Genomic DNA, 53566 nt, shown 5'->3' on the forward strand with positions numbered 1-53566 from the left:
CCCCATTTTGCCTTTTGTTTCCCGCCGCCGGGGCCCCAACCGCGCCCCCAACCGCCTCAGCCCACCTCACTGGCCTGTATGGCTGTCAACGCGATGGTATGCACAATATCGTCAACCTGCGCGCCACGCGGCAGGTCATTCACCGGCTTGCGCAAACCCTGCAACATTGGCCCCAGGCTCACACCGTCGGTGCTGCGTTGCACAGCCTTGTGGGTGGTGTTGCCGGTGTTCAGATCTGGGAATACGAACACCGTCGCCCGCCCAGCTACCTGGCTGCCCGGTGCCAGGTCGCGGGCAATCGCCGGGTTGACCGCAGCGTCGTATTGCAACGGCCCATCAATCAACAGTTCTCTGGCCGCGTCCTGGGCAATGCGTGTGGCTTCACGCACCTTGTCCACTTCTTCATCACTGGCCGAGTCGCTTGAATAGCTGATCATCGCCACCCGTGGCGCAATGCCAAACGACTGGGCCGATGCTGCACTCTGCCGGGCGATCTCTGCCAGCTCCGCAGCGCTGGGGTGTGGGTTCATCACGCAATCGCCGTACACCAGCACCTGCTCGGGGAACAGCATGAAGAACACCGAGGAGACCAGGCTGGCACCCGGGGCCGTCTTGATCAGTTGCAGGGCCGGGCGAATGGTGTTGGCGGTGGAGTGCACCAGGCCAGAAACCAGGCCATCCACTTCGCCAAGGGCCAGCATCATGGTGCCGATGACCACCGGGTCTTCAAGCTGCTGTTCCGCCATCGGCGCGTTGAGGTTCTTGCTGTTGCGCAGCGCCACCATGGGTTCCACGTAGCGGCCACGGATCAGCTCCGGGTCCAGCACTTCCAGGCCATCGGGCAAGGTGATGCCCTGGGCGCGTGCCACGGCGTCCACCTCGTCGGGCTTGGCCAGCAGCACGCAGCGGGCGATACCACGGGCCTGGCAGATAGCCGCCGCCTGTACCAGCAACGGCTCGGCGCCCTCGGGCAGCACGATCCGCTTGTTGGCCTGTTGCGCCCGTTGGATCAACTGGTAGCGGAACACCGCCGGCGACAGACGCAGCTCCCGAGGGGTGCCGCAACGCTGATGCAGCCAGGCTGCGTCGAGGTGGCTGGCCACGAAGTCGGTGATGAATTCGGCCCGTTCGCGGTCGTCCACCGGGATTTCCCGGTTCAGCGAATTGAGGCGGTTGGCGGTGTCGTAGGAGCCGGTGCTCACCGACAGGATCGGCAGCCCGGCCTGCAGCGCGCCCCGGCACAGGCCAAGGATGCGAGCGTCGGGCTTGCTGTCGCTGGTCAGCAGCAACCCGGCCAGAGGCACGCCGTTGATGGCGGCCAGGCTGACGGCCAGGATGATGTCGTCGCGGTCGCCGGGTGTGACCACCAGCGTACCCGGCGTGAGCAGCGGCACGGTGTTGGCCACGGTACGCGCGCAGATGATGATCTTGCTCATGCGCCGTTGCTCGTAGTCGCCGGTGTTGAGAACCTGGGCACCCAGCAGGTCAGCCACGTCGCGGGTACGCGGGGCGTTCAGTTCGGGCTGGTAAGGGATGCACCCCAGCAGGCGGAAGTCGTCGCCACGCAACAGTGGCGAGTGCTCGCGAAGGCGGGTGGAGAACGCCGCCATGCTTTCATCGGTGCGTACCTTGTTGAGGATGACGCCGAGCACTTTCGGGTCCCTTGGGCCCCCGAACAGCTGAGCCTGCAGCTCGACCCGGCCAGACAGCTCGCTGAGCACTTCATGCTCGGCGGCCGACACCAGAATCACCTCGGCGTCCAGGCTTTTGGCCAGGTGCAGGTTCACCCGCGCGGCGTAGCTGGCGTGACGGGTAGGCACCATGCCTTCGACCACCACCACGTCGTTACCGACGCAGGCTTGCCGATACAGGGTAATGATGCCTTCAAGCAGTTCGTCCAGCTGGCCATCGCCCAGCATCCGCTCCACCTGCCCCAGGCTCATGGGCGTGGGGGGCTTGATGCCATGGGTGCGGGCAACCAGCTCGGTGGACCTTTCCGGGCCCGTGTCGCCTGGGTGCGGCTGGGCGATCGGTTTGAAGAACCCGACCTTCAACCCGGCGCGTTCCAGGGTGCGGATAAGGCCCAGGCTGATGGAGGTAAGGCCGACGCCGAAGTCGGTTGGCGCTATGAAAAAAGTCTGCATGCGTGCTTCTCAAGATAAGCGGTGCAATGAATCAACGGTCAAGGGTAGCGCTATCGGTTGCCGGTGCGCACCCGTTGCACATCAATGCCGGGTGCTGATGCAGCGCAATGATCCGACTGGTGGACCGTTGCTCGTCAGCAGGGCGTTCGCATTCGGGCGATGGCTTGGTTACACTTGCCCGTTCTACATTCTTTTGCAAAAGGTCTTGCCCCATGCTGATCGCCGCCAACAAGGCAGTCTCCATCGACTATACCCTGACCAACGACGCCGGGGAGACCATCGACAGCTCCGCCGGTGGCGCGCCGCTGGTTTACCTGCACGGTGCCGGCAACATCATCCCAGGCCTGGAAAAGGCCCTGGAAGGCAAGCAGGCCGGTGACGAGCTGAACGTCGCCATCGAGCCGGAAGACGCCTACGGCGAGTACCTCGCCGAGCTGGTAAGCACCCTGAACCGCAGCATGTTCGAAGGCGTTGACCAACTGGAAGTGGGCATGCAGTTCCACGCTTCTGCGCCCGATGGCCAGATGCAGATCGTCACCATCCGCGACATCGACGGCGATGACGTCACCGTTGATGGCAACCACCCACTGGCTGGCCAGCGCCTGAACTTCCAGGTCAAGGTCGTCGAAGTGCGTGACGCCACCGAGGAAGAAGTTGCCCACCGTCACATCCACGGTGAAGGTGGCCATCACCACTGATTTTCTGCGCTAAGCTCAGAGAGTCGCCAGGCGCTCGGGCAAACCGTTCGGCCTTCCCCAGGGAAGCGGGCGGTTTGGACGAGCGCCTTTTTAGTGGGCGCAATTTGCCTGCGGGGTTGTCGGCATCCTGAGAGGGGGTTTCATCATGAGTGCATTTCACGACCTGAAGTTGAACGCGCTGAACGGCGGTGAGCTGCCCCTGGCGCCTTTCAAAGGCCAAGTGGTGCTGGTGGTCAACGTCGCCTCCAAATGTGGCCTGACGCCTCAGTACAAAGCGTTGGAGAATCTCTACCAGGATTACCGTGACCGCGGTTTCAACGTACTTGGCCTGCCGTGCAACCAGTTTGCCGGGCAGGAGCCGGGCACTGACAAGGACATTCAGGACTTCTGCAGCCTTAACTACGGGGTGAACTTCCCGCTGGGTGCCAAACTGGAAGTCAACGGGCCGCAGCGCCATGCGCTGTATCGGCTGTTGGCGGGCGAGGGGGCCGAGTTCCCGGGTGACATCACCTGGAATTTCGAGAAGTTTCTGGTGGGCAAGGATGGGCGGGTACTGGCGCGCTTTTCGCCGCGCACGGCACCGGATGACCCGGCAGTGGTGCAGGCGATCGAGAAAGCGTTGGGCTGATTGCCGGGTGGTTGTGGGCGGTTTGAGGGGCGCCGTTTGCACGGCGTATCGCCAGCAAGCTGCCGCCAACCGGGTGGGCGCATGCGGGTAGGCTGCCTTGTTGCTGGCAAGCGCTGTGCAGGTAGCTTTCGAACTGCTCGACGATGGCCGGCCAGCCCTGGTGGCTGGCATGCTGGCGGGCATTCAGGCGCACGCGGCGCAGGGTTTCTTCTTCTTCCAGTAACCAGCAGGCAGCATCCATGAAGGCTGCCTGGTCACCTGGCATGGCCAGCGCCCCGCTGTGACCGTGGCGGATATGCTGGGCGGCGGCGGCCTCGTCGTAAGCGACCACAGCCAGGCCTGAGGCCATGGCTTCGAGTACCACATTGCCAAAGGTTTCGGTCAGGCTGGGGAACAGGAACAGGTCGCCACTGGCGTAATGCTCGGCCAGCGCTTCGCCGCGCTGGGCACCGCAGAATATGGCATCAGGCATTTGCTGCTGCAGCGCAGCGCGCTGCGGCCCATCCCCCACCACGATCAGGCGTAGACGGCATTGGGGGTGCGCCTGCTGCAAGGCGTGCATGCTTGGCGCCAGCAGGCCCAGGTTCTTTTCCACTGCCAGCCGGCCCACATGCAGCACGGCGATGTCTTGCGGGCCCAACCCCCAGCCGGCGCGCAGGGCTTGGTTGCGCCGGGCGGGGTGGAACAGGCAGGCATCCACCCCGCGCGCCAGCAATGCCAGGCGCTCGAACCCGCGGCGCTCCAGCTCCAGGCGCTGGCTGAGGCTAGGGACCAGGGTAACCGCGGTGCGCCGGTGGAACCAGCGCAGGTAATGGGTGAGCAGGCGTGCCAGCAGCCCCAGGCCATACTGGCCCGAGTACTGCGGGAAGTTGGTATGAAACCCGCTGACAACCGCGACCCCCAGGCGCCTGGCGGCGCGCAGGGCACTGAGCCCCAGCGGCCCCTCGGTGGCGATGTACAGCACATCCGGGCGTTCTCGGCGCCAGCGGCGCAACAGCCTGTGCATCGACACCTCGCCCCATTGCAGCCCAGGGTAGCCAGGTAGCGCCCAGCCCCTGCACAGCACGACTGCGGTGTTGCTCTCTGCCGCCCCGTCACCGGCCTGCCGGGGGCGCACCACCGTCACCTTGTGGCCCCGCTGGCACAGCCCTTCGCTAAGGCGGCCAAGGGTGTTGGCCACGCCGTTGATCTCGGGTGGGAAGGTTTCGCTGACCAGGACGATATGCAGGGCGGGTGTGTTCATAAAGAAAGTTTCCGCCGGCAGGGTTGCGCCAATGTGACGTGAACATGACGTAAAGATGACGCCTGATTTGTGCCACTTCATTTTTATGAAATTTTGCTGGCCGAACGCTCAAGACCCTGCCGCGCCCGCCGATTAAAGGGGTATTCGCCCTTACGCTCCAGGAGAGCGGTGATGTTCAATAACAAGCTCAAGCAAGAAATTCGTCAACTGCGTGAAGACCTGATGACCGTCGAACAGGTCAAGAGCAGCCTCGATAGCGAGATGCTGGTCCTGCAGCTCGATCCTAACGGGCGAATTGAAATGGTCAACGGCAACTTCGAGAGCGAAATGCTCTACCGTGCCGACCAATTGCTGGGGCGCAACATCGAAGACATCGTGCCCACCCACGTCAAGTCGCTGGATTTCTACAAGCGGCTGAAGACCGCCATCAGCCGGGGCGAGCACCTGCACGGTGCGGTACGCCTGCTGCGTGGCGATGGCCAGGAAGCCTGGCTGCGATCGATCCTGCAACCTGTGAAGGGCATCGATGGGCGCATCAAGTATTTCTCGCTGCACTCAAGCGACCTTACCCGCACCATCGTCACCTCCCGCGAGCATGAGAGCCTGATCAAGGCACTGATGCGTTCTACGGCGGTGATCGAGTTCGACCTCGACGGCAACATCCTCACGGCCAACGACCGCTTTCTGTCTGCGGTGGGGTACCGCCTGGACCAAATTCGCGGCAAGCATCACCGCATCTTCTGCGAACCTGAAGAAGCCAACTCCACGGCCTACCAGGCGTTCTGGGACAAGCTGCGCCGTGGCGAGTACATTGCCGAGCGCTTCAAGCGCATCGATGCCCACGGGCGGGTGATTTGGCTGGAGGCGTCCTACAACCCCATCTTCAATGCCCACGATGAGCTGTACAAGGTGGTGAAGTTCGCCACTGTGATCACCGAACAGGTCAACCAGGAGCAGGCGGTGGCCAGTGCTGCTGATGTGGCCTACAACACCTCGCGCGACACCGACGACAGCGCGCGCAGGGCCACCGACGTGGTCACCCAGTCCGTCAGTGTGATGCGTGGGCTTGAGGCATCCATGCAACAGGCCGCCGAAGGTATCCAGGCGCTGGACACGCAGTCGCGGGTGATCGGCTCGATCATCAAGACCATCAGCGATATCGCTGGGCAGACCAACCTGCTGGCGCTCAACGCTGCCATCGAAGCAGCCCGTGCAGGCGAGCAGGGCCGTGGTTTTGCCGTGGTGGCCGATGAGGTGCGCCAGCTGGCGTCACGCACCAGCACGGCTACCGAGGAAATAGCCCGGGTGGTCCAGCAGAACGAGCAACTGGCTCAGGCCGCAGTGGCAATCATCGACACCAGCAAGCGGCAGGCCGAGGAAGGTATGGCCTTGGCAGACCAGACAGGTAACGTGATCATCGAGATCCAGGATGGGGCCAAGCGGGTTGTGGACATTGTGGGCCAGTTTTCTAGCAGGCTTGGGCAGTAGTACGCGGTTAAGCGCCTCTCCGATGTGTAGGTAAGGGGGGGCGCTGGGCGCCCCATCGCGACCTGCGGTCGCTCCTACGGGCGGTCGTTGGTCAGTTTCGCTCTCGCACCCAGAACAAGGTGGCGCCGGCCACCGCCGCCGGCATCATCAGCACGTTCACCCCGGGGATCAGCAGCGCCAGGTAAGTTACCCCGCCAAACCCCAGGCTCTGCCAGCGCTTCTGGCGCAGCCAGGCGAGCATGTCCTGCCAGCTCATCTTGTTGTTGTCGGCCGGGTAGTCGATGTACTGGATGGCCATCATCCAGACGCCGAAAACCAACCACAATGGCGCAGCCACCACGTTCACCACCGGTACCAGCGAGAGGATGAACAGCCCAATGGCCCGCGGCAAAAAATACCCCAGCTTGCGCATTTCGCGGCTGAGGGTGCGGGGTACCATGGCTGCCAGCTCGCCCCAGCTGAACGCCGGGAAGTTATCCTGGCCGCGTACCACCACTTCGACCTTTTCGGCCAGAAACCCGTTGAAGGGCGCGGCTATTACGTTGGCCACCAGGGTAAAGGTGAAGAACACCATCAGGATGATCAGCGCCACGAACAAAGGCCACAGGATGTACGTGAGAAAGCTCAGCCAGCTGGGTAGGGTAGGCATGAGGGTGTCCACCCACAGGCTGAACTGATGGCCGGCAAAGTAGATCAGGCCACCGAACAGCAACAGGTTCACGGCCAGTGGCAGCAGCACGAACAGCCGCAGGTTGGGGCTCAGCACCAGTTTCAGGCCTTCACGCAGATACTGGGGGCCAGAGAGGACGGGGGCTTGCATCGGGGTACTCCGCAGAGGGTTGAAAACGCGCTGACCTTACCCGAGTTTGCCGCCTGCACCAAAGGCAACCCGCTGGCGGGAAACTGCTGGTAACAAACCCGTAGACCACGGAAAGCTGGCAAATTCACCGTATAGACAATGGCTATGAGGTGGATTGTCGAAGGATATTTCCTTAATCTTTGCCACCTCGCTACAGTGCGCTCAACTTTCAGCTTTACGGGCCTGCGCGTCGTAGCCTTCCCCAAAGTGCTGCGCGGGCCCCTTTTATTTCCACAGCTGGCCGGGCCGGTCCATCATGGCCGGCCTCGCAGCCCGCTCGACAGGAGTTCGACATGTCCGAAGTACGTCATTCGCGCGTCATCATTCTGGGTTCCGGCCCTGCCGGTTACAGCGCAGCAGTGTATGCCGCCCGTGCCAACCTCAAGCCGCTGCTGATCACCGGCATGCAGGCCGGTGGCCAGCTGACCACCACGACTGAAGTCGACAACTGGCCGGGTGACCCCCACGGCTTGACTGGCCCGGCGCTGATGCAGCGCATGCAGGAGCACGCCGAGCGCTTCGAGACCGAAATCGTGTTTGACCACATCAACGCTGTCGATCTGGCCAACAAGCCGTTCACCCTCAAAGGTGACAGCGGCACCTACACCTGTGACGCCTTGATCGTTGCCACCGGTGCCAGTGCTCGCTACCTGGGCCTGCCTTCCGAAGAAGCGTTCATGGGCAAGGGCGTCTCGGCCTGCGCCACGTGCGACGGGTTCTTCTACCGCAACAAGCCGGTAGCCGTGGTAGGTGGTGGCAACACTGCCGTGGAAGAGGCGCTGTACCTGGCCAATATCGCCAGCAAGGTGACCCTGGTTCACCGCCGTGACACCTTCCGTGCCGAGAAGATTCTGGTCGACAAGCTGCACGCTCGCGTTGCCGAAGGCAAGATCGAGCTCAAGCTCAACGCCACGCTGGACGAAGTGCTGGGCGACAACATGGGTGTGACCGGTGCCCGCCTGAAGAACAACGACGGCAGCAGCGACGAGCTGAAGGTCGACGGTGTGTTCATCGCCATTGGCCACACCCCGAACACCTCGCTGTTCGAGGGCCAGTTGACCCTGAAGGACGGCTACCTGGTGGTCAGCGGTAGCCGCGAAGGCAATGCTACCGCCACCAACGTGGAAGGTGTGTTTGCCGCTGGCGACGTAGCCGACCACGTCTACCGTCAGGCGATCACGTCGGCAGGTGCAGGCTGCATGGCCGCACTGGACGTCGAGCGTTACCTCGACGGCCTGGCCAACGCCGCCTTCTGACCTGGCAAGCCGGGGCCGCTTGGCGGCCCCGTGTTACAGGCTAAGGCGCATCGACAGGTCGACCGCCTTTACGTCCTTGGTCATTGCACCGATCGAAATATAGTCCACGCCCGTTTCGGCAATTTCCCGCAAAGTTGCCTCGCTGACCCCACCGCTGGCTTCCAGCTTCGCTTTGCCCGCAGTGATCCCCACCGCCTCGCGCATCTCGTCCAGGCTCAGCTCATCAAGCATGATGATGTCGGCGCCCGCCGCCAGCGCCTGGCGCAGCTCGTCCAGGGTTTCTACTTCAATCTCCACCGGCTTGCCTGGGGCGATGCGGTGCGCGGCGGTTACCGCTTCGGCCACGCCACCACTGGCGGCAATGTGGTTCTCCTTGATCAGGAACGCGTCGTACAAGCCAATGCGATGGTTGTGGCAACCGCCGCAGGTGACTGCGTACTTCTGCGCCAGGCGCAGCCCCGGCAGCGTCTTGCGGGTGTCGAGCAGGCGCACCTGGGTGCCCTGCACCAGGTCGGCCAGCAGCCGGGCGCGGGTAGCCACGCCGGACAGCATCTGCAGGAAGTTCAGGGCACTGCGTTCACCGCTGAGCAGCGACCGCGCCGGCCCCTCCAGGTGAAACAGCGGCTGGTTGGCCTGGGCACGGTCACCGTCGGCTACTTGCCAGTGCACCGCAACGCGCGGGTCCAGTTGCCGGAATACCGCATCCACCCACGCAGTGCCAGCGATCACGCACGCCTCACGGGTGATGATGGTCGCTTTGGCCAGGCGCTCGGCTGGGATCAACTGCGCGGTGATGTCGCCACTGCCGATGTCCTCCAGCAACGCGCGGCGCACATTGGCTTCGATTTCAGCGGTCAGGTCGGCAAGGCGTAGGTTCGGCATGTTCGGCTCCACAAGCTAGATGCCGGCGATTATAGGGCAGGGCGCAGGTGTGTACAGCCGCATGGGCGACAACCTCTGGTCACGTGCAGGGAGTCATTTCTGATAAATGCAGGTCACTGTCCCTAGGAAAACGGTGCTGGCAGCAGTGGAATTTTTTGCTGATAATGGCGTCCGTTATTTGGCGTCATAGCTTTGACGATCAAGGGCCATGAACGGCCAGACCCTGCAAGGAGTACAGGATGCGCAAAGAGGGCAAGGTTGTGCCTCTGGCGGCAGCCAGCGACCAAGGACGACGCCCGCCGCTGGCTGGCCTTCCCGTGCTGTTGCTGCAGGTGCGTGACAAGGCCGCCTTGCAACTGCGCCAGGGCCTGCACGACCTGTTCGACAATGCCGACGACACGCTGTTCGAGATGGCGGACAAGGCGGCCGATCGCGGCGGCCAGCACCTGTACTTCGAAGCCATGCGCGACCTGCGCCTCAAGCGCAAGAGCATTGAACGCGGGGTCATAGACACCTTCCATGACCGCTTCGCCTGCCTAGGCGACAACGACCTGGTGGGTGGCTTGATGGTGCCTGCGCCCGTACGCCGTGCGGTTCATCCTCAACTCACCGCCACCATCGACGCCATGGTTGCCAGGGTCAATGCTCGCGACGCCACCGCGCTGCAGCACATGGGGCTACGCTTTCAGGCCCTGCTGGAGTGGCCCCTGCCTGAACAGCTCAACCCGCTGGCGCCTGCGGCCCTGTGTGGCTATTTCACCGATGCGGTCCGTAGCCTAGGCGTGGCGGCACGGGTGAAGGATGTGTTGCTCAAGCTGTTCGAGCGCTACGTGCTGCGTGATGCGGACGTCATCTATGACGAAGCCAACCGGTTGATGGCCGCCGCCGGGGTATTGAGCCATTTGCCGTCCAGCCCGCGCCGTCGTGCCGAGGACCGCCAGTTGTCAGTGCGTCAGCCGCTGGACGAAGGTGAAGGCGTGATAGCCGCCGATGCCTCCAGCCATTTGCTGTTCGACACCTTGCAGCCATTGCTGGCGCGATCGCGCGGGCTGTTTGCCCCGCGGTTGCAGGCCAACGGCAACGCGCAGCCCGTCGACACCGCCGACGTGCTGCGACTGCTGTCGCACTTGCAGCATTACGTGCCAGGCCCAGAGGCCATCGACGAGTTCGAACTGGGGCAGCAGCTTGAACAACTGCTGCTGAGGGTTAGCGTGCGCAGTGGTACGCGCCGGCGAATTCACCCGGCCGACGAAGACATGATCAACCTCATGGGCCGCGTGTTCACCTTTATCGGCTGTGATGAAAACCTCCCGCCTGTTCTTCGTTCGCTGCTCAAGCGCCTGCAAATTCCACTGCTGAAAGTCGCGTTGCTGGACAAGAGCGTGCTAAGCCGGCCTGGCCACCCGGCCCGGCGCTTGCTCAACGAAATCGCCGCGGCCAGCCTGGGTTGTAACCACGATAAGAACGGCCTGGGTGGCACCCTGCAATTGCGGGTGGAGCGGATCGTACAGCGTGTTCTCAACGACTTCGCTGAAGACCCCCGCCTGTTCGCCGAGCTGCTCGAAGAGTTCCTCGGCCAGAACCAGCACGAGCGGCGCCGTAACGAGCTGTTCGAGCAGCGCACGCGTGATGCCGAAGAGGGGCGGGTCCAGGCCCTCCAGGCTAGGCGGCAGGTTCAAGCGGTGCTGAACCAGCGCTTGCGCGGGCGTGTGCTGCCGCAGGGCGTGGTGCACATGCTGGTGCAGCACTGGAGCCAGGTGTTGATGCTGGCGTGGTTGAAACAGGGTGGGGCGTCGTGGGCCTGGCGCACGGCAGTGCACACCATGGACACACTGCTTGCCAGCGTAACCCCGCCTTATGAACCCGAAGCGCTGGTGCAGCAGGTGCCCGCGCTTCTGAAAGCACTGCGTGAGGGCCTTGCCAGCGTGGCGACCGACTCGGCCACAACCCGCGACTTCTTCTTGCAGTTGGAACAGCTGCACCTGCGTGCTTGCACCGGCGAGCAACTGCCCACGGAGGATGATGTTCTGGTTGCCCAAGACATCATCCTCGATGCTGCGCAAGAGGAAGGCGCCGTGATGCCTCGCTTGGCAGATGGCCCGCTGAGCCAGGTGAATGGTTTGCGTATCGGTACCTGGATTGAGGTGTTGGACGAACAGGAAGCCCAGCGCTGCAAGCTGGTAGCCCGCATCGATGGCCGCGACAGGCTGGTGTTCGCCAACCACGCCGGCATGAAAGTGCGCGAGTGGGACGTCGCCGGCCTTGGCCTGGCCTTGCAACAGGGCACCGTACGGGTGCTGGACGACGGACCCTTGTTCGATCGGGCGCTCGATGCGGTGATCAAAAGCCTGCATGACCTGAACTAGGCCGCATTACAATCATTCACATGCCAAGGGCGATGGCCGCAGGGCATACTGTGCCCCTGTCTGGCGCTTTTCAGGATCTGCCCCATGCAATTGGACCGTGCCAGTGGTTGGTTCCACGGAGACGGAATCACGCACTGCCCCTCGCCAAATTTCAATGCGCGCCCGCAGGGCGAGCCTATCTCCCTGCTGGTTATCCACAACATCAGCCTGCCACCTGCGTGCTTTGGAAGTGGCAAGGTGCAGCAGTTTTTCCAGAACCGGTTGGACCCGGATGAGCACCCGTACTTTGCAGGCATCTGCCACCTGACGGTATCGGCGCACCTGTTCATCGAACGTGACGGCGCCGTGACGCAGTTCGTGTCATTGTGCGACCGCGCCTGGCACGCCGGTGTGTCCAGCTTCGACGGGCGCGAAGGCTGCAACGACTTTTCCATCGGCATCGAGCTTGAAGGCACCGACGAGCTGCCCTACACCGATGCCCAGTACCGGGTACTGGAACAGGTGACCCGGCTTATCCGCAGCGCCTGGCCTGCCATTGGGGTGGATCGCATTACCGGCCACAGCGACATTGCCCCGCAGCGCAAGACCGACCCAGGCCCTGCATTCGACTGGTCGCGCTACCGCGAGGCGCTGCACAACGGCGAGGGCAAGGCATGAGTTTTCTGGTGTTGTTGATGGCGCTGTGGTTCGAGAAGTTTTCGGCCATGCGCCACGGGGTGCAGCGCGACGGCTTCTTCCTGGGCGAACTGGCGCGGCTTGAGCGCAGCGGCCAGCGGCAGCCAGGGTGGGTGTTGGCTACCGTGGTGCTGGCACCGGTCGCCTTGCTGGTGCTGCTACTGCACGTGCTAGAGCCAGTCGCCTATGGCCTGTTGGCCCTGCCTGTGCACCTGCTGGTACTCATCTACAGCCTGGGCCGTGGCGACGTCAAAGCGCCGCTGGGGCCGTTGCGTGATGCCTGGCGCCGGGGCGATGACCAGGCGGCGCTGCATGTGGCAGAGCGCGACCTTGGCCTGGTGGCCGACGGGCCGCGCAGCTTGATGGAGCGGGTGCAGAGCCAGTTGCTATGGCAGGTGTACCAAGGCTTTTTCGCCGTCATTTTCTGGTACTTCGTACTGGGCCCCGCCGCCGCGCTGGCCTATCGGCTGCTGGCGCTGTGCACCGAGCACAGCAGGCAACCTGCACTGCAAACCCGTGCAGAACAGCTGCGCCATATCATGGACTGGCTACCCGTGCGTGTGGTGGCGTTGAGCTTTGCCCTGGTGGGCAATTTTGTCGCGGTCACCCGGGTGATGCTCCATGAAGTACTGAACTGGCACATCAGCGCTGCGCACCTAGTTGCCCGCGTTGGGCGCATTGCTGACGATATCCCCGATGAAGAAGACACCGAACGTGGGCTCGGCCGGCTGGATAGCCTGTGGGAGCTGGTGCTGCGTTGTGGGGTGCTGTGGTATGCGGTGTTCGCGCTGTTGACCGTGCTGCTCTGAATTGCAGGTAGCGCTATACCCGGCGTTACTGCAACGCCTGCCAGCCGAATAGCTGGCAGGCATTGCGGGTGCTGGCATCGGCCAGCGCTTGCACCTCCACCCCCATCACCTCGGCCAACGCCTGGGCAATGTCTGGCAGGTGCTCCGGGCTGTTGCGCACGCCCGGGTGCATAACAGGGGCCATGTCGGGCGCGTCGGTTTCAAGTACCACGGCGTCCAACGGCAGCCTGGCCAGGGTCTTGCGCAGGCGCAGCGCCTGCGGCCAGGTGCCGGCACCGCCGAGCCCAAGGCGGAACCCCAGCTTGAGGTATTCGCGCGCTTCTTCGTAGCTGCCGGCAAACGCATGAATGATACCGGCCCGTGCCGGCCGGTAGCGCTTGAGGGTGGCGATCACCTGGGCATGGCTGCGGCGCACGTGCAGCAGGGCGGGGAGCTGGAAGTCGCAAGCCATTTGCAGCTGCGATTCGAACAGGTGTTGCTGCTGCGCCTTGTCCAGGTGCGGCAGGTAGTAGTCCAGGCCGAACTCACCTACCGCACACAGCCGAGGGTCGCCCTGCAGGCGCTCGAGCCACCCTCGCAGGTGCTCGAGGTCGGCTGGCCGATGCTGCTCAAGGTATACCGGGTGCAGCCCCAGCGCTGCGGGCAGGCGCGGGTCGGCGCAGGCCAGGTCCCACACCCGCTGGAAATTGGCCTGATACACCCCCAGTACCACCATCCTCGTTACGCCACGCGCCGTCGCGCGGGCCAGCAGGCCTGCGCGATCGGCATCGAAGTCGGGGAAGTCCAGGTGGGTGTGGGTATCGATCAGGCGCATGGTCAGCCCTGGGTGATGCGCTGCTTGAAGGTACGGCCAACCGCGTGTACCCCGGGCTGGTAGCGTTGTTCTTCGATAGCGGCCAATGCCAGCTCCAGCGCCGTCGCCGCAATCTGGCCGTGCTGCTGGGCCATGGCGTTGACCGGAAGCGGCAGGAAGTCCAGCAGTTGGTTGTCGCCAAAGGTACCCAGTTGCAGCTGACGGGCACCGGGCGGGCACGCCTGCAGGGTATCGAACACCCCCTGCAGCAGCACGTAGGACGTGGTGATCAAGGCGTCCGGCAGGCTACCCAGGTCATCGATGAGTTGCTGCATCAGTTGCTGGCCGCAGGCACGGCTGAACGCATCGCCCTGATAACGGCGCACTTCGCCGGTGTAACCCTGCAAGGCTTCATCAAAACCGCCGGCGCGGGCCTGGCTGACGGACAGTTCCGGGCGCGCGCCAATCAGCGCGATGCTGTTGGGTGATGCGCTCAGCAGGCTGGCTGCCAGCCGGCGGCTGGCATCGCGGTCATCACTGATCACCGAGCAGAAGTGTGCCGGGTCTAGGCTACGGTCGATGGCAATCACCGGCAGGCCTTTGTCCTGCAGTTCGCGGTAGCTCTGGTCTTCGGGCGGCAGGCAACTGGCGACGAACAGGGCATCGCAACGCCGCGCCCGGAACAGCTGCTGCAATTGCCGTTCGCTGTCAGGCTGGTCGTCGCTGCTGGCAATCAGCAGTTGGTAGCCGCGGGCCCGGGCGCCTTGTTCCAGCTGCTTGGCGATCCGGGCGTAGCTGGGGTTTTCGAGGTCCGGCAGGATGAAGCCCAGGGTACGGGTATGCCGGCTGCGCAGCCCGGCCGCCTGGGGGTTGGGGGTAAAGCCATGGGCCTCCACCACCGCGCGAACCCGTTCCACAGTCGTATTGCTGATGCGCTGCTGTTCGGCCTTGCCATTGATGACGTAACTGGCGGTGGTCACGGACACACCGGCCAGACGGGCGATATCGCTGAGTTTCACCGAATTTTCCTTGTTATTACCGGGGCTGGCTGTAAGCGTTGGCCGGGCATTCTGCCTGGCGGGTCGCTTGCGGCGCAGACGACTATTGTCGCAATTGTCCGACAGGATGGGGCTTTTTCCTCGGAAGATTATCGAGTAACGTGGCCGCCTGGTCAGATTAAACGTTTCAGCCTCCGAATTTTCTGCCTCGGCTGCCCTCTGTGCAAGGCTGTTGAGCTGGCCATTTCCGTGAATTTCACAACAATACTCCAGTACCCACCTCGGGAACTGCAAAAGGAGAAGGTCATGCTCGAGCTCGCCAGAGAGCAAATAGCCATGGGCCAGACGGCCCCAGACAAGGCGCACGCATTGCGCCTGCTGGCGGACCGGCTGGTTGCTGACGGGCTGGTTGCCGACGGTTACCTGCAAGGTTTGCAGGACCGCGAGGCGCAAGGCTCCACCTTCCTCGGCCAGGGGATCGCCATCCCCCATGGCACCCCGCAAACCCGCGACCTGGTGTTCGCCACCGGTGTGCGCCTGTTGCAGTTCCCCGAAGGTGTGGACTGGGGTGATGGCCAGAGGGTCTACCTGGCCATTGGCATCGCTGCCCGTTCCGACGAGCACCTGCGGCTGCTGCAACTGTTGACCCGCGCCCTGGGCGAAACCGACCTGGCCGAGGCGTTGCGCCGGGCCAGCACGGCCGACGCGCTGCTCAAGCTGCTGCAGGGCGCCCCTCAGGAACTGGCGCTGGACGCCCAGTTGGTGGGCCTGAACCTGGCCGCCGAAGATTTCGACGAACTGGCCTGGCGCGGCGCTCGCTTGCTACAGCGTGCCGAGTGCGTGGACAGCGGTTTTGCCGCCGTGCTGCAGCAGGCCGAGCCTCTGCCCCTGGGCGAAGGCCTGTGGTGGTTGCACAGCGAGCGCCAGGTCCGCCAGCCAGGCCTGGCCTTCGTGACCCCGCAGCAGCCGCTGCGTTACCGCGACCAGCCGCTCAACGGCCTGTTCTGCCTGGCCAGCCTGGGCGCAGCGCACCAGGCCCTGCTGGAACGCCTGTGCGAAGTGCTGATCGAAGGCCGTGGCCAGACGCTGTACCAGGCGACCAGCAGCCGGGCCGTGCTCCAGGTGTTGGGTGGCGAGGCGCCAGCAGACTGGCCCAGCGCGCGCATCGTGCTGGCCAACCCCCATGGCCTGCATGCCCGTCCGGCCAAGGTGCTGGCGCAGCTGGCCAAGGGCTTTGAAGGCGAGATCCGCGTACGCCTGGTCGACAGTGCCCAGCCCGCCGTGTCGGTGAAGAGCCTGAGCAAGCTGCTGAGCCTGGGCGCCCGCCGTGGTCAGGAACTGGAACTGGTGGCCGAGCCTGACATTGCCGCCGACGCCTTGCCGGTGCTGCTTGCCGCCATCGAACAGGGCCTGGGTGAAGACGTCGAGCCGCTGCCAACCAGCCCGGCCCCCGTCAGCGCCCCGGCCCCGGAGGTGCTGCAGGCGCCCGCGCCGGGCAGCCGTGTGCAGGGCGTGGGCGCTGCGCCAGGCATCGCTTGCGGGCCAGCCCATGTGGTCACCGAACGCGCTTTCGACTACCCGCTGCGTGGCGAGTCGTGCAGCGCCGAGCGCCAGAAGCTGCGCGATGCCATTGCCAGTGTGAACACCGACTTGCAGGCGCTGGTGCACCGCAGCGAGGCGAGCATCGGCGAGATTTTTGTCACCCACCAGGAAATGCTCGCCGACCCGGCCCTGACCGATGACGTCGAGCAGCGCCTGGCGCAGGGCGAGAGCGCCGCCGCTGCCTGGATGGCCGTGATCGAAGCCGCCGCCAGCCAGCAGGAAGCCCTGCATGATGCCTTGCTGGCCGAGCGCGCGGCCGACCTGCGTGACGTGGGCCGGCGGGTACTTGCCCAGCTGTGTGGCATACAGGCACAGGCCGAACCTGACCAGCCCTACGTGCTGGTGATGACCGAGGTCGGCCCGTCCGACGTCGCCCGCCTGGACCCGGCACGGGTCGCCGGTATCGTCACCGCCCAAGGGGGCGCCACCGCACACAGTGCCATCGTGGCCCGGGCCTTGGGCATTCCGGCAGTGGTGGGTGCAGGTGCCGCGATGCTGCTGCTGGAAAACGGCACGCCGCTGTTGCTGGATGGCCAGCGCGGCGTGGTCAATGTCGCCCCGCCGGCAGAAGACCTGCAGCGGGCATTGGCCGAGCGCGACCTGCGCGAGCAACGCCTGCAGGCGGCGTGGGAGAAACGCCTGGAACCTGCGGTCACCCGTGATGGCCACGCCATCGAAGTGTTCGCCAACATCGGCGAGAGCAGCGGCATCGCCAAGGTGGTCGACCAAGGCGCCGAAGGCGTGGGCTTGTTGCGTACCGAGCTGATTTTCATGGCCCACCCCCAGGCACCTGACGTCGCCACCCAGGAGGCTGAGTACCGCCGGGTGCTGGACGGCCTGGGCGGCCGCCCGCTGGTGGTGCGTACCCTGGACGTGGGCGGCGACAAGCCCTTGCCCTACTGGCCGATCGCTGCCGAAGAAAACCCCTTCCTGGGTGTGCGCGGGGTGCGCCTGACCCTGCAGCGCCCACAGGTGATGGAAGACCAGCTGCGCGCCCTGCTGCGTGCCGCCGACAACCGCCCGCTGCGCATCATGTTCCCCATGGTCGGCCAGGTGCATGAGTGGCGCGAGGCACGGGCCATGGTCGAGCGCCTGCGGGCGGAAATACCGGTGGCAGACCTGCAGCTGGGGATCATGGTCGAGGTGCCGTCGGCAGCGCTGCTGGCGCCGCAACTGGCCCGCGAAGTGGATTTCTTCAGCATCGGCACCAACGACCTGACCCAATACACCCTGGCCATCGACCGCGGCCACCCCAGCCTGTCGGCCCAGGCCGACGGCCTGCACCCGGCAGTGCTCAGCCTGATCGACATGACCGTACGCGCCGCCCATGCCCATGGCAAATGGGTAGGGGTATGCGGCGAACTGGCCGCCGACCCGCAAGCGGTTGCCGTGCTGCTGGGGCTGCAGGTGGACGAACTGAGCGTCGCGTCGCGCAGCATCGCCGAGGTCAAGGCACTGGTGCGCCAGGCCGATTATTCGACGGCCCGCGCCCTGGCGCAGGAGGCCTTGCAACAAGACAGCGCCGCAGCGGTGCGTGCGCTGGTGGAGCGTTACTGAATGGCCAAGATACTGACCCTTACCCTGAACCCGGCACTGGATATCACCATTGGCCTGGACACCCTGCGCCCCGGGCACGTCAACCGCAGCCTGGCCCAGCAAAGCCACGCCGCCGGCAAGGGCCTGAATGTGGCGCAGGTGCTGGCCGACCTGGGGCACAGCGTAACCGTTGCCGGCTTCCTCGGGCAGGACAACCTGCAGGCGTTTGAAGCCCTGATCGACTGGCGCGGCTTTGCCGACTGCTTCGTGCGCGTGCCCGGTGAAACCCGCAGCAATCTCAAGTTGGTCGAAGCCGATGGCCGGGTCACCGACATCAACGGCCAAGGCCCTGAAATCGACGACGCCGCCCGCAGCGCCCTGTTGCGTCTGCTGCTGCAAGTCGCCCCCGGCCATGATGCGGTGGTGGTCGCCGGCAGCCTGCCCCGTGGCATAGACCCGCACTGGTTCCGGCAACTGCTGGACATGCTCAAGGCCCAGGGCCTGAAAGTAGCCCTGGACAGCAGCGGCGAGGCCCTGCGTGCAGGCCTGCAGAGCGCGCCATGGCTGGTTAAACCCAATACCGAAGAACTGGGCGAAGTGGTTGGCCTGGCCGTGGATGAGCCCGCGCAGCAGGGCGAAGCTGCCCAGCGCTTGCTGGCAACCGGTATCGAGCACGTGGTGGTGTCTGCCGGCGAGCAGGGCGTGCGCTGGTTCCGCCAAGGGACAACCCTGGCCGCTGTACCGCCCAAGGTGACGGTGGCAAGTACTGTCGGTGCCGGCGATTCACTGGTGGCCGGCATGGTGCACGGCCTGCTGCAGCATGAGGCCCCTGCCCGAACCTTGGCCCGGGCCACCGCCATCGCGGCCCAGGCCGTCACCCAGGTGGGTTTCGGCATCCGCGACCAGGCGCAACTGGCGCACCTGGAAGCCGGGGTGCAACTGACAGAACAACAAGAGGGTTGCCGATGAACATTGCCATTGTCACCGCCTGCCCCAACGGGCAGGTGTCGAGCGTGCTGAGTGCGCGGCTGTTGTCCGCCGCTGCCCAGCGCCGCGGCTGGAGCACCAGCGTCGAGGTGCAGGACACCGAGCACCCGGAGCGCCAGCTCAGCGCTGCACAGATCGCCGAGGCCGATTGGGTGCTGGTGGTCAGCACCGGTGCAGTGGACCTGAGCCGCTTTGTGGGCAAGCGTGTTTACCAGAGTACGCCGTCCCAGGCCTTGGCCGACCGCGAAGGTTTTCTGGATGAAGCCGCCGCCCATGCCAGCCTGTTGGCTGCCGCTGCGCCCGACACCGCGGTCGCTACCCACACCGCGGTACGCATCGTGGCCGTCACCGCCTGCCCGACCGGCGTTGCGCATACCTTCATGGCAGCCGAGGCTTTGCAGCAGGCGGCGCAGCAGCTGGGTTACCAGCTTACGGTCGAGACCCAAGGCTCGGTGGGCGCGCGCAACCCGTTGTCTGCCGATGCCATCGCGGCGGCCGATGTGGTGCTGCTGGCCGCCGACATCGAAGTGCCCACGGCGCGGTTCGCCGGCAAGCGCATCTACCGCTGCGGTACCGGCATCGCCTTGAAGCAGGCGCGAGCCACCCTGGACAAGGCCTTGGCCGAGGCGAAGGTGGAAGGGGCTGCCGATGCGGCAGCTGCTGCCCCGGCCAAGGGCGAGAAAACCGGGGTGTACAAGCACCTGCTGACCGGTGTGTCCTTCATGTTGCCCATGGTGGTGGCGGGCGGCCTGCTGATTGCACTGTCGTTTGTGTTCGGCATCGAGGCCTACAAGGAACCCGGTACCCTGCCTGCAGCTTTGATGCAGATCGGTGGCGAAGCCGCCTTCAAGTTGATGGTGCCGCTGTTGGCCGGTTACATCGCCTGGTCCATCGCCGACCGCCCCGGGCTGGCCCCCGGCATGATAGGCGGCCTGCTGGCCAGTACCCTGGGCGCAGGCTTCATTGGCGGCATCGTGGCGGGTTTCCTGGCCGGTTACAGCGCAAAAGCCATTGCCCGCTGGGCGCGGCTACCTACCAGCCTGGAAGCGCTCAAGCCAATCCTGATCATCCCGTTGCTGGCCAGCCTGTTCACCGGCCTGGTGATGATCTATGTGGTCGGCCAGCCGGTGGCCGCCATGCTCGAGGGCCTTACCCATTTCCTCGATAGCATGGGCACCACCAATGCCATCCTGCTGGGCCTGTTGCTGGGCGGCATGATGTGCGTGGACCTGGGCGGGCCGATCAATAAGGCGGCCTACGCGTTTTCGGTCGGGCTGCTGGCTTCGTCCAGCTACGCACCCATGGCGGCCACCATGGCGGCGGGCATGGTGCCGCCGATTGGCCTGGGTATCGCCACCTTCCTGGCGCGTCGCAAGTTTGCGCAAAGCGAGCGGGAGGCGGGCAAGGCTGCACTGGCGCTGGGGTTGTGCTTTATTTCTGAAGGTGCAATTCCGTTCGCCGCCAAGGACCCGCTGCGGGTGATCCCGGCAAGCATCGCGGGCGGCGCGCTCACCGGGGCGTTGTCGATGTACTTCGGCTGCAAGCTGATGGCGCCCCATGGCGGCCTGTTCGTGTTGCTGATACCCAATGCCATCAACCATGCCTTGCTTTACCTGCTGGCAATCGTCGCGGGTAGCCTGGTGACGGCAGTGATTTACGCGGTGATCAAGAAGAGCGAGCAGGTAGAACTGGCCGTGGCGCCCGCCAAAGGCTGACCCGTTCACCTTTCACCCATGCCCTGGGGCCACTCAGCCGCCCCAGGGCATGGGAGTGTCAGCGTGATCGATGCTTGTGCCGCAATGGCACCAGCAGGTCACCCAGGCCGTTATGGTCGATTTCGTGCATCAATGCCAGTAACCCACCCAGTTCCCCCTGCGGAAAACCCTTCCGGGCAAACCAGGCCAGGTAGTCCCCCGGCAGGTCAGCGATGGCGCGACCCTGGTATTTGCCGAACGGCATGGTGCGGGTAACGAGTAATTCCAGGGTTTCTGGGTTCATGTCTGTTCACGGGGTCCGATTGATGCGGTGACGATACTGCAATCTGCACGAGCGCCAAAGTCGCAATCATGCAGAACGCCGCTGCCGGTGGTTTTCGCTAATTATTCAAACCACTGATATATATAGAGTTTTATTTATTGGTCAGGTTGGCATGATCGCTGCTCTTACCTAGAGGACTACCACCTGCCAAGGAGTTTTGCCATGAGCAACCCGAACAAAGACGTTGTGGATGTACTGAACGACCTGATCCAGTACAGCAAAGACGGCGAAAAAGGTTTCCGTGAATCGGCCGACGATGTTAAGAACCCTGAGCTCAAGGCATTCTTCGCCCAGCGAGCCAGCGAGTGCGCAAACGCAGCAGGAGATCTGCAAAGCGAAGTGCGTCGCCTGGGTGGCGACCCTGAGACTTCCACCAGCGTGAGCGGTGACCTGCACCGTGGCTGGGTGAACCTCAAGTCCATGGTCACCGGCAAAGACGAAGAGGCCGTTCTGAACGAAGTGGAGCGTGGTGAAGACCACGCCCTGAAGGCCTACAAAGAAGCCCGCGAAAAACTGGTCAAGCTTGGCCGTGCAGCTACCGACACCGCCTATGCGCTGGTTGAGAAGCAACTGCAAGGCGTACAGCGTAACCACGACCAGGTCAAAGCCCTGCGTGACGCCGCCCGCGCTCGCTCTTAACGGCCGGGCCCCTCGACACGGTTGCGGCCATTGGCTTTAGCCCTGTAGAGCGCTTCATCCGCAGCACCCAGCAGGCCTGCCAGGTCATGCTGGGTGTTTGCCGTGTGGGCACTGACGCCAATGCTCACCGTGACAGGTTGTGTGTCCTGGCCAAAAGGCGCCAGCCGCTCAACCCGGGCGCGTATTATCTCTGCCAGCAGCATCGCCCCCGCCTCATCGGTTTCCGGCAATACCACCTGAAATTCCTCACCCCCGTACCGGGCTGCCAGGTCGGCAGGCCGCCTGATCGACGCCTCGATGGCCTTGGCTACCTCGCGCAAGGCATGGTCGCCCCCTGCATGGCCGTGGCGCTGGTTGAACGCCTTGAAATGGTCCACATCCACCATCAGCACGGCGAGTGGCTTGCGGTTGCGCTGGGTACGCGCCCATTCCTGGCGCAGCACCTGGTCGAGCCGCCTGCGGTTGGCCAGGCCGGTCAGGCTGTCGGTTGCAGCCAGGGCGGCAAGGCCCTGTTCAGCCTGTTGGCGCCGACGCAGTTCTCGGCCCAGCAGCAGTGTCAGCCACAGGATGCCTGCGCACAGCAGGCCCGTGGCGACACTGACCATGATGGCGGTGCGGCGCCACGAGGCGAATACGTCGTCGGCAGAATGCACCACCAGCACGATCAGGGGCAGTTGCGCGACCCTGGCGAAGGTGTACATGCGCGGGCGACCGTCGGTTGCCGACGCCGCAGTAAAACTGCCGCTCTGCTGGCTGAGCATGCGGCGGAAATTCGGTCGGTCTGCATAATTGCTGCCGATGGGTGGGTCCTGCGCGCGTGCGGGTTGACGCGCCAGCAGTTGGCCATCGGTATTGAACAGGTTGATGTTGCTGTCCGCACCAATGTCCAACCTGCGGAACAGGTCCACGAAGTAAGACAGGCGCAGGGCGCCGGCGGCAACACCGGCAAATTCGCCACCAGGCCCCGTGATGCGCCGGCTGAAGCTGATGCACCAGTCCAGGCCGCCCAGCCGTGCCTTGAACGGTGGGCCAACCAGCAACCCCAGGCTTTCATTGCGCGCGTGGGCCTGAAATACCCCGGTGTCGGCGAAATTGGCCTTGCGTGGCACAGTGCTGGTGGAGTCCCCCACCACATCGCCTTGCTTGTTCAGCCATAGCACGTCCCCGCGGTTGCGGTCGACGAACGCTTCGTTGAACAGCAAGCGCTGGCGCAGCGGGCCCGGCATGCTCGGCAGCTCGCTACGCCCAACGGCCCATATCAGACCCTTGAGGGATTGGTCGTAAAGCTCGGCATTGCGCAAAATGTCACTTTCGATCAGCTGCACGATATTGCTGGCCGAGCGTACGGCCGACAACTGCACGCTGTCCCGCTCACGGGCCAGCAGGTAACTGACGATGGCCACGATCGCCAGCACGGCCACGCAGCTGCCCAAGGTAAGCGCCAGTTCGGGGTGTGACCTGTGAAGTGCGAAACGCGGTGAGTGGGTTGGCATGTTCGCTACTGCAGGGGCAGGGCCATTCGCGGCGGCGACATTCTAGGGAACTGTGAATTGTCGGACAAGTTTGCCCGACAGAATCCCCATACGGCAGTGTTCAGCACTGCCGCATTTTCAGCTCAAGGGGCGGCAGACCAAGGTCAGAATACGTTGAACGGGTAGTCGACGATAACCCGCACCTCATCGTTGTCGCTGTTGCTGTCGATGGATGCATAGCCCTGGCTGCCACGGTGGGTGGCGTAGCGCAGCAATACCGACAGGTCCTTGAAGTCACCTTCCTGGAACACGTACTTCACATCCAGGTCGCGCTCCCAGTGGGTGGCGTTCTTGCCGTCGGCGCGGTAGTAGTCGTAGTGGGAATTGCCCTGGTCGGCCTTGGTCAGGTCTGCCTTACCCCGCGAGTACGACAGCGACGTGCTCAGGCCAGGCATGCCCAGGCCGGCGAAATCGTAGCCGTATTGCAGCTTCCACGAGCGCTCGTTGGGCGCGTTGAAGTCCGAGTACATGCGCGAGTTGTCCAGGTACACGCTGTCACCCAGGTTGATGTAGTCGAACGGCGTGTCACCGTTGACCCGCTGGTAGGCCGCCGTCACGCTGTGGTGCCCGGCGTTCAACGTCAGGTGCAGGCTGTAGGTATTGTTGTCGATGCGCCCGAGCAGCGCCCTGCCGGTGTTCTGGGTGTGGTAGAAGTGCGCGCCAGGGTTCAGGCTGAGCTGGTCGTTGACCACGTAGGTGTAGTCGAAGTCAGCGTAGTACTGGTTCCAGATGTCCTTGAGCTCGGCGGCATACAGGCTGGTGGTGATGCTTGGCGTGCCGGTCCAGGCCGCACCGGCCCAACTCAGGTGTCGGCTTTTGTCGTGGCCGTCGAGGGTGCCGTAGTAGCTGTCGATGCGGCGGTGCCCGCTTTGGTTGTACGGCTTGGTGAAACTCACCTGGCCACCTTCGAGCAACAGGCCGTCGATGCTGTGGTTGCTCAGGCTGACGCCGCGGAAGGTCTGCGGCAGCATGCGGGTTTCACCACCGGCGATCACCGGGTTGGTCAGGAACAGGTCGCCGGCTTTCAGTTCGGTATCCAGTGCCTTGAGCTTCACCGCAGCCCCCGCGGTGGAGAATGAACGCGGGGCGGCGCCCAGTTCGCCATCAGCTTTGACATGGGCAGGCAGGATGCTGGTGCCTGCATAACCGCCACCGCCGTCCAACTTCAGCCCCAGCATGGCGTGGGCATCGAGACCAAAGCCGACCGTGCCGGGGGTATAGCCCGATTCGAAACGCGCCACGGCACCCTGGCCCCATTCACGTTTGTCGCGAACGCCGGTGTTGTGGTTGTCGCGGTTGAAGTAGGCATTGCGCAGGTTCAGGTTCAGGGACGAGCCTTCGACAAAACCCTGGGCCGGGCTGTCATCTGCCTGGGCGGCGCATGGAATAGTTGCAGTCAATGCAATGAACAACGGGGTAAAACGGAACGCGGAAGGCACCGGGACAAGCTCCTTGTTTCTGTCGGTGGGGCAGTTTTTGTTGTCGATAGTTACGCTTTATATCAAGAGACGATAGGGCCGGGCAGAAAACCAGCGCCTATAAAAAAAGCCGCTGATCGGCAGCGGCTTTCAAAGGCTAACATATCGATACAAACCCTGGCCATGTCACCCAGGGCCCACCGTGGCACAGCGGCATCAGCTGTCGGCATTGGCATCCACGGTAGCTTTTGCAGCGGTCTGTTTTGCGCCTTTCACGGTATCCAGCTGCTGTGCGGCAACGGCTTCGCGAGCCTCTTCGTGGGTGCTGGCGAATGCTGCATTGCGGGCGACGAACGCTGGGGATTCTTCGGCCATGGCCAGGGGTGACAACAACAGGGAAGACAGGACGAAGACGCTGGCAATACCCATACTGTTGGACATTTGTAACTACCTTCTTGCGGTGCAAGTGTTAATGAGGACAGGGCTAAAGTTAGCCCTTCACCGGCCCTGGAAACAGAGTGAAGTTGGATAAGCACTCTTGCATGAAAGGTAACTATCTTCGGCAAACAGGTGGCGTCCAGGCGTAAACCTGCGGGCTAGAGCCTTTCAAGCCCATCGCAAGTTACGCCTGGGGCAGGCGCGTTCAATCAATAGGGGGGATCAGAACCCGATAAAAGCGTAATAAACAGGCGGTTCGCTGGTGGTCTGCATGCCCCAGGCCTGCAAGTCGGAAACCAGTGCTTCATTTTCCACATGCAAGGTCCAGTGCTCACCGTCGGTTTCTGCGACCTGCGCCAGGGCCGTTGCGAAAGCGCCCATGTCGGGCAGGTAGGCGGTAAAGCCATTGCCTTTCACCGCGCTGGTGGTCATGCCCAGCCTCTGGCACACCGCAACCTTCGCGGCGATGTCGTCACGGTCAGCCTGGCGGGATGCCTGCACCAACGCCTCCAGGCCAGCATCCAGCAACTGTGTACCGTGAATCAGTTGCGGGCCCTGCTGCCAGGCTTCGGGTGGGCAGTCCTTGCTCTCCGGCCGCAGCGGGATATGCGGGTTGATCTCTACCGGGTAGATACGGCACACCAGCGGCCGTTGCTCGTAGATGGTGCACAGGTCGTTGTCGTCCAGGTTGCGACAACGGCCTGGGTTGAAGGCGGCGAAGGTCACCGACACCCGGGCCTCACCACTGCCGCACGGCACCGGGTGGGAGCGACGCAGCACATGGTCGCGCTGCTCTGCCGGCATCCCCGGGCCGTCCGTCACGAACGCCTCGATCAGGACCACCACCTGCCCACCCGCATCCGCCCACTGGCGGGCCTCGCTCAAGGTCAGGGGTACGTGATGCCCGGTGCAGCACTTGCCGCAACCGGTGCAGGCGAAACGTAGGCTGTCGGTCACTTGCTCTGCGGGCTCCACTCACTGACGTACGCCTGCTGCTGACGGCGATCGTACAGGCACAGCTCGGTGCCGGTGCGCTGCTTCATGTGCTTTTGCGGGTACACGCCTTCAATCAGCAGGGCGCTCATGGCCACCCGGTCATCGAACTCTGCAGGCTTGCCGCGGGCGTGGGCGTTCTTGAACTGGCTGGCGGCCAGGCACGCCTTGATCATTTGCTGGCGGTGTTCGTTCCAGGCCTCGTTGCTGGAGGCTTGGGCAACGCCGCTGAACAGGGCGCAACTGATCACGATGGAGCTGAGGCACTTCATGAATGGCTTCCCACAGGTCGCTGGCTGAGAGGGAATTATGCCCCAGTCACACCTGAGGGCAAGCCGGGTGTGGCCACAGCCGGTCAGCGCTCGGCGAACACCACGGCCCGCGCCGCCACCACCAGGCAGTCGGTCAGCTCCGGGGAAGAAAATTTGGTAAGGATGGCGTTGGCTCCGGCCTGGGTCGCCTTCTCGCTGCTCATGGCACTGTCCAGCGAGGTGTGCAGCAGCACGTAAAGGTGTTGAAAGTCTGGGGTCTGGCGCAAGGTGCGGGTGAACGCGTAGCCGTCCATTTCGCTCATCTCGATGTCCGAGACGATGATGTTGATTTCCTGCGCCGTGCCTTGCAGTTCCAGCAGCACGTTGATGGCGTCCTTGGCACTGCGCGCGGTGCGGCATTCGATGCCCAGGTTGCGCAGGGTATGCACCGACTGCTGCAGGGCCACGTTGCTGTCGTCCACCACCAGGATGTTGGCAGCGGCCAGCAGGCTGGCATCTTCCTCGCTGAGCCCACCAGGGTGAGGCTCCGGCGCAGGCGGGGCGATGCCGTGGATGACTTTTTCGATGTCCAGTACCTGTACCAGGGCGTTGTCCACCCGCGTTACACCAGTGATGAACGAGCGGTTGCCCGAGCCGAAGGGCGGGGGTTTGATGTCGGTGCTCAGGCAATGCACGATGCGGCTTACCGCCTGCACGTGCAGGCCCTGGCGCGAGCGGCTGATCTCGGTGACGATGAGGCAGCCACCGTTCGGGTCGGCCAGCGGCATCTCGCCGATGGCGCGGGACAGGTCGATGACCGACAGCGGGTGGCCACGCAAGGTGGCCACGCCCTTCACGTGCGGGTGCGATTCAGGCAGCTTGGTCAGCGCCGGGCAGGGGATGATTTCGCTGACCTTGAGCAGGTTGATTGCCATCAGCTTGCCGCTGCGCAGGGTGAACAGCAGCAGGGACAAAGCGTCCGCGCGGGCATTTTGCGTGGCCATGGTGACCTTCGGTGGGGAACAGGGGATAACAGGCTATCGGCCTGTTCCGTGCTGGCTTTAGGGGCGGATTGACTAACGTTCGCGCAACGCCTCCTTGGCCCGGTTGAGCGGCTTGATCAGGTAGTCGAGGATGGTCTTTTCGCCGGTGCGGATATCCACCGTGGCAATCATCCCCGGCACGATCGCAAAGTGCTTGCCAGCCTTGTTCTGCAGGCTGTCCTGCTCGGTGCGGATGAACACCCGGTAGTAGTAGATTTCCGGTTTTACCTCGTCCTGCAGGGTATCGGGCGAGATCCCCACCACCTTGCCTTCCAGGCCGCCATACACCGAATAGTCATAGGCGCTGATCTTTACCTTGGCCTGCTGGTCAGGGTGGATGAAGGCGATGTCGCGCGGTGCGATGCGGGTTTCGATCAGCAGGCGTTCGTCCATCGGCACGATCTTCATCACCTGGCCGCCCGGCTGCACCACGCCGCCCAAGGTGTTGACCTCGATGTCCTTGACGATACCCCGCACCGGCGAGCGCAGCGTCAGGCGGGTGAGCGAATCGCTGCGCCCACGAATGACCTCCGACAAACTGTCGGCCTCGGCACTGGCCTTGGCCAGTTCTTCCCTGGCGCGCACCAGGTAGTCCGACCGCGCCTCGGTGGCCTTGAGTTCCAGTTCCGAGCGCTGGCGGTTCAGGCGAATCACCTCCACCCGGCTGGAAGCGCCCATCTTGGCCAGGTTTTCGGTGATTTTCAGCTCGCTGCGCACCAGCCGCAGCGAGTCCTCGATGCCGGCCAGGGTCTGCTCCAGGCCACGGCGGCGGGTCTGGTACAGCGCGGTTTCGGCATCAATCAGCTCCGGCGATTCGCGCAAACCGGGCGGAAACACCAGGGGCTTGCCAGTGACCTCTGCCTGCAGGCGCGCCTGGCTGGCCTTTGCCGCGCGGTACTTGGCCTCGCTCTCGCCCACGCTGGAGGCCGTCTTGGTCGGGTCGAGCTGAGCCAGCACCTGGCCACGCTCGACCAGGTCGCCTTCGGCCACACTCATCTGCGCGACGATTCCGCCTTCGAACGACTGGATCACCTGCTCCCGCGAACTGGGGATGACCTTGCCAGTGCCGGTGGATACCTCGGTCACTTCGAACCAGGCCGCCCAGGCCAGGAACGCCGCCAGCATCAGTGCGCACAAGGTGATCAGGCGGCTGGCGCGGAACACCGCCTGGTCGTCCTGCCCATCGAGGTAGGAGGCGGGGAGTTCATGGTTGCTCATGCCTGCGCTCCTTGCAGCTTGGCCAGCGCGGCTTCGCGCGCATCATCGATGACGACCCGCCCGCCATCGAGGACCACGATGCGGTCTACCCGCTGCAGCACGCTCAGGCGGTGGGTGGCGATCACCAGGGTGCGGCCCTGGCAGAAGCGGTCGAGGTTATCCAGCAGCCGGCGTTCGGTGATGTCGTCCAGCGAGGCGGTCGGCTCATCCAGCAGCAGCACCTGCGGCTGGCGCACCAGCAGGCGTGACAGCACCAGGGCCTGACGCTGGCCGCCAGACAACCCCAGCCCGCCCTCCAGAATCAGGTGGTCCATGCCCTTGGGCAGGCGCCGCACGAAGTCCAGGGCGCCGGTGGCAGCCAGCGCAGCCACCAGTTCCTGGTCGCTGGCTTGCCCGGCCCCCAGGGTGAGGTTTTCCCGCAGGGTGCCGTGGAACAGCCGTGCGTACTGGGCCAGCAGCCCCACGTCGCGGCGCAGGTCGGCAGGGTCGAGGTGGGCCATGGCGATGCCATCCAGGCTGACTTCACCCTGGCTCAGGTCCATTGCGCCGGCAAGGGCCTGCAGCAGTGTCGACTTGCCTGCACCGTTGCGGCCCAGCACGGCAATGCGTTCGCCTGGGCGGATGTCCAGCCGGGCGATGTTGAGCACCGGAGGGGTGTCTTCGCTGTAGCGGAAGGTGGCCTGGCGCAGGCTGTACTCCCCGCGAATGGCGGGCAGGTGCACCCGTGCCTCACCCTCCGGGTGGTCGACGGGCGACTGCATCAGCTTGTCCAGCCCCTGCAAGGCCACCTTGGCCTGCTGCCAGCGGGTGAGCACATGAGTAAGCTGGGCCAGCGGCGCCATCATGCGCGAAGACAGCATGGACGCGGCCACCAGGCTGCCGGTGGTGAGGTCCCCGGCAATGACCATGGGCGCGCCGATGACGATGACCACGGCGAACACGGCGCCCTGTACGTTCTGCGTCCAGGCCACCAGGCCATTGGTGAGTGTGCGCAGGCGCAGGTTGGTGTGGGCGCAGGCGGCGTTGTACTGGTTCCATTGCCGCTCGAAGCGCGCCTCGGCCTGCAGTGCCTTGATTTCGTCCAGGCCTTGCACGCTTTCCACCAGCATGGCATTGCGCAGCGACGACTCGCGCATCGATGCATTGGCCAGCCGGGCCAGGCGCCGCTGCGCCAGCAGGCCCGGCAGCACCATGGCCAGCAAGGCCACCAGCGGCACGAACACCAGCACGCCGCCGATCAGCCAGAACACCAGCAGGAACAACAGGAAGAAGGGCAGGTCGGCCAGCGCCGTGGCCGTGCTGGAGGTGATCAGGTCACGCACCGATTCCAACTCGCGCAATTGCGAGATGAACGAGCCGGTGGACTTGGGCCGTACCGAGTTGCGCAGGCGCAGGGCATGCCCGTACACCAGGTCGCTCACCCGCAGGTCTGCACGCTTGCCCAACAGGTCGGTCACCTTCAGCCGCAACAGGCGCATGCTGAAGTCGAAGACCAGCGCCAGCACCACACCACCAAACAGCACGTACAGGGTGGGCAGCGATTCGGCCGGGATCACCCGGTCGTACACCTGCATGGAAAACAGCACACCCGCCAGCGCCAGCACATTGGCCACCAGCGAGGCGACCATCACCTGGCCATAGGGGCGCAGGTCGCGCAGCACGATGCGGGCGAACCAGTGGCGGTCGTAGGGGGCGGTGTAGTCGTCGGTGCGCACGTCGCGCAGCGGGCGTGCCGGGCGCAGCAGGGCGACGCGGGTGATTCTGCCCATCAGGGTATCGCGTGGCAGGCGCGATGCGAGGCCTTGATCGCCGGCAAACACCACGGCCAGTTCGTCTTCCTGGGTGACCGACTCCACCACCGCCAGTTGGCCGTCGTCCAGCTCAAGCACCAGCGGCGTACGCCACTGGCGCAGCCCTTTGGCATCGAAGCGCACGAAGCGCAGCGCCAGGCCCGCCTGGCGCGCCATGTGGCGCAGGATTTCGTCCAGCGGGCGGGCATCTTCGTCAGCCGCCAGGCGGATACGCTGGGGCGATACGTCCAGGCGGTAGTGGTGGGCCACCTGCAGCATCACCTCAAGCCACGGGCCCAGGTCTGCGCGGGGCGCGGGTGCAGGGGCCGCGGCCTGTTCAGGCAGCGTCACATTGATCGGGTCGCTCATGGCTGGATCTCCACACCTTGCAGGTTGCGCCCCTCAAGGCCCAGGGCGGCCCGCAGGGCGCCGGTGTTGTACAGGCAGTCCACGTCCAGGCGCAGCAGGTCGGAGCGGGTGCCGGCCAGCTCGAAACGTGATTGGTAGATTTCCTGCTCGGCGTTCAGCAGGTCGAGCAGTGGCCGGGTGCCCAGGTCCAGGTATTGGCGGCCGTACAGCATGCGCGCCTCCTGAATGCTGACCTGGCGCGCTTCCAGCGAACCCAGGCGACGGCCCAGGCCGGAGGTTTGCGCCATGGCTTCGGCCAGCCCACGGCGCGCCTGCAGGCGGGCGGCGTCTTCGGCGGAGTCGGCGGCGGTGAGCGCATAGCCGGCTGCCCGGGTGCGCGCGCTGATGGCCCCGCCCTGGTAGATAGGCACTTCCACGTTCAGGTAGATACCGGCCTGGGTTCGGTCCAGGCGACCGTTGTCGCGGTTGTAGTCGTTGTCCAGGTAGTGGTTGACCTGCGGCTGCAACGACACCGTCGGGTAAGCCTCGGCCTTGGCCTGGGCCAGTTCGGCCTGGCCCTGAGCGCGCTGGGCCAGGGCCATCAGCACACCGGGCAGGCGCTCGTCGCCCTGTGCCGGGCGCTGGCAAGCCTGGGCCAGTTCCGGGGGCGGCTGCTCGGTGAGGGACACGGGCGTGACGCGCCCCAGCAAGGCGGCCAGGGTGGAACGCCAGCGTTCGTACTGCGAACGGTATTCTTCCAGCACGGCGCGGGCGCTTTGCACCCGGGACTCGGCCTGCACCACGTCGGAACGGGTACTGGCACCCATGTCGCTGCGCTGACGGGCCATGCTGGCAATGTCACCGACCCCGCGGATCTGCTCGCGGGCGATGGCGATCAACTGCTCGTAGCGGCGGGTTTCGATCCAGGCATAGGCGGTATCGCGCGCCAGGTCGTCCACTACCAGCAGGATGTTGGCCTGGGCACGGGCGGCAGCGGCCTGGGCGGCACTGACCGCATGGTCCACCTTGCCGAAGTCGTACAGCATCTGCTTGAGTGAAAGGTTTACCGCCTGACTGTTGCGGTCACCCCCATAGCCGGTGTCATAGCCGGTGCGGATGCCCCCGGAAACCTGCGGATAATAGCCCGCGCGGGCGACGTTGATGCCCTCGCCCTGCTTGTAGAGGTCACCGATGGCCTCGGCGATACTCGGGTGCCATTGCGCGGCCTGCAGCACCGCATCGGACAACCCCAGGCGCTGGGCGCTGGCGACCGGCGCCATGCCGGTGGCGGGGCGGGTGGGTACTGCACCTGGCGCATCGCGTAACAGCGATGGGCCAATCTGGCGCAACGTTGGGTCTAGGTCATCGGCGGCCTGGGCCGCCGGGTAAAGGTTCATGGCCAGGAGCCCGAAGGCCCCCAGCAGCAACGGTGACAGCGCACTGCTTCGCTTCACTGAGTGTCCTTACTGCTGATCTTCATCCATGCCGCCGGGTAAACCCGGCGGGTGTGCAACGGCCTCAAACCACATGAATACCGTTCTGTACCCACAATTGATGGCTCGGGTCCTCCTGGGCCGTGTATTGGTTATAGTCGATACCGTCCAGGCTGTGGTTGCCGATGCGGTTCCAGGTGTCGGTCATCAGCACCGTGTCGTGCTCGTCACCCTTGATGATCAGGGTGTCGTTGGCGCTGTCGGTCACCGCCACCACGTCAGCCAGGCTGAGGGTGAGCGCCACGGCGCTGGTGGCGTTGAGGTCGATCACCTCCAGGTCGTGCACCTGCCCGGCCAGGTTGGCCAGGTCGATGCTGGCATCGCCACCGCCCCACAGCAGGGCATCGTTGCCGGTGCCGGTATCCACGCTGACGAAGCCGTTATCCAGGGTGACCTGGGTGCCAGTATCCGCGTGGCTGGCCACCGCGGTGTCGCTGCCATCATCGCTGTCGACGGCCACCTCACCGGCGGTTGCCGCCGCCAGGGTGGTCAGCGCGACCCCTTCGTCACTGGCATCTGCCACCAAGGCACTGCTGGTAGTGAAGCCGGTGACAGGGTCCAGGTTGATGGTGAGTGTGGCCGTGTCGGTGGTGCCATTGGGGTGGGTCAGCTCGTAGGTGAAGGTTTCTTTCTGGCCGACCACCGCCGAGGTCAGCCCGGCGTTGAGCGTGTAGTTGTAGCTGCCGTCGGCAAACACCACCAAGGTGCCGTAAGTGCCCTGCACGCTGGCACCGTTGTAGCCGGGCAGGGTGAAGGTGTTGGCTGCGGTCAGCACGCTGAGCACCGTCAGTGGCGAGCCCAGGTTGTCCGCCCCCGCGCCGTCGGTCAGCAGGTTGCCTGACACAGGCGTGTAGTTGCCGACCACGAACTCGTTGAGGTGAGTGGCCGTGGCATTGACGGTGGTAGTGAGCGAGCTGAGCAGGCCGATACCGCCGGCCGTTACGCGCACGTGGTAGGTACCCGCCCCCTGGTTCTGGAAGGTGTACCCGGCGCCTCCGCCCAGCAGGCTGAGCAGCGAGGTACCGGCCACGGTCTGCACGGTCACGTACTGCCCGGTGGTGGGGTTGAGCTTGAGCAGCTCCAGCGTGGTGCCATTGAGCAGGCCCAGCAGGTTGGTGGAGTTGAGCACCACTTGCAGGTCGGCGGAGGTATTGGCCGCCACGGTGGTGGTGTAGGTTGCCGAGCGGCTGCCGAGCACTGGCAGCGACAGCGCCGCGAAGGTGGTACTGCTGGAGGTCTGCAGGTTGACCAGGCTGATGTTGGTGTTGTCTACGTCGTTCACCGCATCCACCACGGTGGCAGGCGCTGCGTAGTTGTTGTCATTCCAGGTTTCGGTAGCCTGCGGGCTATCGATGCGCACATACAGGTTGGCCGTGTCGGACTTGCCGTTGGGGTGCACCAGCTGGTAGCTGAACACATCCACCTTGCCAACGCTGGCGGGGCTGCCGTTGGGGGTGTAGGTGTAGCTGCCATCCCCACGGATCACCAGCGTGCCGTATAGCCCTTGCACGGTGGTGGCGCTGCCTGCGCTGATGTAGCTGCCGGCCTTGAGCACCTGCAGCACCGCTTCGCTGTCCGGGCCGCGCGCGTCCACGCTGCCATCAATGCCCACATCGGTAATCACGTTGCCCGAAGCGGCAGTGCCGGTACCGGTGAACTGCGTCAGGCTGGTGGTTTGCACCTCCAGCGCGGTCGTCACGGTGGTCAGCAGGCCGATACCGCCGCTGCCTACCGTCAGCCGATAGTCACCGGCCAGCAGTTCGCCGATGCCCACGCGTATGCCCTGGCCCAGCGGCAGCAGCACCAGGTCGAGCAGGCCCTGGCTGTTGCCGGTTGCCAGGGTTACCCAGTTGCCGCTGGCATTCTTCACCTGCAGGGTGAAGGTGGCGTTGTCCAGCAGTGCCAGCGCGCTGTCGGTGCTCAGTGTCAGGGTAGGGTCAGCCTTGGTCCCGGCTGCAACGGTCCAGGTGAAGGTTTTGCTGAAGCCCGCGAGCAAGGTGCTGAAGGTGTCCTGGTACACCCGCGTGCTCACCACCGGCGCCAGGTTGACCACGGCGGTGGCCAGGTTGTCGCTGGCAATGACCGGCGCGTTGGCATCCACATCGGGCGCCGTTACGGTGACATTGCCGGACAGGTTACCGCGTGGGTCGCTGAGGGTGACGGCCACAATCTGGCCGTTGTCCTGTGGCGGGTTCAGGGTGAGGGTGAAGGTACCGTTGGCCTGCACCGTGCCGGTCTGCAGCACTGTGCCGGTGGCGCTGCGTACAGTGACCGTGGCACCCACTTCACCGGTACCGGTCAGGCTGCTGCCGTCGGCGCTGAACTGCAGGTTGCCGGCAGCGGCGGGCGGGGTGAGGTCTGGCGCGGTCAGCGCAGTGCTGGTGGAGACGTTACCTGCACCGTCGGTGAGCGTCACCGTGAGGGCCTGGTTGTCGATTTGCGCAGCGGCCAGGCTGACCACGAACAGCCCGTTGCTGCCTACCGTCGCGGTACCCAGCACGGTGCCTGCGCTGTTGCGCACGGTGGCTGTACTACCCACCTGGCCAGAGCCGCTTACCGCAGTACCCAGGGCGTTGATGGTGGCCACGGGTGCGGCCGGTGGCGTGGTGTCCGGGGCGGCCAGGCTGACACTGCCCGACAGGTTGCCAGCAGCATCGGCTTGGCGCACCACCAGCAACTGGCCGTCGTTCTGCGGTGTGGCCAGGGTAATGCTGAAGGTGCCATTGGCCTGCACCAGGCCGCTGCCCACCTGCCCACCAGGGCCCTGCACGGTCACGGTAGCGCCCGCCTCACCGTTGCCGGTCAGTACAGTACCTGTGCCGTTTATGGCAACGTTGGTGGGGACGGCGGGGGGCTGCACGTCGGCAGCGGTGAAGCTGGTGTTGGCAGACACGTTACCTGCTCGGTCGGCCTGGCTCAGGCTCAACACCTGGCCGTTCAACTGAGCAGCATTCAGGTTGACGCTGAAGTTGCCGGCGGTATTCACCACCGCAGTGCCCAGCACGGCATTGCTGGCATCCCGCACGGTGACGGTGGCACCTGCCTCGCCGCTGCCGGTCAGTACCAGGCCATTGGGCGACAGCGCGATTACCACCGGGTTGGCCGGTGGGGTGATGTCCGCTGCCACCACGAAGGTTGGCTGCGATTCGCCCCCCACCAGCGCCACGGCGGTTACCGTCAGCTGCTGGCCGTTCAGTTGCGGCGTATTCAGTTGCAGGCTGAAGGCGCCGTTGAGGGTGGCGCCGCCCACGCCGATCTGGTTGCCCGCGGCATCGTAAACCCGAATGCCGGTACCGGTAGGCGCGTTGCCCGTCAGCGTCAGGCCGTCGCCGGCCAGCACCACGTTGGTGGGCGGCACGGGTGGCGCTGCCAAGGGGGTGATGTACGTCACGCTGGCAGAGGTGTTGGACGCCGCGTCGGTCTGGTAGATCACCAGGCTGGCCACCGACCCTGCGGCTGGCTGCGTGACGATCTGGAACGTACCCGCCTCGCTTACCTCGCCAGTGCCGATCACCTGGTTGTTCTTGCTGATGGTGACGGTGGCGCCAGGTTCGCCACGGCCCGTGATCACGGTGAACGTGTTGTCCACCGCCAGGTCGGTGACGGGGGCAGGGGGGGAGGTATCCCGGGCCTGCAGGGTCGCAGGTATCGACTCGTTGCCGGCCGCGTCTGTCGACACGATGGTGAGCAACTGGCCGTTGTTCTGCAGAGGGTTCAGCGCAACCGTGAAGGCCCCACCCTCGGGCACTTGCACAGTACCGACTTCGGCACCGTTCGGGCCGCGTACGCTAACGGTGCTGCCTGCCTCTGCAGTACCGGTCAGTGTCGCGCCCAAGGGGTCCAGCACCAGGTTTGACGGCTGTACCGGGGGTGTCAGGTCAGGCGCATCGAGTGCCAGAGCCGGTGATGGATTGCCAGTGGCATCCTGGGCAATCACCGAGAGTGTCTGGCCGTTGACCTGAGCCGGCACCAACGCCAACACGAAGGTGCCATCAGCCGCCACCACGCCCTGACCAACCAGGTCGCCTGCATTGTTCAGCACAGTGACGCGCGCCCCGGCTTCGGCCGTGCCCACCACCTGGGTACCACTGTCGTTGATGGTGGCTACCACGGCAGCCGGGGGGGTGATGTCCAGGGCTGTGAGGCTGCTGATGGGGGAGACGTTGCCCGCCGCGTCGGTCAGGGTTACCTGCAGCACCTGGCCGTTGAGCTGGGCGGCGTCCAGTTGCACGGTGAAGATGCCGGCTGGTGTCACCTGGCCGGTACCGATCTGGGTGGTGCCGACGAATACCCGCACGGTGGCGCCCGCTTCGCCGATACCGCCCAGCGTGTCACCCGCCACGCTCAGCTGCAACGCCGTGGCTGCGGCCGGCGGGGTCAGGTCTGGTGCCACTACGCTGACCGGTTCGCTGACGTTGCCGGGTGGGTCGGCCTGTTGCACCGACAGCACCTGGTTGTCGATTTGCGCAGGCGACAGTTCCACGCGGAAGCTGCCATCGGCAAGCACCGTGCCCGTGCCTAGCCGCACGCCGGCCGCGTTGCTGACGGTGACCGTGGCGCCGGCCTCACCCCGGCCGGTGACCACGCTGCCGTCGGCGTTGATGGTGACTTGGGTGAGGGCGTCAGGTGGGGTGAAGTCCGGCGTCTGCAGGGTCGCCACTGCAGATACGTTACCGGCAGCGTCTGCCTGGGTGAAGCTGAGCAGTTCGGCATTGCCCAGCGCGGGGTTGAGGTCAAGGGTGAAGTGGCCGCTGGCGTCTACAGTGGCGCTGCCAAGGGTTTCACCCTCGGCGTTTTTCACCGTGACCAGCGCGCCGGCTTCGCCACGGCCCGTAATGGTGACACCGTTGCTGGAGATGGCGAGCTCGCCGGGGGCAGCCGGCGGTGTGGTGTCTGGTGCGGTTATGACGCTGGGGAGCGACTGGTTGCCGGCCGCATCGGTGAGCAGCACTTCCACTTGTTGCCCATTGGCCTGGGGCGCCGCCAGGCTGACCTGGAAGGTGCCGTCGCCGCGCACGGTCGAGGTGCCCAGCACACTGCCGTCGGCAGCCAATACCCGTACCGCTGCGCCTGCCTCGCCCGTGCCGTTGAGCAGCGAACCGCCGCCGGCAAATACCAGGCCCTGGGCAGGCTCGGGTGCAATGCGGTCAGGCACCACCAGGCTGACGCTGTTGGACTCGTTACCGGCCGCGTCGGTCTGGCTGGCGCTCAGCACTTCGCCGTTGAGTTGGGCCACCAGCAGGGTGGCGCTGAAGCGGCCATCGGCGTTCACCACAGCGGTGCCGAGGTCGACGCCGCCTGCGCCGGTAATGGTCACGGTTGCACCTGGCTCACCGAGGCCGGTCAGTACCAGGCCGTCGTTGGACAGCACCAGTGCACTCAGTGGTTGCGGCGCAGTGGTGTCAGGGGCCTGCAGGGTTGCAGGCAGCGACACCGCACCATCGGTGCCGAGCGCGTCTACCCGCAGGACCTCGCCGTTGGCCTGGGCGCTGCCCAGGTTGACGGTGAAGGTTCCATCGTTGGCTACCTGGCCACTGCCCAGCAATTCATCGTTGGGGCCATAGACCCTGACCGTGGTGCCACTGGCGGCCGTGCCCGATACCGACAGGCCGTTGGCGGCCAGCGTCAGGTTTTCGGGTGTCTGCGGTGCAAGCACGCCAGGTGCGGTGATGGTCTGGGCAACCGAGAGGTTCTGCGCCGCATCGGCCTGCACCACGCTCAAGAGCGTGCCTACAGGCGCGGCTGGGTCGAGGGTGACGCTGAAGCGGCCATCCGCTGCGACCTGGGCAGTGCCCAGCAGGGTGCCGTCGGCGGCGCTGACCCTGACCGTGGCCCCCACTTCACCATGGCCTACCAGGGAGGTGCCGTCGGCCGACACGGCCAGGTTGGTCACCGCTGCTGGCGGTGTGGTGTCCAAGGCCGTATAGGTGGCCACGGGCGACACATTGCCTGCGGCATCGGTCGCCGTTACCTGCAAGGTCTGACCGTTGGTCTGTGGCGTATCCAGGATGATCTGGAAGGTGCCGTTGCTGGCCACCCGTGCAGAGCCCAGGACGCTGCCAGTGGCATCGCGCACGGCCACCGTGCTGCCTGCCTCGGCACTGCCGGTGAGTTGCAACCCATTGGCCGCCAACAGCAGATTGGCGGGCGCAGCCGGTGGCGTGAAGTCCGGTGCGGTGATCGCCACGGCGGGCGAGGTGTTGTTGCCGGCGTCGGTCTGGGTCACGCTCAGGCGCTGGGCATTGAGCTGGGCGCTGTCCAGGGTCAGGGTGAAACTGCCATTGGCCGCGACCAGGCCGGTACCGATGATGGTGCCGTCGATGCCGCGCACGGTAACCGTGGCGCCTGCTTCACCCAGGCCGGTGAGGGTCAGGCCATTGTTGTTCAGGGCTACGTTGGTCAGCGCAGCGGGCGGGGTCAGGTCCGGGGTGGGCAGCGTGACGGCGGTCGACGTGTTACCGGCTGCATCTACCTGGGTTACCCCAATCGCCTGGCCACTGACCTGCGGCGTATCGAACACCACAGTGAAGCGGCCATCGGCACCCACGCTGGCAGTGCCCAGTACGGCGCCGGAGGCGTTGCGCACCTGCACCGTGGCGCCTGGCTCACCGCTGCCGGACAGCTGCCGGCCATCCAGGCTCAGCTGCGGGTTGCCCACCGCAGCAGGCGGGGTGCGGTCGGGCGTTAGCACGCTGGCAGGGCCGGACACGTTACCCGCAGCATCGCTCAAGGTCACCTGCAGGGCACTGCCGGTGGTCTGGGCGCTGGGCAGGGTCACCTGGAACTGCCCGCTCTGGTTGACCGTACCGGTAGCCAGCACGGCGCCGCTGGCATCACGTACCGTGACGGTGGCGCCGGCCTCGCCCTGCCCGCTGAGCACAGTGGCGGCACTGTTGAGGCTTAGGTTGCTGGCGGCCGGTGGGGCCTGCAGGTCGGGTGCCTGCAAGGTGGCGGCCAGCGACACGTTGCCGGCGGCATCGGCCTGGGTCACGACCAGGTTCTGTGCGTTGACCACCGCAGGGACGAAGTTGACCGTGAACAAGCCGTTGGCAGCCACGGTCGCCGTACCCAGCAGGTTGCCTTGGCCATCCGTGACCCTGACAGTGGCGCCGACCTCACCTTGGCCGGTCAGCGTGCTGCCAATCCGGTCGATGGCAATGGCGGTGGGGGCGTCCGGCGCCGTGGTGTCTTCTGCCACTACGGTGGCAGCCACCGAAGGCTGCCCGCCTGCGCTGGCGCGAGCGGTCACGTGCAACGTCTGGGCGTTGAGCTGCGCATTCAGGAAGAACACGCGGAAGATGCCATCACTGCCCACTGTGGCGGTGCCGAGCGTTGCCCCTGCCGAGGTCACGGTAATCAGCGACCCCACGGTGCCTTGCCCGGTCAGCAGGAACCCGTCTGCGCTGATGGCCAGGTCACTCGGGGTGGCCAGTTCATTGCCGGTCGGGCCTGCCAGCGGCACATCGGGAGAGGAGTTGCCTGCCGGGTCGACCACCACCACGGTAACGGTTTCGCCAGCCGTCAGCGGCGGCACCACTGGCACCACGAAGGTACCGTCTGCACCTACGGTATCACTGCCGCGCTCGCTGCCATTGGGGTTACGGATAACCACCGTGCTGCCAGGCTCGGCGCCGCCGCCTACCACAGCGCCATCGGGGCTGATGGTGACATCGGTCGCCGGCAGCGGTGGGGTGGTGTCCGGGGCGGTAACGGTGATGGGGGCGGTGGCGTTGCCCGCTTGGTCGGTGACCACCACAGTCAGCGGCTCACCATTGAGTAGCGGAGTCGGCAGAGGGACGCTGAAGCTGCCGTCGCCAGTGACCGGCACGGTGATTTCCAGGCCGGTGCTGTCGCGTACGGTCACGGTCGCTGCGCCCGGCGCACTGCCGGAGACCTCGATGCCGTCTTCGCTCACTTGCACCCCGGTGGGCAGTTGAGGCGGGGTGATATCCGGGGCGGTGATCTGCCCAGGTTGCGATGCGTTGCCCGCAGCGTCTACCAACACCACGTTCAGCAACTGGCCATCCAGCTGGGCGGGCGACAGTGGCACCGTGAAGTTGCCACCTGCCGGCACCTGAACACTGCCCAGCACCTCGCCGTTGGCATTGCGCACTTCTACTGTGGCACCAGGCTCGCCGACCCCCTGTATGGCGTTACCACCCGGATTGATCGCAAGGCCGGTGGCAGTGGCGGGTGGGGTGATGTCATCGGCTATGAACGTGGCCGAGGGGGAGACATTGCCCTGGCTGTCGCTCAACACCACCGACAACACTTCGCCGTTGGTTTGTGGCGCGGTGAGTGACACCTCGAAGTTGCCCTGTGCATCTACCGGCACGCTGCCCAGCAACGCACCATTGGCACTGCGTACTTCAACGGTGGTACCCGCTTCACCCTGGCCGGTCAGCAGTGTGCCAGCCAGGTTCAGCGCCAGCCCATCTGCTGGCAAAGGTGGCTCCAGGTCTGGCGCGATAAGGGTGCCTGCAGGTGAGAGGTTGCCAGCAGGGTCCGCCTGGGTCACCGACAGGGTCTGCCCGTTGAGCTGGGGCGGTGAGAGGGTAACGCTGAAGCTGCCATCTGCCTGCACCACGGCGGTACCGAGGGGCGCGCCAGTGCTGCCGGTGACGGTAACCCGTGCACCCGGTTCGCCGATGCCGGCCAGCAACACGCCATCGGCGGTCAGGGTGAGTTCACCGGGCATTGCCGGTGGCTCGTTGTCGGGCGCCATCAGGTCAACGGCCACAGACAGGTTGCCGGCCAGGTCGCGCTGCTCGATGCTCAGCATCTGGCCGTTGGTCTGCGGGGGCACCAGTGCTACTTCGAAGGCGCCGTTGGCGCCCACTTGGGCAGTGCCAAGCACGGTCCCGTCCGGGCCGCGCACGCTCACTGTCGCACCTGGCTCGCCAGTGCCTGTGACCACGCTGCCTTCGCCGTTGATCGCCGCACCGGTGACGGCTAGCGGTGGTGTGGTATCGGGCGCCGTGAAGGGCACTGGCCCGGCGCTGTTGCCCAGGCTGTCGGTCGCCTCGACGGTGAGGTTTTCACCATTGCGCTGCGCGGCTGCCAGGGTGACATCGAAGCGGCCATCGGCGCCGACGGTGGTGACACCCAGCACAGCGCCATTTGCAGCGCGCACGGTGATGATCGACCCAACCTGGCCCACCCCGGTGAGGTGCAGGCCGGCAGTGTCGATACTCAAGGCCGACGGCTGTAGCGGGCCGTCCAGGTCGGGTGCGGTGACAGTAGTGCTCGAGCTGTTGCCGGCGGCATCGCGCAGCACCACTTCCAGTACCTGGCCATCAGTTTGTGGCGGGTTCAGTTGCACGCTGATCACGCCGTTGGCGCCTACCTGCGCCATACCCAGCACCGTGCCCTGGGCATCGGTGACCTCGACGGTGGTGCCGGCCTCACCGCGGCCGGTCAGCACGCTGCCATTGGCGCTCAGTTGCAGGTCGGTCGGCTCGCTGGGGGCGGTGATGTCCGGGGCAATCACTTGCACCGGCAGTGAGCGGTTACCACCGTCATCGATGGCTACCACGTCCAGGGTTTCACCGTTGGCCTGCGGGGGTTGCAGGCCGAGGGTGAAATCGCCGTTGGCGCCGGCTTGGGCGCTGCCCAGCAGGGTGCCCTGGGCGTCGCGCACTTCAACTTGGCTATTGGCCGGCGCGGTACCGCTGACGCTGCTACCGTCAGCGGCCACCACGATTGCACTCGGGCTGGCTGGTATCGGCGCCTGCGGCACGGTCACATTGGTGGCAATGGACGTGTTGCCGGCAGCATCGGTTTGCACCAGCACCAGGGCCTCGCCTGCACTCAGCGCAGTACCCAGGTTCACGACGAAGGTGCCATTGGCAGCCACCGTGGCGGTGCCCAGCACGTCGCCATTGGTATTGCGTACCTGCACCGTGGCCCCCGCTTCGCCGTGCCCGGCAACGGCAAGGCTTCCGGCGCCGGTGACCACATCGGTAATGGCGGCCGGTGGGGTGATGTCCGGGGCGGTGTAGGCCAATGGCAGTGAGGTATTGCCAGCAGCGTCGGTCACGGTAATCGACAGTGCCTCGCCATTGGCCTGCGGCGGAGCCAGCGTGAGGCTGAAGGTGCCTGAGCCTTGCACGATGGCACTGCCGATCAGGTTGCCTGCTGCGTCGCGGACCTCGACCCGTGCGCCGGCTTCGGCGATGCCGGTCAGGGTGACGCCCGCACTGAGTACCAGGTCAGTTGGCTGCGCAGGCGGCACCTGGTCGGGTGCGCTCAGCGAAACCGGCGTAGACACGTTACCCGCCGCATCGGTCAGGGTGACCTGCAGCGCAGAACCATCCACCACTGGCGGCTGCAACTGCACCACGAAGCTGCCGTCGGCCTGCACGGTCGCGCTTGCCAGCAATTGCCCCTGGTCATTGCGCACCTGCACGGTGGTGCCTGCTTCGCCACGGCCCGAGACGGTGCCGCCGCTGGCACTGATGGCCAGGTCTGTTGCAGGTTGGGGTGGGGTGGTATCGATGCCGGTGTCGATGGTCGGCGCAGTCACCAACCCGGGGGCGGAGGTATTGCCTGCCATGTCGGTGGCCGTGACCTGCAATTGCTCGCCCGCCACCTGCGCAGGTGTCAGGCCGATGCTGAAGGCACCGGTGGCACCCACCACAGCCGAGCCCAATACCGTGATGCCATCCGCCGCGAGTACGCGCACGGTGCTGCCGGCCTCGGCGCGGCCTGTCACCACACTGCCGTCAGCGCTGACCAGCAGCTGACCGGGTTCCTGCGGCGGGGTGATGTCCGGCGCTGTGATCTGTACGGGCAGCGACGCGGTACCATTGCCGTCGACGGCCACCACGTCCAGCAACTGACCGTTGGCCTGGGCAGGTTGGAGGGGGACGGTGAAGGTGCCTTCGGCCCCGACCACCACACTGCCTACCAGCGTGCCATCGGCATCGCGTACTTGCACGCCGCTGCCAGCAGGGGCAGTGCCGCTGATGCTGCTGCCGTCTTCGGCAACGACCAGGCCAGTTGGGCTGGCAGGCGTCGGCAGGGTCGGTACCTCGAACACCAGCGCCTGAGAAGCATTGCCGCTGGGGTCGGTCTGCACGAGCGTCAATTGCGCGCCGGGCAGGGCAGGCGTGTCGAGGTTGAGCAGGAATGTGCCGTTGACACCCACCACGCCGCTGCCGATCAGCGCACCATTGCCATCGCGCACTTCGATAGAGGCGCCGGCTTCGCCGCGACCGCTCAGGGTGAAGCCTGCATTGCCGACCACGATGTTGCTGACGGGGGCTGGCGGGGTAATGTCCGGGGCGTCGAACTGCAGTGGCGCAGAGCGGTTGCCTGCGGCGTCCACCAAGCGTACGTCCAGCACTTCACCGTTGGCTTGAGGTGGCGACAGGGTAAGGCTGAAGGTGCCATCTGCTGTAACGCTGCCGGTGCCAACCAGCACGCCGGCCGCAGTGCGTACCTCTACCGTGGCGCCAGGTTCACCGCGGCCGGTAAACGTGGCCCCAGCGTCCAGGGCAAGGTCGGTGGGCTGTGCCGGGGCTTGCAGGTCTGGGCTGACCACCGTTGCCGGTGGCGAAACATTGCCTGCAGCATCGGTGAGCACTACTTGCAGGCTGCTGCCGTCCCTTACTGCAGGGTCGAGAGTGAGCTGGAACGTGCCATCCGCGTTGACGCTGCCGCTGACCAGCAGGTTGCCTTGGGTGTCACGCACTTGCACCGTGGCGCCGGCTTCGCCTCGGCCGCTCAGCAGGGCGCCGGCCAAGCCGATGACCAGGTCAGTGGGCGCGAGCGGCGGGGTGGTGTCGCCGCCATCGATATCCGGGGCGGTGATGCTGCCTGCGCCGGAGACGTTGCCGGCGCCATCGGTGGCAGTCACTTGCAGCACCTCGCCATTCACTTGTGGCGGGGCCAGGGTGACGCTGAAGCTGCCAGTGGCACCCACCACGACGCTGCCCAGCACGGTGGTGCCGTCGGCAGCCAGGACGCGGATGGTGCTGCCCGGCTCGCCGCGGCCACTGACCTGGGTGCCATCTGTGTTGATCGCCAGGTCGCTTGGGATGACCGGGGGTGTGATGTCGGGGGCTGTGATTTGGGCTGGCAGGGAAGACAGGCCGTCTTCAATGGCGACTACGTCCAGCAATTCACCGTTGGCCTGGGCTGGATTCAGCGGGATGCTAAAGGTGCCATCGGCATTGGCGGTGGCGCTGCCGATCAACGTACCGTCCGTGTCGCGGACTTCGACGCGTGCACCGGCAGGTGCGGTACCGGTGAGCGCTGTACCGTCCGCGTTGACGGTCAGGTTGGTCGGGCTCTCCGGCGCGGTGGTAAGAGGGACTTGGTAATCCACGGCGACCGAAGCGTTACCGCTTGGGTCGATCTGCACCAGGCTCAATTGCTCGCCCGGCTGTGCAGCAGGGTCGAGGCTGACCAGGAAGGTGCCGTTGGCAGTGACCACGCCACGGCCCAGTAGATTGCCGTCGGCATCTCGCACCTCGACGGTAGCGCCGGCTTCGCCTCGCCCGCTCAGGGCAGTGCCGCCCGGGCCGATCAGGATATTGGTCACAGCATCTGGCGGGGTGATGTCGGGTGCATCGAATTGCAGGGGTGCAGAAACGTTACCGGCAGCATCGATCAGCTGTACATCCAGGGCTTGGCCGTTGGCCTGTGCAGGGGAGAGCGTGATGTTGAACAGCCCGTCCGATCCTACGATGCCAGTCCCTATCACGGTCCCAGCGGCATCACGCACCTGAACAGTAGCGCCCGGTTCACCGCGACCGGTGAAGGTCACGCCATCTACCAGGGCCAGGTCGGTGGGTTGTGCGGGAGCAGTGAGGTCTGGCGACGCGACGCTGCCAGGGGGCGAAACATTGCCAGCGGCATCGGTAAGGGTAACCTGCAGGGTGCTGCCGTCTTTCACAGATGGGTTCAGTGACACCGCAAATGTGCCGTTCGGCCCCACGGTTCCAGTGGCAATGACATTACCTGCGGCATCACGAATCTGCACGGTAGCACCGGCTTCGCCGCGACCGGTGAGCTGAGTGCCCGCTAAACCGATCGCCAGATCCACTGGGGCAGCCGGTGGCGTGGTATCGACGCCGTCGATATCAGGCGCCGTAAACGTACTGGCTTCGGAGGTATTGCCAGCAGCGTCTGTGGCAGTGGCGCGCAGCACTTCGCCGTCTACCTGTGGCGGGCTGAGGGTGATGTTGAAAATGCCCGTTGGTCCTACCAGTGCGGTGCCGAGCTGCGTGCCATCGGCAGTGGTTACACGCACGGTGCTGCCGGGCTCTGCACGACCGGTCACCAGACTGCCGTCAGCGCTTATCGTAAGTTGGGCTGGCGCATCTGGCGCGGTGATGTCAGGTGCCGTGACTTGGGCGGGGAGTGAAGACAAGCCGTTTTCGGTGGCGACTACGTCCAGCAATTCACCGTTGGCTTGAGCTGGATTGAGCGGGATGCTGAAGGTGCCATCGGCATTGGCGACAGCACTACCGATTAATGTGCCATCTGCCCCACGAACTTCTACACGAGAGCCAGCCGGTGCAGTACCCGTCAGCGCTGTACCGTCCGCGTTGACGGTCAGGTTGGTCGGGCTCTCCGGCGCGGTAGTAAGAGGGACCTCGTAATCGACGGCGACCGAAACGTTGCCGCTACCGTCGATTTGCACCAGGCTCAATTGCTCGCCGGGCTGTGCAGCAGGATCGAGGCTGACCAGGAAGGTGCCGTTGGCAGTGACCACGCCACGGCCAAGTAGATTGCCGTCGGCGTCACGCACTTCGACAGTGGCGCCGGCTTCGCCGCGCCCGCTCAGGGCAGTGCCGCCAGGGCCGACCAGGATATTGGTCACAGCATCGGGCGGGGTGATGTCGGGTGCATCGAATTGCAGGGGTGCAGAAACGTTGCCTGCAGCATCGACCAGCCGTACATCCAGTGGCTGGCCATTGGCTTGGGCTGGCGACAACGTCAGGCTGAACAGCCCGTCAGACCCGACAACGCCAGTGCCGATCAGAGTACCAGCGGCATCACGCACCTGAACTGTGGCGCCTGGTTCACCGCGGCCGGTGAAGGTCACGCCATCTGCCAGGGCCAGGTCGGTGGGTTGTGCGGGAGCAGTGAGGTCCGGCGAGGCGACGCTGCCTGGTTGCGAAACATTGCCCGCAGCATCGGTGAGGATGACTTGCAGGGTGCTGCCGTCTTTCACAGCAGGGTTCAGCGACACTGCGAATGTGCCATTCGGCCCTACGGCCCCAGTGGCAATGACATTACCTGCGGCATCACGCACCTGCACGGTGGTGCCGGCTTCACCGCGGCCACTCAACTGAGTACCGGCAAGGCCCACCACCAGATTGATAGGTGCATCAGGTGGCGTGATATCGACGCCGTCGATGTCCGGCGCGGTCACGGTGCTGGCGGTTGATGTATTGCCAGCCGCATCTGTAGCAGTGGCTTGCAGCACTTCGCCATCCACTTGGGGTGGCGTCAGGCTGATGCTGAACAAGCCCGTTGCGCCGACCACTGCGGTGCCAAGTTCAGTACCGTTAGCATTCAGGACACGTACGGTGCTACCCGGTTCTGCGCGACCTGTAACCACAGTCCCGTCTGCGCTGACGGTCAATTCAGTCGGTGCCGCAGGTGCAGTGATGTCGGGTGCAGTGACTTGGGCGGGGAGGGAAGACAGGCCGTTTTCGATGGCGACTACGTCCAGCAATTCACCGTTGGCTTGAGCAGGGTTCAGCGGGATGCTGAAGGTGCCATCGGCATTGGCGACAGCACTACCGATTAATGTGCCGTCTGCCCCACGGACTTCTACGCGAGAGCCAGCCGGCGCAGTACCCGTCAGCGCTGTACCGTCCGCACTAATGGCCAGATTGGTTGGGCTTTCTGGTGCAGTAGTAACGGGAACCTCGTAATCCACGGCAACCGAAGCGTTACCGCTTGGGTCGATCTGCACCAGGCTCAATTGCTCGCCGGGTTGTGCAGCAGGATCGAGGCTGACCAGGAAGGTGCCGTTGGCAGTGACCACGCCACGGCCCAGCAGATTGCCGTCGGCGTCGCGCACTTCGACAGTGGCGCCGGCTTCGCCTCGCCCGCTCAGGGCGGTGCCGCCAGGGCCGACCAGAATGTTTGTCACCGCATCGGGCGGGGTGATGTCGGGTGCATCGAATTGCAGGGGTGCAGAAACGTTGCCGGCAGCATCGACCAGCCGTACATCCAGGGCTTGGCCGTTGGCCTGGGCAGGGGAGAGCGTGATGTTGAACAGCCCGTCCGAACCGACAACGCCAGTACCTATCACGGTGCCAGCAGCATCACGCACCTGAACGGTAGCGCCCGGCTCACCGCGACCGGTGAAGGTAACGCCATCTGCCAAGGCCAGGTCGGTAGGTTGTGCTGGAGCAGTGAGGTCCGGCGAGGCGACGCTGCCTGGTTGCGATACATTGCCAGCGGCATCGGTGAGGACAACCTGCAGGGTACTGCCGTCTTTCACAGCTGGGTTCAGCGACACCGCAAATGTGCCGTTCGGCCCCACGGTTCCAGTGGCAATGACATTACCTGCGGCATCACGCACCTGAACGGTGGTGCCGGCTTCGCCTCGGCCAGTCAATTGAGTACCGGCAAGGCCAACCACCAGGTCAACAGGTGCCGCAGGCGGCGTGGTATCCACGCCATCAATGTCCGGCGCGGTCACGGTACTGGCGGTGGATGTATTGCCAGCGGCATCTGTAGCGGTGGCTTGCAGCACTTCGCCATCTACCTGAGGTGGTGTCAGATTGATGCTGAACAAGCCCGTTGCGCCGACCACTGCGGTGCCAAGTTCAGTACCGTTGGCACCCAGGATACGTACGGTACTACCCGGTTCTGCGCGGCCAGTAATTACAGTCCCGTCTGCGCTGACGGCCAATTCGGTCGGCGCCGCAGGTGCGGTGATATCAGGGGCGGTGACTTGGGCGGGGAGGGAAGACAGGCCGTTTTCGATGGCCACCACGTCCAGCAACTCACCGTTGGCCTGGGCTGGATTCAGCGTGATGCTGAAGGTGCCATCGGCATTGGCAACAGCACGACCGATCAACGTGCCATCTGCCCCACGGGCTTCTACGCGAGAGCCAGCCGGCGCAGTACCCGTCAGCGCTGTACCGTCCGCACTAATGGCCAGATTGGTTGGGCTTTCTGGTGCAGTAGTAAAGGGAACCTCGTAATCCACGGCAACCGAAGCGTTACCGCTTGGGTCGATCTGCACCAGGCTCAATTGCTCGCCCGGCTGTGCAGCAGGATCGAGGCTGACCAGGAAGGTGCCGTTGGCGGTGACCACGCCACGACCCAGTAGATTACCGTCGGCGTCACGCACTTCGACGGTGGCGCCGGCTTCGCCTCGCCCGCTCAGGGCAGTGCCGCCAGGGCCGACCAGAATGTTTGTCACCGCATCGGGCGGGGTGATGTCGGGTGCATCAAATTGCAGGGGTGCAGAAACGTTGCCGGCAGCATCGACCAGCCGTACATCCAGGGCTTGGCCGTTGGCCTGGGCAGGGGAGAGCGTGATGTTGAACAGCCCGTCCGAACCGACAACGCCAGTACCTATCACGGTGCCAGCAGCATCACGCACCTGAACGGTAGCACCCGGTTCACCGCGACCGGTGAAGGTCACGCCATCTGCCAGGGCCAGGTCGGTGGGTTGTGCTGGAGCAGTGAGGTCCGGCGAGGCGACGCTGCCGGGGGGCGATACATTGCCCGCGGCATCGGTGAGGGTGACTTGCAGGGTGCTACCGTCTTTCACTGCAGGGTTCAGCGACACCGCAAATGTGCCATTCGGCCCTACAGTCCCAGTGGCAATGACATTACCTGCGGCATCACGCACCTGCACGGTGGTGCCGGCTTCACCGCGGCCAGTCAGTCGCGTACCGGCAAGACCAACCACCAGATCGACCGGTGCACTAGGCGGTGTGGTATCGACGCCGTCGATGTCCGGCGCAGTGATGGTGGCGCCGGGTGAAGGGTTGCCGGCCGCATCGGTAGCCGTCACCGTCAAGCCTTGCCCATCTGTCTGGGCAGGTTGCAGGGTGATGCTGAACAGACCATCGGCACCGGCTGTTGCAGTGCCCAACAACACCCCACCCGCGCCCCTTACCGCCACGGTCGAGCCCGGCTCGGCGCGGCCTGTGAGCGTTGTGCCTTGAGCGCTCACAGCGAGGTCGGTCGGTGCGAGAGGGGGTGTCAGATCGGGTGCGGTGATGCTGCTGGCCTGCGAGACATTGCCGGCGGCATCGGTCAAGGTCACCTGCAAGCTCTCGCTGTTGATCTGCGCAGGGCTCAATACAACGCTGAAGCTGCCGTCAGCTGCCACACTGCCGCTGCCGATCACATTGCCAGCGGCGTCGCGGACGTTCACGGTGGTGCCTGGTTCACCCTGGCCGGTCAGCGTAACGCCCTGGGCGTCGATGGCCAGATCGACAGGGGGAAGGGGGGCGGTCGCATCCGGGGCAGTGACCGTTCCCGGTGCCGACTCGTTGCCAGCGCCGTCGGTCAAGGTTACCTGAAGGTTCTCGTTGTTGACCTGCGGTGGGTTGAGCGCAACCTCGAAGCTACCGTCTGCGCCGACGGTGCCATTACCAATCACGTTCCCCGCCGCATCCCGTACATTGACCGTAGCGCCTGCCTCGCCACGGCCGGAAAGGCGCAGCCCGTCGGGCGATACCAGCAAGTCGATGGGTGTCGCCGGGGCTGTGGTGTCCGGTGCAGGGGCGCTGCCACCACCACCACCACCACCACCGGAAACCGCTGCCGCACCGCCCCCTACACCCAGCAGGCTAAGGCCCGCAATTGCCCAGGTTGGCATCGCTTCACCCGCTGTACCGATGCCGGCTACCAGCTCGTCCAGCGAGGCGACCTCATTGAAGGTGAAGCCGGTAAATGCCGCCGCGTCGTAGTCAGCGTGCCACAGGGTGCCGTCTTCGCCGACGAAGACCATGTCGCTACCGACGCCTGCCTGGTTCACTGCGAAGAAGTTACCGATGGTGACTTTTTCGCCGGACTTGAGCGTGACGATCAGGTCTTGCCCGCGCTGGGTGACGTTGGCGACCTGGTCGGGGGAGACGGGCATCTGGACCACACCGGGTCCGTTCAGGCTGATGTTGCCCCAGGCGTTCTGGGTGGCGACGGCGGATTGCTTATCGGCGACGACGATGTTTTCCATAGGTAGCTCCCTGCTGGTGTGCGAATCCCCCGGCCCGAAACCCTCGGGCCGCCACTGCGTCACCGGCCCCTGCAAGGGCGCCCGCGCGCAGTCTCGACCGCCTGGTCAAGATGTGGGTGGTTAGGGAGATATAGCAGCCACGCAAGAAGCAACCAGATGGCTTTCTGGGTTAATCCTTTTGTGAGAAAACCTCAGCGAAGGCCCAGTCTGCGGGCCAATCGGCTCAGGTTGGCGCGGTCCAGGCCAAGCTCTCGGGAGGCAGCTGCCCAGTTTTCCTGATGCCGTTGCAGGCAGTTTTCGATCAACTGCCGCTGGTAGGCATCGACTGCTTCGCGCAGCCCGGTTGTGGGCAGCGGCGCCGCCGTATCGGGTTGCTGGGAGGGGGTGTCTACGGTTGGCAGTGCTGAGGGGCGCAGGTCCAGGTCGGCAGCCCCAAGGGTGAGGATGCGCGGGCGCTCTGCATGTTGCCCCAGGGCTTTGAGGGCGGAGCGGCCGATCAGGTGCTCCAGTTCGCGAACATTGCCAGGCCAGCCGTAGGCAACCAGCGCCGCCTGCCCGTCAGGGCTCAGCCGAAGGCTGTTCAGGCCAAGGCGTGATCGGTTCTGTTCCAGAAAATAGCCCGCCAATAGCAGCACATCGCGGCCTCTTTCCCGCAGTGGGGGCACGTGCAGAGGGTACACGCTGAGGCGGTGATAAAAGTCTGCCCGGAACCGGCCCTCGCGCACTTCAGCTGCCAGGTCGCGGTTGGTGGCTGCGATCAGGCGCACGTCCACGCGGTGCTCGCGGTCCGAGCCCAGGCGCTGCAGCTGGCCGCTCTGCAGTACCCGAAGCAGCTTGGCTTGCACGGTCAACGGCAGTTCACCCACCTCGTCAAGGAACAGGGTGCCACCGTTGGCCAGCTCGAACTTGCCGCGGCGCTCGCCGTGGGCGCCGGTGAACGCACCGCGGACATGGCCGAACAGTTCGCTTTCCACCAGGGTATCGGGCAGGGCTGCGCAGTTCAGGCTGACCATCGGTTTGCCGGCGCGGTTGCTCGCCTTGTGCAGGGCCTGGGCTACCAGCTCCTTGCCCACGCCGGTCTCGCCACTGATCAGCACGGTGAGGTCGCTGCCGCCCACCAGGCGAATTTCATCCACCAGGCGTTTGTGTGCAGGGCTCTGGCCGATCAGTTCCTTGTCCTGGCCGCTGGCCTGGCGGTACACCTCGGCACGCTGGTGCTCGTCCTCGGCGCGCAGGGCCAGGTGCTCGATGCGCTCGGCAACGGTCACCGTCGCCGCGGCCAGGCTGGCGAACGCTTGCAGCGCGTCCAGCTCCAGGCTCTGGAACTGCCCGGGGGTCAGGGCGTCCAGGGTAACAAGCCCCCAGGGTTGTTCATCGACCATCAGTGGGCAGCCCATGCAGTCGTGAACCTCCAGGTCCACGCCTGGGGCGTTGACCAGGCCATCGTAGGGGTCCGGTAGGTCTGAGTCGCTGGGGAAGCGGGTGGGTGAGGGGCGACTCAGCAGTTGCTGGAAGCGCGGGTGCTCACTGACGCGGAAGCGCCGGCCCAGGGTATCGGGGCTCAGGCCATCCACCGCCAGCGGTACCAGCCATTCCCCGTCCAGGCGCAACAGCGCTGCCGCGTCGCAGGGCAACAGGCTGCGCATGGCTTGCAAGAGCCTTCGATAGCGTTCCTGATCGGGCAGGTCTCGTGACAGGTCGCTGACCAGGGGCAATAGGGCAGTGAGCAGTGGCTTTGCGGTCATATGGACTCCAGTGGGTCTATATGACTATACGCGTGCCATTGTCTTTTTGACATGGTGATGACTGAAAGGCCCGGAATCACGGCCTCTGCGAGTTGGCATGAATGGTGAAATACCTGGGGCAATCATTCGAAGCCAAAGGCTCAGGAGTTACCGCAATGCTCAATGCCGAACAACGTGCAATCATCAAGGCCACTGTGCCCCTGCTGGAAAGCGGTGGCGAGGCGCTGACCACCCATTTTTACCAGATGATGCTCGCCGAGTACCCGCAGGTGCGCCCGCTGTTCAACCAGGCCCACCAGGCCAGCGGTGACCAGCCCCGTGCGCTGGCCAACGGTGTGCTGATGTACGCCCGCCACATCGACCAGTTGGAGCAACTGGGTGGGCTGGTCGGGCAGATCATCAACAAGCACGTGGCATTGCAAATTTTGCCTGAGCACTACCCCATTGTGGGCAGTTGCCTGCTGCGTGCCATCGAAGAAGTGCTGGGCAAGGACATTGCCACGCCTGCAGTCATCGACGCCTGGGCTGCCGCCTATGGGCAGTTGGCAGACATCCTGATCGGTGCCGAGGAAGGCCTGTACAAGCAGAAGGAAGAGGCCGAGGGCGGCTGGCGCGGTACTCGCGAGTTTCGCCTGGTGCGCCGCGAGCAGGAGAGCAGCGAGATCGTCTCGTTCTACTTCGCCCCGGTGGACGGCAAGCCGGTGCTCAAGGCTGAGCCAGGCCAGTACATCGGTCTCAAACTGCTGATCGAGGGCGCCGAGCAGCGGCGCAACTACTCGCTGTCCGCCTTGTGCGACGGCGAGCAGTACCGTATCAGCGTCAAGCGCGAAGCCGGTGGCAAGGTGTCTAACTACCTGCACGATCAACTGAGGGTGGGGCAGACCGTGCAGATGTTCCCGCCGGCGGGGGATTTCACGCTGGTCGAGAGCGACAAGCCTTTGCTGTTGATCAGCGGCGGTGTGGGTATTACGCCGACCTTGGCAATGCTGCAAGCGGCCTTGCAAACCGGGCGGCCAGTGCACTTCATCCACTGCGCGCGCAATGGCGCGGTGCATGCATTCCGCGACTGGGTCGATGCGCTGGCAGCACAGCACCCGCAACTCACCCGCTTTTACTGCTATGCCGAGCCGGATGACGCCGGGCAAGCTGATGCGATTGGCCTGTTGACCGAGGACCTGCTGGGTGAATGGATGCCTCGTGAGCGCGATGTCGATGCTTACTTCCTGGGGCCCAAACCGTTCATGGCGGCGGTGAAGCGGCAACTGATGGCGTTGGGGGTGCCAGAGCAGCAGAGCCGTTACGAGTTCTTTGGGCCAGCAGCGGCGCTGGTGTGATGAAGATGGCCCATCTTCCTTCCTGCCTATATATAAGGAAATAGAGGTTTGCTCGCGCCTATCGCCAAGGGCCGCGCGCAAATCGCGCAGGCCTGATTGGCCAGAAACAAACGTAGGAGCGAGCGCAGCTCGCGATGCGCCGCGCGGGCGGCGC

General features: G+C 64.9%; 28 protein-coding genes and 4 pseudogenes. 13 read left to right on the top strand and 19 right to left on the bottom strand.

Translation table 11 applies throughout. The annotated features are described in order from the left end of the window. Positions 1 to 56 precede the first annotated feature (56 nt). Together pta and IAE36_RS23730 are read right to left on the bottom strand one after the other, a co-directional pair. A complete protein-coding gene (gene pta, locus IAE36_RS17865; protein WP_201213809.1) occupies positions 57 to 2144 on the bottom strand; it encodes a phosphate acetyltransferase in 2088 nt (695 codons plus the stop codon). Between the two features lie 94 nt (positions 2145 to 2238). After that, positions 2239 to 2358: pseudogene (locus IAE36_RS23730) on the bottom strand (DUF3565 domain-containing protein); the annotation flags it as partial. On the opposite strand from IAE36_RS23730, the gene IAE36_RS17870 reads away from it, so the two are divergent. Together IAE36_RS17870 and IAE36_RS17875 are read left to right on the top strand one after the other, a co-directional pair. Next, a complete protein-coding gene (locus IAE36_RS17870) occupies positions 2357 to 2842 on the top strand; it encodes an FKBP-type peptidyl-prolyl cis-trans isomerase (protein ID WP_201163752.1) in 486 nt (161 codons plus the stop codon). The pseudogene IAE36_RS23730 and the gene IAE36_RS17870 sit on opposite strands and share 2 nt — an antisense overlap. A 145-nt stretch (positions 2843 to 2987) precedes the next feature. Continuing rightward, positions 2988 to 3470: a glutathione peroxidase gene (locus tag IAE36_RS17875; RefSeq protein ID WP_082428410.1), complete on the top strand. Its 483-nt coding sequence runs from the start codon at positions 2988 to 2990 to the stop codon at positions 3468 to 3470. Between the two features lie 91 nt (positions 3471 to 3561). On the opposite strand, the pseudogene IAE36_RS17880 reads toward IAE36_RS17875, so the two are convergent. Beyond that, a pseudogene (locus IAE36_RS17880) lies at positions 3562 to 4713 on the bottom strand (glycosyltransferase family 4 protein); the annotation flags it as partial. A 261-nt stretch (positions 4714 to 4974) separates the two neighbouring features. Between IAE36_RS17880 and IAE36_RS24125 the strand changes: the two are divergent. Together IAE36_RS24125 and IAE36_RS24130 are read left to right on the top strand one after the other, a co-directional pair. Beyond that, positions 4975 to 5661: pseudogene (locus tag IAE36_RS24125) on the top strand (PAS domain-containing protein); the annotation flags it as partial. A 120-nt stretch (positions 5662 to 5781) separates the two neighbouring features. Further along, positions 5782 to 6201 (top strand): annotated as a pseudogene (locus IAE36_RS24130) (methyl-accepting chemotaxis protein); the annotation flags it as partial. 91 nt (positions 6202 to 6292) lie between these two features. Here the strand turns inward: IAE36_RS24130 and cysZ are convergent. After that, positions 6293 to 7021 carry a sulfate transporter CysZ gene (cysZ, locus tag IAE36_RS17890; RefSeq protein ID WP_201213813.1) on the bottom strand — a complete coding sequence of 243 codons (729 nt, stop codon included), beginning with the start codon at positions 7019 to 7021 and terminating at the stop codon, positions 6293 to 6295. Positions 7022 to 7353: 332 nt separating this feature from the next. On the opposite strand from cysZ, the gene trxB reads away from it, so the two are divergent. After that, on the top strand, positions 7354 to 8316 hold the full coding sequence (gene trxB, locus IAE36_RS17895) for a thioredoxin-disulfide reductase (RefSeq protein WP_028631647.1): 963 nt from the start codon (positions 7354 to 7356) through the stop codon (positions 8314 to 8316). Between the two features lie 33 nt (positions 8317 to 8349). On the opposite strand, the gene nadC is transcribed toward trxB, so the two are convergent. Beyond that, positions 8350 to 9198: a carboxylating nicotinate-nucleotide diphosphorylase gene (nadC, locus tag IAE36_RS17900; RefSeq protein WP_060483288.1), complete on the bottom strand. Its 849-nt coding sequence runs from the start codon at positions 9196 to 9198 to the stop codon at positions 8350 to 8352. 239 nt (positions 9199 to 9437) lie between these two features. Here nadC and IAE36_RS17905 point away from each other — a divergent pair, with 239 nt between their 5' ends. The 3 genes from IAE36_RS17905 to ampE all read left to right on the top strand — a co-directional run bounded on the left by IAE36_RS17905 (position 9438) and on the right by ampE (position 13048). Next, on the top strand, positions 9438 to 11564 hold the full coding sequence (locus IAE36_RS17905; RefSeq protein ID WP_201213814.1) for a DUF1631 domain-containing protein: 2127 nt from the start codon (positions 9438 to 9440) through the stop codon (positions 11562 to 11564). An 84-nt stretch (positions 11565 to 11648) separates the two neighbouring features. Then, positions 11649 to 12221 carry a 1,6-anhydro-N-acetylmuramyl-L-alanine amidase AmpD gene (gene ampD, locus IAE36_RS17910; protein ID WP_201163757.1) on the top strand — a complete coding sequence of 191 codons (573 nt, stop codon included), beginning with the start codon at positions 11649 to 11651 and terminating at the stop codon, positions 12219 to 12221. Beyond that, positions 12218 to 13048 carry a regulatory signaling modulator protein AmpE gene (gene ampE / locus IAE36_RS17915; protein WP_201163758.1) on the top strand — a complete coding sequence of 277 codons (831 nt, stop codon included), beginning with the start codon at positions 12218 to 12220 and terminating at the stop codon, positions 13046 to 13048. Before ampD ends, ampE begins: the two co-directional genes overlap by 4 nt. A gap of 25 nt (positions 13049 to 13073) precedes the next feature. Here the strand turns inward: ampE and IAE36_RS17920 are convergent, their stop codons facing one another. Then, a complete protein-coding gene (locus tag IAE36_RS17920; RefSeq protein ID WP_201213817.1) occupies positions 13074 to 13862 on the bottom strand; it encodes a TatD family hydrolase in 789 nt (262 codons plus the stop codon). Positions 13863 to 13864: 2 nt separating this feature from the next. Further along, entirely contained in the window at positions 13865 to 14860 is a 996-nt protein-coding gene (gene cra, locus IAE36_RS17925; RefSeq protein ID WP_201213819.1) for a catabolite repressor/activator, read from the bottom strand. Between the two features lie 285 nt (positions 14861 to 15145). Here cra and ptsP point away from each other — a divergent pair, with 285 nt between their 5' ends. The 3 genes from ptsP to IAE36_RS17940 are packed head-to-tail and all read left to right on the top strand — an operon-like array spanning position 15146 to position 20679. After that, positions 15146 to 17998, top strand: a complete 2853-nt coding sequence (gene ptsP / locus IAE36_RS17930) for a phosphoenolpyruvate--protein phosphotransferase (RefSeq protein ID WP_201213821.1) — start codon at positions 15146 to 15148, stop codon at positions 17996 to 17998. Further along, a complete protein-coding gene (pfkB, locus tag IAE36_RS17935) occupies positions 17999 to 18946 on the top strand; it encodes a 1-phosphofructokinase (protein ID WP_201213823.1) in 948 nt (315 codons plus the stop codon). Further along, positions 18943 to 20679 (top strand): PTS fructose-like transporter subunit IIB, encoded by a 1737-nt coding sequence (locus tag IAE36_RS17940; RefSeq protein WP_201213825.1) that lies wholly within the window; start codon positions 18943 to 18945, stop codon positions 20677 to 20679. Before pfkB ends, IAE36_RS17940 begins: the two co-directional genes overlap by 4 nt. 58 nt (positions 20680 to 20737) lie before the next feature. On the opposite strand, the gene IAE36_RS17945 is transcribed toward IAE36_RS17940, so the two are convergent. After that, the gene (locus tag IAE36_RS17945) at positions 20738 to 20962 is read right to left on the bottom strand and encodes a DUF3820 family protein (protein ID WP_201213827.1); all 225 of its coding nucleotides are present in this window, start codon (positions 20960 to 20962) and stop codon (positions 20738 to 20740) included. A gap of 201 nt (positions 20963 to 21163) precedes the next feature. Here IAE36_RS17945 and IAE36_RS17950 point away from each other — a divergent pair, with 201 nt between their 5' ends. Beyond that, the gene (locus IAE36_RS17950) at positions 21164 to 21640 is read left to right on the top strand and encodes a ferritin-like domain-containing protein (protein ID WP_201213829.1); all 477 of its coding nucleotides are present in this window, start codon (positions 21164 to 21166) and stop codon (positions 21638 to 21640) included. Here the strand turns inward: IAE36_RS17950 and IAE36_RS17955 are convergent. The 11 genes from IAE36_RS17955 to norR form a co-directional block, all read right to left on the bottom strand. Beyond that, positions 21637 to 23133: a sensor domain-containing diguanylate cyclase gene (locus IAE36_RS17955; RefSeq protein WP_201213831.1), complete on the bottom strand. Its 1497-nt coding sequence runs from the start codon at positions 23131 to 23133 to the stop codon at positions 21637 to 21639. The genes IAE36_RS17950 and IAE36_RS17955 overlap by 4 nt on opposite strands. 143 nt (positions 23134 to 23276) lie before the next feature. Beyond that, complete coding sequence (locus IAE36_RS17960; RefSeq protein ID WP_201213833.1) at positions 23277 to 24611, bottom strand: OprD family porin; 1335 nt, start codon at positions 24609 to 24611, stop codon at positions 23277 to 23279. A gap of 195 nt (positions 24612 to 24806) precedes the next feature. After that, a complete protein-coding gene (locus tag IAE36_RS17965; RefSeq protein ID WP_060483276.1) occupies positions 24807 to 25031 on the bottom strand; it encodes a hypothetical protein in 225 nt (74 codons plus the stop codon). A gap of 219 nt (positions 25032 to 25250) precedes the next feature. Then, positions 25251 to 25985 carry a YkgJ family cysteine cluster protein gene (locus IAE36_RS17970; protein WP_201213835.1) on the bottom strand — a complete coding sequence of 245 codons (735 nt, stop codon included), beginning with the start codon at positions 25983 to 25985 and terminating at the stop codon, positions 25251 to 25253. Then, positions 25982 to 26293, bottom strand: a complete 312-nt coding sequence (locus IAE36_RS17975) for a hypothetical protein (protein ID WP_028631631.1) — start codon at positions 26291 to 26293, stop codon at positions 25982 to 25984. The genes IAE36_RS17970 and IAE36_RS17975 overlap by 4 nt, the downstream gene beginning before the upstream one ends. 83 nt (positions 26294 to 26376) lie before the next feature. Next, positions 26377 to 27276, bottom strand: a complete 900-nt coding sequence (locus tag IAE36_RS17980) for a chemotaxis protein (protein ID WP_028631630.1) — start codon at positions 27274 to 27276, stop codon at positions 26377 to 26379. Between the two features lie 72 nt (positions 27277 to 27348). After that, the gene (locus tag IAE36_RS17985; protein ID WP_201213837.1) at positions 27349 to 28533 is read right to left on the bottom strand and encodes an HlyD family type I secretion periplasmic adaptor subunit; all 1185 of its coding nucleotides are present in this window, start codon (positions 28531 to 28533) and stop codon (positions 27349 to 27351) included. After that, positions 28530 to 30692 (bottom strand): type I secretion system permease/ATPase, encoded by a 2163-nt coding sequence (locus IAE36_RS17990; protein ID WP_201213839.1) that lies wholly within the window; start codon positions 30690 to 30692, stop codon positions 28530 to 28532. The genes IAE36_RS17985 and IAE36_RS17990 overlap by 4 nt, the downstream gene beginning before the upstream one ends. Continuing rightward, a complete protein-coding gene (locus IAE36_RS17995; protein ID WP_201213841.1) occupies positions 30689 to 32125 on the bottom strand; it encodes a TolC family outer membrane protein in 1437 nt (478 codons plus the stop codon). Before IAE36_RS17995 ends, IAE36_RS17990 begins: the two co-directional genes overlap by 4 nt. 64 nt (positions 32126 to 32189) lie before the next feature. Next, the gene (locus IAE36_RS18000) at positions 32190 to 50333 is read right to left on the bottom strand and encodes a BapA/Bap/LapF family large adhesin (protein WP_201213844.1); all 18144 of its coding nucleotides are present in this window, start codon (positions 50331 to 50333) and stop codon (positions 32190 to 32192) included. A 191-nt stretch (positions 50334 to 50524) separates the two neighbouring features. Further along, positions 50525 to 52078 (bottom strand): nitric oxide reductase transcriptional regulator NorR, encoded by a 1554-nt coding sequence (gene norR, locus IAE36_RS18005; RefSeq protein WP_201213846.1) that lies wholly within the window; start codon positions 52076 to 52078, stop codon positions 50525 to 50527. 155 nt (positions 52079 to 52233) lie between these two features. Between norR and hmpA the strand changes: the two genes are divergently transcribed. Continuing rightward, positions 52234 to 53412, top strand: a complete 1179-nt coding sequence (gene hmpA / locus IAE36_RS18010; RefSeq protein WP_201213848.1) for an NO-inducible flavohemoprotein — start codon at positions 52234 to 52236, stop codon at positions 53410 to 53412. The last annotated feature ends 154 nt before the right edge of the window (positions 53413 to 53566 follow it).

This window comes from Pseudomonas sp. S36 (assembly GCF_016647875.1).
Lineage (GTDB): Bacteria > Pseudomonadota > Gammaproteobacteria > Pseudomonadales > Pseudomonadaceae > Aquipseudomonas > Aquipseudomonas parafulva.

Coding starts and splice junctions, on each gene's coding strand:
- pta (WP_201213809.1), bottom strand. CDS start 2,144: ATGCAGACTTTTTTCATAGCGCCAACCGACTTCGGCGTCGGCCTTACC.
- IAE36_RS17870 (WP_201163752.1), top strand. CDS start 2,357: ATGCTGATCGCCGCCAACAAGGCAGTCTCCATCGACTATACCCTGACC.
- IAE36_RS17875 (WP_082428410.1), top strand. CDS start 2,988: ATGAGTGCATTTCACGACCTGAAGTTGAACGCGCTGAACGGCGGTGAG.
- cysZ (WP_201213813.1), bottom strand. CDS start 7,021: ATGCAAGCCCCCGTCCTCTCTGGCCCCCAGTATCTGCGTGAAGGCCTG.
- trxB (WP_028631647.1), top strand. CDS start 7,354: ATGTCCGAAGTACGTCATTCGCGCGTCATCATTCTGGGTTCCGGCCCT.
- nadC (WP_060483288.1), bottom strand. CDS start 9,198: ATGCCGAACCTACGCCTTGCCGACCTGACCGCTGAAATCGAAGCCAAT.
- IAE36_RS17905 (WP_201213814.1), top strand. CDS start 9,438: ATGCGCAAAGAGGGCAAGGTTGTGCCTCTGGCGGCAGCCAGCGACCAA.
- ampD (WP_201163757.1), top strand. CDS start 11,649: ATGCAATTGGACCGTGCCAGTGGTTGGTTCCACGGAGACGGAATCACG.
- ampE (WP_201163758.1), top strand. CDS start 12,218: ATGAGTTTTCTGGTGTTGTTGATGGCGCTGTGGTTCGAGAAGTTTTCG.
- IAE36_RS17920 (WP_201213817.1), bottom strand. CDS start 13,862: ATGCGCCTGATCGATACCCACACCCACCTGGACTTCCCCGACTTCGAT.
- ptsP (WP_201213821.1), top strand. CDS start 15,146: ATGCTCGAGCTCGCCAGAGAGCAAATAGCCATGGGCCAGACGGCCCCA.
- pfkB (WP_201213823.1), top strand. CDS start 17,999: ATGGCCAAGATACTGACCCTTACCCTGAACCCGGCACTGGATATCACC.
- IAE36_RS17940 (WP_201213825.1), top strand. CDS start 18,943: ATGAACATTGCCATTGTCACCGCCTGCCCCAACGGGCAGGTGTCGAGC.
- IAE36_RS17945 (WP_201213827.1), bottom strand. CDS start 20,962: ATGAACCCAGAAACCCTGGAATTACTCGTTACCCGCACCATGCCGTTC.
- IAE36_RS17950 (WP_201213829.1), top strand. CDS start 21,164: ATGAGCAACCCGAACAAAGACGTTGTGGATGTACTGAACGACCTGATC.
- IAE36_RS17955 (WP_201213831.1), bottom strand. CDS start 23,133: ATGCCAACCCACTCACCGCGTTTCGCACTTCACAGGTCACACCCCGAA.
- IAE36_RS17965 (WP_060483276.1), bottom strand. CDS start 25,031: ATGTCCAACAGTATGGGTATTGCCAGCGTCTTCGTCCTGTCTTCCCTG.
- IAE36_RS17975 (WP_028631631.1), bottom strand. CDS start 26,293: ATGAAGTGCCTCAGCTCCATCGTGATCAGTTGCGCCCTGTTCAGCGGC.
- IAE36_RS17980 (WP_028631630.1), bottom strand. CDS start 27,276: ATGGCCACGCAAAATGCCCGCGCGGACGCTTTGTCCCTGCTGCTGTTC.
- IAE36_RS17985 (WP_201213837.1), bottom strand. CDS start 28,533: ATGAGCAACCATGAACTCCCCGCCTCCTACCTCGATGGGCAGGACGAC.
- IAE36_RS17990 (WP_201213839.1), bottom strand. CDS start 30,692: ATGAGCGACCCGATCAATGTGACGCTGCCTGAACAGGCCGCGGCCCCT.
- IAE36_RS18000 (WP_201213844.1), bottom strand. CDS start 50,333: ATGGAAAACATCGTCGTCGCCGATAAGCAATCCGCCGTCGCCACCCAG.
- norR (WP_201213846.1), bottom strand. CDS start 52,078: ATGACCGCAAAGCCACTGCTCACTGCCCTATTGCCCCTGGTCAGCGAC.
- hmpA (WP_201213848.1), top strand. CDS start 52,234: ATGCTCAATGCCGAACAACGTGCAATCATCAAGGCCACTGTGCCCCTG.